This window comes from Geodermatophilus sp. SYSU D00814 (genome assembly GCF_054050055.1).
On the sequence record NZ_JBJGYP010000003.1, the window covers coordinates 57,672 to 115,342 of the forward strand.

52 protein-coding genes (3 of these 52 running past the window's edge) are annotated in these 57,671 nt (G+C 75.8%); 34 read left to right on the forward strand and 18 right to left on the reverse strand.

Annotated elements, in window-relative coordinates; all coding sequences use genetic code 11:
• On the reverse strand, positions 1 to 3 hold the 5' end (the start) of the coding sequence (locus ACI780_RS03100; protein ID WP_457000699.1) for a PIG-L deacetylase family protein. 876 nt of this gene lie to the left of the window's left edge; 3 of the gene's 879 nt are visible here — the first part of the coding sequence; it begins with the start codon at positions 1 to 3; the stop codon falls past the left edge of the window.
• Positions 1 to 3,146, reverse strand: the 5' portion of a protein-coding gene (locus tag ACI780_RS03105) for a BTAD domain-containing putative transcriptional regulator (RefSeq protein WP_457000700.1). 1 nt of this gene lie to the left of the window's left edge; 3,146 of the gene's 3,147 nt are visible here — the first part of the coding sequence; its start codon is at positions 3,144 to 3,146; its stop codon straddles the left edge of the window (only 2 of its three bases are visible, at positions 1 to 2). The genes ACI780_RS03100 and ACI780_RS03105 overlap by 4 nt, the downstream gene beginning before the upstream one ends.
• A 2-nt stretch (positions 3,147 to 3,148) precedes the next feature.
• A complete protein-coding gene (gene pgl, locus ACI780_RS03110; RefSeq protein ID WP_456870676.1) occupies positions 3,149 to 4,018 on the reverse strand; it encodes a 6-phosphogluconolactonase in 870 nt (289 codons plus the stop codon).
• Positions 4,015 to 5,178 carry a glucose-6-phosphate dehydrogenase assembly protein OpcA gene (locus tag ACI780_RS03115; protein WP_457000701.1) on the reverse strand — a complete coding sequence of 388 codons (1,164 nt, stop codon included), beginning with the start codon at positions 5,176 to 5,178 and terminating at the stop codon, positions 4,015 to 4,017. Before ACI780_RS03115 ends, pgl begins: the two co-directional genes overlap by 4 nt.
• Before the next feature lie 25 nt (positions 5,179 to 5,203).
• Positions 5,204 to 6,721 (reverse strand): glucose-6-phosphate dehydrogenase, encoded by a 1,518-nt coding sequence (zwf, locus tag ACI780_RS03120; RefSeq protein WP_456870674.1) that lies wholly within the window; start codon positions 6,719 to 6,721, stop codon positions 5,204 to 5,206.
• Between the two features lie 51 nt (positions 6,722 to 6,772).
• Positions 6,773 to 8,380 (reverse strand): glucose-6-phosphate isomerase, encoded by a 1,608-nt coding sequence (locus ACI780_RS03125; protein ID WP_457000702.1) that lies wholly within the window; start codon positions 8,378 to 8,380, stop codon positions 6,773 to 6,775.
• A complete protein-coding gene (tal, locus tag ACI780_RS03130) occupies positions 8,377 to 9,480 on the reverse strand; it encodes a transaldolase (protein WP_457000703.1) in 1,104 nt (367 codons plus the stop codon). The genes ACI780_RS03125 and tal overlap by 4 nt, the downstream gene beginning before the upstream one ends.
• A gap of 30 nt (positions 9,481 to 9,510) precedes the next feature.
• A complete protein-coding gene (gene tkt / locus ACI780_RS03135; protein WP_456870671.1) occupies positions 9,511 to 11,745 on the reverse strand; it encodes a transketolase in 2,235 nt (744 codons plus the stop codon).
• 319 nt (positions 11,746 to 12,064) lie between these two features.
• Here tkt and ACI780_RS03140 point away from each other — a divergent pair, with 319 nt between their 5' ends.
• Together ACI780_RS03140 and ACI780_RS03145 are read left to right on the forward strand one after the other, a co-directional pair.
• Positions 12,065 to 12,979, forward strand: coding sequence for a heme o synthase (locus ACI780_RS03140; protein WP_457000704.1), 915 nt, complete (start codon positions 12,065 to 12,067; stop codon positions 12,977 to 12,979).
• A 394-nt stretch (positions 12,980 to 13,373) separates the two neighbouring features.
• A complete protein-coding gene (locus ACI780_RS03145; RefSeq protein WP_457000705.1) occupies positions 13,374 to 14,357 on the forward strand; it encodes a ScyD/ScyE family protein in 984 nt (327 codons plus the stop codon).
• A 171-nt stretch (positions 14,358 to 14,528) separates the two neighbouring features.
• Here ACI780_RS03145 and ACI780_RS03150 read toward each other — a convergent pair whose 3' ends face one another.
• Complete coding sequence (locus tag ACI780_RS03150) at positions 14,529 to 15,458, reverse strand: COX15/CtaA family protein (protein WP_456870668.1); 930 nt, start codon at positions 15,456 to 15,458, stop codon at positions 14,529 to 14,531.
• A gap of 211 nt (positions 15,459 to 15,669) precedes the next feature.
• Between ACI780_RS03150 and ACI780_RS03155 the strand changes: the two genes are divergently transcribed.
• From ACI780_RS03155 to ACI780_RS03205, 11 genes are all read left to right on the forward strand, one after another.
• Positions 15,670 to 18,222, forward strand: a complete 2,553-nt coding sequence (locus tag ACI780_RS03155) for an ATP-dependent Clp protease ATP-binding subunit (RefSeq protein WP_457000706.1) — start codon at positions 15,670 to 15,672, stop codon at positions 18,220 to 18,222.
• 95 nt (positions 18,223 to 18,317) lie between these two features.
• Positions 18,318 to 19,139: a helix-turn-helix transcriptional regulator gene (locus ACI780_RS03160; RefSeq protein ID WP_457000707.1), complete on the forward strand. Its 822-nt coding sequence runs from the start codon at positions 18,318 to 18,320 to the stop codon at positions 19,137 to 19,139.
• The gene (gene sufB / locus ACI780_RS03165) at positions 19,136 to 20,578 is read left to right on the forward strand and encodes a Fe-S cluster assembly protein SufB (RefSeq protein ID WP_456870665.1); all 1,443 of its coding nucleotides are present in this window, start codon (positions 19,136 to 19,138) and stop codon (positions 20,576 to 20,578) included. Before ACI780_RS03160 ends, sufB begins: the two co-directional genes overlap by 4 nt.
• Positions 20,578 to 21,909, forward strand: coding sequence for a Fe-S cluster assembly protein SufD (sufD, locus tag ACI780_RS03170; RefSeq protein ID WP_456870664.1), 1,332 nt, complete (start codon positions 20,578 to 20,580; stop codon positions 21,907 to 21,909). Before sufB ends, sufD begins: the two co-directional genes overlap by 1 nt.
• Positions 21,910 to 21,912: 3 nt before the next feature.
• The gene (locus ACI780_RS03175) at positions 21,913 to 22,266 is read left to right on the forward strand and encodes a Rieske (2Fe-2S) protein (RefSeq protein ID WP_456870663.1); all 354 of its coding nucleotides are present in this window, start codon (positions 21,913 to 21,915) and stop codon (positions 22,264 to 22,266) included.
• Between the two features lie 15 nt (positions 22,267 to 22,281).
• Positions 22,282 to 23,055 (forward strand): Fe-S cluster assembly ATPase SufC, encoded by a 774-nt coding sequence (gene sufC, locus ACI780_RS03180; RefSeq protein WP_089405652.1) that lies wholly within the window; start codon positions 22,282 to 22,284, stop codon positions 23,053 to 23,055.
• Positions 23,052 to 24,383, forward strand: coding sequence for a cysteine desulfurase (locus ACI780_RS03185; RefSeq protein ID WP_457000708.1), 1,332 nt, complete (start codon positions 23,052 to 23,054; stop codon positions 24,381 to 24,383). The genes sufC and ACI780_RS03185 overlap by 4 nt, the downstream gene beginning before the upstream one ends.
• Entirely contained in the window at positions 24,383 to 24,856 is a 474-nt protein-coding gene (gene sufU, locus ACI780_RS03190; protein ID WP_456870661.1) for a Fe-S cluster assembly sulfur transfer protein SufU, read from the forward strand. The genes ACI780_RS03185 and sufU overlap by 1 nt, the downstream gene beginning before the upstream one ends.
• On the forward strand, positions 24,853 to 25,233 hold the full coding sequence (locus ACI780_RS03195; RefSeq protein WP_457000709.1) for a metal-sulfur cluster assembly factor: 381 nt from the start codon (positions 24,853 to 24,855) through the stop codon (positions 25,231 to 25,233). Before sufU ends, ACI780_RS03195 begins: the two co-directional genes overlap by 4 nt.
• A gap of 158 nt (positions 25,234 to 25,391) precedes the next feature.
• Positions 25,392 to 25,847 (forward strand): GNAT family N-acetyltransferase, encoded by a 456-nt coding sequence (locus ACI780_RS03200; protein WP_457000710.1) that lies wholly within the window; start codon positions 25,392 to 25,394, stop codon positions 25,845 to 25,847.
• 71 nt (positions 25,848 to 25,918) lie between these two features.
• Positions 25,919 to 27,109 (forward strand): site-2 protease family protein, encoded by a 1,191-nt coding sequence (locus ACI780_RS03205; protein ID WP_457000711.1) that lies wholly within the window; start codon positions 25,919 to 25,921, stop codon positions 27,107 to 27,109.
• A gap of 9 nt (positions 27,110 to 27,118) precedes the next feature.
• On the opposite strand, the gene ACI780_RS03210 is transcribed toward ACI780_RS03205, so the two are convergent.
• Together ACI780_RS03210 and ACI780_RS03215 are read right to left on the reverse strand one after the other, a co-directional pair.
• Positions 27,119 to 28,972, reverse strand: a complete 1,854-nt coding sequence (locus tag ACI780_RS03210; RefSeq protein ID WP_457000712.1) for a hypothetical protein — start codon at positions 28,970 to 28,972, stop codon at positions 27,119 to 27,121.
• A 42-nt stretch (positions 28,973 to 29,014) separates the two neighbouring features.
• Positions 29,015 to 31,117, reverse strand: a complete 2,103-nt coding sequence (locus ACI780_RS03215) for an SCO7613 C-terminal domain-containing membrane protein (RefSeq protein WP_457000713.1) — start codon at positions 31,115 to 31,117, stop codon at positions 29,015 to 29,017.
• A gap of 131 nt (positions 31,118 to 31,248) precedes the next feature.
• Between ACI780_RS03215 and ACI780_RS03220 the strand changes: the two genes are divergently transcribed.
• From ACI780_RS03220 to ACI780_RS03255, 8 genes are all read left to right on the forward strand, one after another.
• Positions 31,249 to 32,850: an ABC-F family ATP-binding cassette domain-containing protein gene (locus tag ACI780_RS03220; RefSeq protein WP_456870655.1), complete on the forward strand. Its 1,602-nt coding sequence runs from the start codon at positions 31,249 to 31,251 to the stop codon at positions 32,848 to 32,850.
• A gap of 17 nt (positions 32,851 to 32,867) precedes the next feature.
• Complete coding sequence (locus ACI780_RS03225; protein WP_456870654.1) at positions 32,868 to 33,248, forward strand: MmcQ/YjbR family DNA-binding protein; 381 nt, start codon at positions 32,868 to 32,870, stop codon at positions 33,246 to 33,248.
• Positions 33,249 to 33,408: 160 nt separating this feature from the next.
• Positions 33,409 to 33,639 carry a helix-turn-helix domain-containing protein gene (locus ACI780_RS03230; RefSeq protein WP_073420258.1) on the forward strand — a complete coding sequence of 77 codons (231 nt, stop codon included), beginning with the start codon at positions 33,409 to 33,411 and terminating at the stop codon, positions 33,637 to 33,639.
• Positions 33,636 to 34,409 carry an enoyl-CoA hydratase/isomerase family protein gene (locus ACI780_RS03235; RefSeq protein WP_456870653.1) on the forward strand — a complete coding sequence of 258 codons (774 nt, stop codon included), beginning with the start codon at positions 33,636 to 33,638 and terminating at the stop codon, positions 34,407 to 34,409. The genes ACI780_RS03230 and ACI780_RS03235 overlap by 4 nt, the downstream gene beginning before the upstream one ends.
• Before the next feature lie 76 nt (positions 34,410 to 34,485).
• Positions 34,486 to 36,378 (forward strand): ABC transporter ATP-binding protein, encoded by a 1,893-nt coding sequence (locus ACI780_RS03240; RefSeq protein ID WP_457000714.1) that lies wholly within the window; start codon positions 34,486 to 34,488, stop codon positions 36,376 to 36,378.
• A 43-nt stretch (positions 36,379 to 36,421) separates the two neighbouring features.
• On the forward strand, positions 36,422 to 36,889 hold the full coding sequence (locus tag ACI780_RS03245) for an SgcJ/EcaC family oxidoreductase (protein WP_456870651.1): 468 nt from the start codon (positions 36,422 to 36,424) through the stop codon (positions 36,887 to 36,889).
• Positions 36,886 to 37,710: a sulfurtransferase gene (locus ACI780_RS03250; protein WP_457000715.1), complete on the forward strand. Its 825-nt coding sequence runs from the start codon at positions 36,886 to 36,888 to the stop codon at positions 37,708 to 37,710. The genes ACI780_RS03245 and ACI780_RS03250 overlap by 4 nt, the downstream gene beginning before the upstream one ends.
• 29 nt (positions 37,711 to 37,739) lie before the next feature.
• The gene (locus tag ACI780_RS03255) at positions 37,740 to 38,021 is read left to right on the forward strand and encodes a hypothetical protein (RefSeq protein ID WP_457000716.1); all 282 of its coding nucleotides are present in this window, start codon (positions 37,740 to 37,742) and stop codon (positions 38,019 to 38,021) included.
• 15 nt (positions 38,022 to 38,036) lie between these two features.
• On the opposite strand, the gene ACI780_RS03260 is transcribed toward ACI780_RS03255, so the two are convergent.
• Genes ACI780_RS03260 through ACI780_RS03270 form a run of 3 tightly spaced genes read right to left on the reverse strand, consistent with a single transcriptional unit; the run spans position 38,037 to position 42,371 of the window.
• Entirely contained in the window at positions 38,037 to 38,786 is a 750-nt protein-coding gene (locus ACI780_RS03260) for a sirohydrochlorin chelatase (RefSeq protein WP_457000717.1), read from the reverse strand.
• Positions 38,783 to 39,538 (reverse strand): SDR family oxidoreductase, encoded by a 756-nt coding sequence (locus ACI780_RS03265; RefSeq protein WP_457000718.1) that lies wholly within the window; start codon positions 39,536 to 39,538, stop codon positions 38,783 to 38,785. The genes ACI780_RS03260 and ACI780_RS03265 overlap by 4 nt, the downstream gene beginning before the upstream one ends.
• A gap of 4 nt (positions 39,539 to 39,542) precedes the next feature.
• On the reverse strand, positions 39,543 to 42,371 hold the full coding sequence (locus ACI780_RS03270; RefSeq protein WP_457000720.1) for an aconitate hydratase: 2,829 nt from the start codon (positions 42,369 to 42,371) through the stop codon (positions 39,543 to 39,545).
• 263 nt (positions 42,372 to 42,634) lie between these two features.
• On the opposite strand from ACI780_RS03270, the gene ACI780_RS03275 reads away from it, so the two are divergent.
• From ACI780_RS03275 to ACI780_RS03320, 10 genes are all read left to right on the forward strand, one after another.
• A complete protein-coding gene (locus ACI780_RS03275; RefSeq protein WP_457000722.1) occupies positions 42,635 to 43,396 on the forward strand; it encodes an SIR2 family NAD-dependent protein deacylase in 762 nt (253 codons plus the stop codon).
• Complete coding sequence (locus ACI780_RS03280; RefSeq protein WP_457000724.1) at positions 43,393 to 43,704, forward strand: hypothetical protein; 312 nt, start codon at positions 43,393 to 43,395, stop codon at positions 43,702 to 43,704. Before ACI780_RS03275 ends, ACI780_RS03280 begins: the two co-directional genes overlap by 4 nt.
• Entirely contained in the window at positions 43,701 to 44,132 is a 432-nt protein-coding gene (locus ACI780_RS03285; RefSeq protein ID WP_456870643.1) for a DUF1772 domain-containing protein, read from the forward strand. The genes ACI780_RS03280 and ACI780_RS03285 overlap by 4 nt, the downstream gene beginning before the upstream one ends.
• Before the next feature lie 224 nt (positions 44,133 to 44,356).
• A complete protein-coding gene (locus ACI780_RS03290) occupies positions 44,357 to 45,892 on the forward strand; it encodes an AMP-binding protein (RefSeq protein WP_456870642.1) in 1,536 nt (511 codons plus the stop codon).
• 152 nt (positions 45,893 to 46,044) lie between these two features.
• Positions 46,045 to 47,487 (forward strand): C40 family peptidase, encoded by a 1,443-nt coding sequence (locus ACI780_RS03295; protein WP_457000726.1) that lies wholly within the window; start codon positions 46,045 to 46,047, stop codon positions 47,485 to 47,487.
• 303 nt (positions 47,488 to 47,790) lie between these two features.
• A complete protein-coding gene (locus tag ACI780_RS03300; protein ID WP_457000728.1) occupies positions 47,791 to 49,119 on the forward strand; it encodes an AAA family ATPase in 1,329 nt (442 codons plus the stop codon).
• Entirely contained in the window at positions 49,116 to 50,183 is a 1,068-nt protein-coding gene (locus ACI780_RS03305) for a DUF58 domain-containing protein (RefSeq protein ID WP_457000730.1), read from the forward strand. The genes ACI780_RS03300 and ACI780_RS03305 overlap by 4 nt, the downstream gene beginning before the upstream one ends.
• Before the next feature lie 28 nt (positions 50,184 to 50,211).
• Positions 50,212 to 51,171 carry a VWA domain-containing protein gene (locus ACI780_RS03310; protein WP_457000732.1) on the forward strand — a complete coding sequence of 320 codons (960 nt, stop codon included), beginning with the start codon at positions 50,212 to 50,214 and terminating at the stop codon, positions 51,169 to 51,171.
• A gap of 25 nt (positions 51,172 to 51,196) precedes the next feature.
• Complete coding sequence (locus ACI780_RS03315; RefSeq protein ID WP_457000734.1) at positions 51,197 to 51,916, forward strand: SDR family NAD(P)-dependent oxidoreductase; 720 nt, start codon at positions 51,197 to 51,199, stop codon at positions 51,914 to 51,916.
• Positions 51,917 to 52,013: 97 nt separating this feature from the next.
• Positions 52,014 to 52,862: a mycofactocin-coupled SDR family oxidoreductase gene (locus tag ACI780_RS03320; RefSeq protein WP_457000736.1), complete on the forward strand. Its 849-nt coding sequence runs from the start codon at positions 52,014 to 52,016 to the stop codon at positions 52,860 to 52,862.
• A 45-nt stretch (positions 52,863 to 52,907) separates the two neighbouring features.
• Here ACI780_RS03320 and ACI780_RS03325 read toward each other — a convergent pair whose 3' ends face one another.
• Positions 52,908 to 53,879: a quinone oxidoreductase family protein gene (locus ACI780_RS03325; protein WP_457000738.1), complete on the reverse strand. Its 972-nt coding sequence runs from the start codon at positions 53,877 to 53,879 to the stop codon at positions 52,908 to 52,910.
• Between the two features lie 71 nt (positions 53,880 to 53,950).
• On the opposite strand from ACI780_RS03325, the gene ACI780_RS03330 reads away from it, so the two are divergent.
• The 3 genes from ACI780_RS03330 (at position 53,951) to ACI780_RS03340 (ending at position 56,446) form a co-directional block, all read left to right on the forward strand.
• On the forward strand, positions 53,951 to 54,469 hold the full coding sequence (locus ACI780_RS03330; protein ID WP_457000740.1) for a hemerythrin domain-containing protein: 519 nt from the start codon (positions 53,951 to 53,953) through the stop codon (positions 54,467 to 54,469).
• Positions 54,470 to 54,917: 448 nt separating this feature from the next.
• Positions 54,918 to 55,340, forward strand: a complete 423-nt coding sequence (locus ACI780_RS03335; RefSeq protein WP_457000742.1) for a hypothetical protein — start codon at positions 54,918 to 54,920, stop codon at positions 55,338 to 55,340.
• A gap of 179 nt (positions 55,341 to 55,519) precedes the next feature.
• Positions 55,520 to 56,446 (forward strand): glycerophosphodiester phosphodiesterase, encoded by a 927-nt coding sequence (locus tag ACI780_RS03340; RefSeq protein ID WP_457000744.1) that lies wholly within the window; start codon positions 55,520 to 55,522, stop codon positions 56,444 to 56,446.
• Between the two features lie 16 nt (positions 56,447 to 56,462).
• On the opposite strand, the gene ACI780_RS03345 is transcribed toward ACI780_RS03340, so the two are convergent.
• The 3 genes in view from ACI780_RS03345 to ACI780_RS03355 are tightly spaced (at most 52 nt apart) and all read right to left on the reverse strand, a layout consistent with a single transcriptional unit that may run on beyond the window.
• Entirely contained in the window at positions 56,463 to 56,672 is a 210-nt protein-coding gene (locus tag ACI780_RS03345) for a hypothetical protein (RefSeq protein WP_457000746.1), read from the reverse strand.
• Positions 56,673 to 56,678: 6 nt separating this feature from the next.
• Positions 56,679 to 57,122, reverse strand: a complete 444-nt coding sequence (gene merB, locus ACI780_RS03350) for an organomercurial lyase (RefSeq protein WP_457000748.1) — start codon at positions 57,120 to 57,122, stop codon at positions 56,679 to 56,681.
• Between the two features lie 52 nt (positions 57,123 to 57,174).
• On the reverse strand, positions 57,175 to 57,671 hold the end of the coding sequence (locus ACI780_RS03355; protein WP_457000750.1) for an MFS transporter. 934 nt of this gene lie beyond the right edge of the window; only the last 497 of its 1,431 coding nucleotides appear in the window; the start codon falls outside the window, past its right edge; its stop codon occupies positions 57,175 to 57,177.

Below are 57,671 nucleotides of genomic sequence, written 5' to 3' on the forward strand. Positions count from 1 at the left end.
CATGGCGCCGAGCGTGGCCGGCCGGACTGGGCGGCCTCTTGGTGTCCACTGACGTCCGCACCGGCCCCGGCCGCCCGCGCCGCGGCGAGCAGCCGGGTCAGCTCCGGCACCCAGTAGCGCTCACCCCGCTCGGCGACGGCCAGCCCCGCCTCGCACGTCGCCGCGGCGACCGCGGGCTCCCCGGCGGCCAGGGCGGTGGCGGCCAGCAGGCCCAGGAACACCGACCGGCCGGCGGCCAGGCCCTGCTCGGCGAGCGCCGCGTGCGCCGCCCGCATCGCGGCCAGCCCGGCCCGCGGGTCGCGACCGGCCAGCAGCCACCCCTCGGCGAAGGCCACCACCGCCGACGGGTAGCGGTACCGCTCCCAGGCCGGCTCGCGCAGCGGGAGCGCGACCAGGGAGCGGACGCGGTCGCGGTCGCCGTCCACGAGTCCCAGGACCAGCGCCCAGCGGCGGGCGAAACCGGCCGCCCCGAGGCCCGCCTCCTCCGCGACGGCGAGGGCGGCGTCGGCCTGCGCGCGGGCGTCGTCGCGCCGGCCGAGCAGCCACAGGCACAGGGCGCGGACGACGGCGAGGCGGGTGGGCGGGGAGAACGCCAGCGAGCGGGACAGGTCGACCCGGCCGCTGTCGGCGTGCGCCGCGGCCCGGTCCAGGTGCTCGAGCGCCTCGGCGGGGCGGGCCTGCATCCACCGCACGACGGCGGTGATGTCCTCGGTGAGGTACCCGGCGGTGGCGTCGTCGAGCCGCCCGGCCAGCGCGGCCATGCGCGCCACGGTGCGGTCGGCGTCGTCGAGCCGGCCGACCTGGCACTGGAACAGGGTGGCCACCCACAGCAGCTCGACGTCGCCGGGGAGCGGCGGGTCGGGCACCTCCCAGGCGGCGGCGAGCCGGCCGTACTCGCGGATCGTGGGGCTGTCGTAGCCGGCCGCCCACGCGTCGGCGTACGCGGTCCGGCTCAGCGCGCGCAGCTCCCGGCGCCGCCGGTCCGGCCCGGCGGGCAGCGCCGCGGCCGCCGCGAGCAGTTGCCCGCCCAGCTCGCGGAGCTGGTCGAGCGCCGAGACCCGGACCGCGTGGTCGGTGGCGCGTTCCAGCCACGGCACGGCCGCGGCGCCGCCGTCGAGGGCGCGGGCGGCGAGCAGGTGCGCGGCGACGCGCGAGGCCTGCTCGTCGTCGTCTCCGGCCCGCGCGGCCAGCCGCTCGCCGACGGCGCGGTGCAGCCGGGCGGCGCGGGCGCTGGACAGCTGGGCGCGCAGCACCTCCCCGAGCAGCGCGTGCGCCGGCGCGAAGGTGCCCTCCCCGCCGTCGACGGCCAGCCGCGCGGCGACCGCCGCCTCCAGGGCGTCGAGCGCCGTTCCGACGGGCACCCCGGTCACCGCGGCGAGGTCCTCGACCGGCAGGGGGGACCCGGCGACGGCGGCGGCGGTGAGCAGCTCCGGGCCCGGGGACGGCAGGCGGAGGACCCGCTGGCGCAGGACGTCGTGGACCGCCGCCGGCACCTCGCCCACCGCCCGGCCCCGGCCCGGCGGCGCGGCGCCGCCCGGAGCGGGGGCCGCTCGCGCCAGCTCCAGGGCGAAGAACGGGTTGCCGCCGGCGCGGGTGACCGCCGCCCGGACGCCGTCGTCGTCCAGGCCGGCGGGGGCGGCGGCGCGGACCAGGTCGGCCACGGCGTCGGCGGGGAGGGGCTCGAGGTCCAGCCGCACCAGCCGCGGCAGCCGGCCGAGGGCGGCCAGCGCGTCGACCAGGGCCGGGCCGCCGTCCTCGCCGCTGCGCAGCGCGAGGGCGAGGACGGCCGGGGAGCCGGCGGCGACGTCCGCGGCCAGGCCGGCGACCAGCCGCAGCGTCGCGGGGTCGGCGGCCTGCAGGTCGTCCAGCGCCAGCACCGCGGGCCGGCCGGCGGCGCCGAGCACGCCGCCGAGCGCGTCGGTGAGGTGCACCAGGACCATGGCGGGGTCGATGCCGGCACCGGGCGGCGGGTCCCCGAGGCCGGGGACCACGGCCCGCAGCGGGCCGAGCGCGCGGGCCACCCCGTCCCGGCCGGCGGCGTCGAGGGCGGGGACGGCGGCGCGCAGCACCTGCAGCACCGGCCAGTAGGGCGGCCCGGCCACCCCGTCGCGGCAGGTGCCGGTGTGCGCCGCGCCGCCGGCCGCGGCGGCCGCCGCGGTGAGCCACCGCAGCAGCGCCGACTTGCCCATCCCGGCGTCCCCGGTGACCAGCACGACGGCGCCGGACCCGGCGGCGGCGCCGGCGAGGACGTCGGCCAGCAGGGCGCACTCGGCCTCCCGGCCGCGCAGGGGCGGGGGCGGCCGGAGCGGGGGCGGCTCCGGCGCGGGCCGGGATGCGGCCGGGGACGGCGGGGTGCGGGCCGGCCGCAGCCCCGGGTCGTGGCGGAGGATCTGCTCCTCCACCTCGCGCAGCGCCGGGCCGGGGTCGAGGCCGAGCTCGTCGCGGAGCAGCCGCCGCCCCTCGGTGAGCACCGCGAGGGCGTCCGCGGCGCGGCCGGCGAGGTACAGCGCGCGGGCGAGGGTGGCGCGGGCCTGCTCGCGCAGCGGGGAGCGGGTCAGGTGCTCCTGCAGGTCGGCGATGGCGCGGCCGGTGTCGCCGAGGCCGAGCAGCGCCGCGGCCCGCTGCTCGACGGCGCCCAGCCGCAGCCCCTCCCAGCGGTCGACGGCGGCGCGGGCGAACGGCTCGTCGGCGAACTCGGCCAGCGCCGGCCCGCGCCACAGCGCGGGGGCGTCGTCGAGCAGTGCCACGGCACGGGCGTCGTCGCGGCCGGCCAGCCGCCCGGTCGCGGCCAGCAGCCGCTCGAAGACGTCGGCGTCGATCTCGACGGCCTCGCGGGCGAGCCGGTACCCCGGTGGCGCGCTCAGCAGGACCGACCCGCTCGAGCGGGGGGCCCGGCCGGGTTCCAGGGTGCGGCGCAGCAGCGCGATGGTGGTGTGCACTGACGCGGCGACCTTGGGCGGCGGGGCGCCGTTCCACAGCAGGTCGGCGAGCCGGTCGGCGGGCACCAGCCGGCCGGCCTCCACCGTGAGCACGGTCAGCGCCGCGCGCTGCAGCCGGGCGCCGATCGGCACGGGCACCCCGTCGCGGCGCAGCTCGAGGTGCCCGAGCACCCCGATCCACAGCCCCCCGGCGGCCGGTGGCGCCACCGTCAGCCGTCGGTGCCGGGGCCTCCGGCGTCGGTTCCGTCGGGATCGGTCGCTCCCGGCAGCCGGCTCGCCGCCCCGGCGTCGAGCAGCCAGCGGGTGGCCCGCCGGCCGCACGCGCCGGCCGCCGGCACGTCGAGCGGGTCGGCCCCGCCGAGCGCGCGGGCCACCGCCTCGGCCTTGCCCTCCCCGGCCACCAACAGCCACACCTCCTCGGCGCTGCCGATCGCGGAGAACCCGAGGCTGACCCGGGTCGGGGGCGGCTTGGGGCAGTCGCGCACCGCCACCACCGCGCGGTCGTCGGAGGCGGCCGGCGAGTGCGGGAAGATCGACGCCACGTGGCCCTCGGCGCCCATGCCCAGCAGCAGCACGTCGAAGCGCGGCAGCGGCCCGTCCGCGCCGGCGTCACGGGCGGCGTCGGAGAGGACGCCGGCGTACCACTCGGCGGCCTCCTCGGGCTCGGCGAACCCGGCGTCGGAGGCCGGCACCGGGTGCACCCGCTCCGGCGGCACGCCCACCCGGTCCAGCAGCGCCTCCCGCGCGCCCTTCTCGTTGCGCTCGTCGTCGTCGGCCGGGACGAACCGCTCGTCGCCCCACCACACGTCGACCGCCGTCCAGTCGACGTCCTGGCCGGGCGCGGGCTCCGCGGCCAGCTCGGCGGCGTGCCGCAGCACCGCGGTGCCCACGCCGCCGCCGGTGAGCACCACCGACGCCGTCCCGTGCACCAGCTGTGCGGCGGCCAGCCGGGCCACCAGCGCCGCGGCGGCCGCCCGGGCGAGCGTCTCGGCGTCGGGCTCGACGATCACGTCGGGCACCGGACCCTCGCTGCGCCGGGACAGCTCCTCGACGATGCGGTCCCCCGGGGTGAGGGTCACCGGACCGCCTCGGGCGTCTCGGGCGCCGTCGGGTCGGGGGTGTCGTGCTCGCCGTGCAGGGCCACCTCGTCGGTGCCCTCGGACGTCGGGGGGACGGTGGGTGCCGCGCCGTGCGGGCTGCCCTCGCCGACCCGCTCGGCGTCGACCGCCCCGGAGCCGGCGCCGTCCTGCTCGGCGGGGTCGACCCACACGTGCGAGCGCACGCCGGTGCGGCCGGCCAGCCCGGAGACCCCGGTGGTGACCTCCAGCGCCTCGGCGTAGGGCTCGTCGGGGTCCAGCCGGCGCAGCTCCTCGCCGAGCAGGTCACCGAGCGAGCGGTCGGGCAGGGCCATGGTGGCGTCGGGCCGGTAGGGCTGGCTGATGACCGCGCCGCCGCGGCGGTCGGCGTGCACCCGCACCTCCTCGTCCTGGTCCAGCTGCAGGACCACCGAGTCGATGCCGCTGGGACCTGCGTGCCGGGTGGCCTGGACGACGTCGAGCCGGGCGCCGGAGCGCGACTGGATCCAGCCGGACAGCAGCTGGGCGGTGGCCGCGCCCGGGTCGCCCTCGATCCGCCCGCCCAGGACCTGCACGGCGTCGCCCCGGCGGCCCGAGACCGAGTCCAGCGCCGAGGTCAGCGTCGCCCGCCAGCCGGTGGCGCGGGTCCAGGCCAGGTCGGTGTCGCCGGGCGCGTAGTCCTGCGCGCGGGTGCGCAGCGCGCGCATCTGGTCGGCGGCCACGGTGCTGTCGGTGATCCGCCGGTCGGCGATGACGGCGAGCGCGTCGGTGGTCAGCCGGCTCGGCGGGTCGCTGTGCCACCAGGTGACCACGGGGGCGTCGGCGGCCAGCAGCGGCAGCACGACCGACTCGGCGTGCAGCGCCAGCCGCCCGTACATGCGCATGACGACCGCCTCGCCGGGACCCAGCCGCCCGCCGATGGACACCTCGGCGTCCAGGCGGGGGACCGGCGCGTCGATCTGCCGGCGCACCACCACGAGGATCCGGCAGGGGTGCTGCTCGGCGGCGGTGGTCGCGGCGTCCTCGGCCTCGGTGACCCGGCCCTCGTCGGCGACGACGACCAGCGTCAGCGCGACGCCGGAGAGCACGGCGCCGCCGGTCCGCCGCTGGGCGGCCAGCTCCTTGACCACCGCGGATCCGGTGGTGTCCCACAGCGTCGTCACGGGTTCTCCTCCCGTCGGCTGCCGCTCACGGCCGCCGCCACCGGCGGCCCTCGGCGGCGAGCATCTCGTCGGCGGCCCGCGGGCCCCACTCCCCGGCCCGGTAGGGCTCCGGCGTGCCGCCCGCCCAGAACTCCTCCAGCGGGTCGATCACCGCCCAGGAGGCCTCGACCTCGGCGTTGCGGGGGAAGAGCGTGGCGTCGCCCAGCAGCACGTCGAGCAGCAGCCGCTCGTAGGCCTCGGGGCTGGTCTCGGTGAACTGCTCGCCGTAGAGGAAGTCCATCGACACGTCCCGGACCTCCATGACGCTGCCGGGCACCTTGGAGCCGAACTTCAGCGTCACGCCCTCGTCGGGCTGCACCCGCACGACGAGCTGGTTGTTGCCCAGCTCCTCGGTGTCGGTGTCGGCGAAGGGCAGGTGCGGCGCCCGCTTGAACACCAGCGCGATCTCGGTGACCCGCCGCGGCAGCCGCTTGCCGGTGCGCAGGTAGAACGGCACGCCGGCCCAGCGGCGGGTCTCCACCCCGAGCCGGACGGCGGCGAAGGTCTCGGTGGTCGACTCCGGGTCGACGCCCTCCTCCTGCCGGTAGCCGCGGGCGCGCTGGCCGGCCAGCCAGCCCTGCTCGTACTGGCCGCGGACGGCGAAGGTGCGCATGTCCTCGGGCAGCGACACCGCGCGCAGCACCTTGAGCTTCTCGGTGCGGATCTCGTCGGCGGAGAACTCGACCGGCTCCTCCATCGCGGTCAGCGCCAGCAGCTGCAGCAGGTGGTTCTGCAGCACGTCGCGGGCGGCGCCGGTCTTCTCGTAGAACCCCGCCCGCCCGCCGATGCCGACGTCCTCGGCCATCGTGATCTGCACCGAGTCGACGTGGTGGCCGTTCCAGATCGGCTCGAACAGCGTGTTGGCGAACCGCAGCGCCATCAGGTTCTGGACGGTCTCCTTGCCCAGGTAGTGGTCGATGCGGAAGACGTCCTCGGCGCTGAAGACGGAGTCGACCAGCTCGTTGAGCTCGCGGCTGGAGGCCAGGTCGGTGCCGAAGGGCTTCTCGACGACGACCCGCCGCCACCGGTCGGCCGTGCTCTCGGCCATGCCGGTGCGCTGCATCTGCTTGAGCACGACCGGGAACATCGCCGGCGGGATCGACAGGTAGAACGCCGCGTTGCCGCCGATGCCGTGGCTGCTCTCCAGGTCGTTGAGCGCGTTGGCCAGCTCGTCGAAGGCGTTGTCGTCGTCGAAGGACCCCTGCACGAACCGCACGCTGGCGGCCAGCCGCTCCCACACCTCCTCCCGCCACGGGGTGCGGGCGGCGTTGCGGGCGGCGTCACGGGCCAGCTCGGCGAAGTCCTGGTCGCCCCAGTCCCGCCGCGCGAAGCCCAGCAGCGCGAAGTTGGTCGGCAGCAGCCCCCGGTTGGCCAGGTCGTACACGGCGGGGAGCAGCTTCTTGCGCGCGAGGTCCCCGGTGATGCCGAAGACGACGAGCGCGCAGGGCTCGGGGACGCGCGGCAGCCGCCGGTCCCGCGGGTCGCGCAGCGGGTTGGGGATCACGAGTCCTCCTCTGGGCTCCTCTTGCCGGCGGCTCCGGTGCTACCCCGGCGGTCAGCCGAGGGCACCGAGGACCTGGTCGATCCCGGCGGCGCGGTCGGTCAGGTGCAGGTGCAGCAGCGGCCGCTGCCGGTCGGCCAGCGCCTGCCGGTCGCCGGCGGCCTGGGCGGCCTGCAGCGTGGCGAAGGAGAACGGCCGGTCGGGCACCGGCAGGTCCGTCGTCGTGGCCCCGGTGAGCTGCAGGAACGCGCCGACCTGCGGACCGCCCTTGTGGTACTGGCCGGTCGAGTGCAGGAACCGCGGGCCCCAGCCGAAGGTGACCGCGTGCTCGGTGCGCCGCGCCAGCGCAGCGCGCAGCTCCCCGGCGCGGGCGTCGGCCTGGCGGTCGAGGTAGGCCATGACGGCGAGGTAGCCGCGCGGGGGCACCGCGGCCAGCAGCGCGTCGAGCACCAGCCGCAGCCCGTCGTGGGAGGAGAGGTCGACGCCGTCGAGCACCCCACCGGAGCCGTACACCTCGACCGCGCCGATGGTGGCGGCCGGCTGCTCGTCGGGCAGGCCCGCGTCGAGGATGCGGGCGGTGTTCTCCTTGGACTCGGTGACGTTGGGCTGGTCGAAGGGGTCGATGCCCAGGATCCGCCCGGCCACCGCCGTCGCGTACTCCCAGCCGAGGAACTGCGCGCCCAGCGGGCCGCTGACCCCCACGGAGGGACGGCCCTCGACGGGGTCCCCGTCGACGACGGCCAGCAGCGCGTCGGGCGCGGCCGAGCCCGGGGCGTCCACCGACTCCAGGACGACGGGCAGCAGCCCGCGGCCCTCCTTGCCGGTGGACTCGGCGATCAGCTGCTCGGCCCAGTCGCCGAAGCCCTCGATGCGGCCGCTGCCGGTGCCGCCGTCGGCCAGCGCCACCTTGTCCCGGCCGGTGCGGAAACCGGCGCCCAGCGCGATCCCGAGCTCCAGGGCCGGGTTGCCCTGCTCGGCGAGGCGCTCGGCGAGCTCGGCGGCCCGGTCCAGCAGCGGCTCGACGTCGACCCCGGCCAGCGCGGCGGGCACCAGCCCGAACGCCGACAGCGCGCTGTAGCGGCCGCCGACGTTCGGGTCGGCGAGGAAGACGGCCCGGGCGCCCATCGCCGCCGCGGTGTCGGCCAGCGGCGAGCCGGGGTCGGTGACGACGACGAACCGGCGGCCGGCCTGCTCCTCGTCCAGGCCGGCCTCGGCGAACGCGGCGAGGAAGGCCCGCCGGTGGCTGTCGGTCTCGATGGTGCCGCCGGACTTGGAGCTGACCACCACCACGGTGCGGTCGAGGTCGGTCACGGCCGCGGCGACCTGGCCGGGGTCGGTGGTGTCGAGCACGACCAGCGGGACACCGGCGGTGCGGCAGATGACCTCCGGCGCCAGCGAGGACCCGCCCATGCCGGCGAGGACGACCCGGTCGAGGCCCTCGCCGGCGAGCTCCGCGCGCAGCGCCGCCAGCCGCGGCACCAGCTCGCGGGAGGAGGCGGGCAGGTCCAGCCAGCCCAGCCGGATGGAGGCCTCGCTCTCGGCCTCCGGCCCCCACAGCGTCGCGTCCTTGGCGACCAGCCGCGCGGCGACGTCGTCGTCGGCGAGCTGGGTGCGGACGTTCTCGGGGACGTCGAGACCGCTGCAGCTGAACTGCAGGGTCATGCCTTGTCCTCGAGCTCGGTGCGGACCGACTCGGTGAGCTCGTCCCACGAGTCGACGAACTTCTGCACGCCCTCCTCCTCGAGCACGCGGAAGACGTCGTCGAGGTCGACGCCGGCGTCGGCGATCGCCTTCATGGTGGCCGCGGCGTCGTCGTAGGTCTGCTGCACCGGGGTGCCGGCCTCGCCGTGGTCGGCGTAGGCCTTCAGCGTCTTCTCCGGCATCGTGTTGACCGTGCCGGGGGCGACGAGCTCGCTGACGTAGAGGGTGTCGGAGTACTCGGGGTTCTTCACGCCGGTCGAGGCCCACAGCGGCCGCTGCGGGCGGGCGCCCTTGGCCTCCAGCGCCTTCCACCGGTCGGAGGAGAAGACCTCCTCGTAGGCCTGGTAGGCCAGCTGCGCGTTGGCCAGCGCCGCCTTGCCCTTGAGCTCGTCGGCGCCGACCTTCTCCAGCCGCTTGTCGATCTCGGTGTCCACGCGGGAGACGAAGAACGAGGCGACCGAGGCGACCTGGGTCAGGTCGGCGTCGGGGTCGTCGGCCAGCCGCTGCTCCAGCCCGGCGAGGTAGGCGTCCATGACGGCCCGGTAGCGCTCGAGGCTGAAGATGAGGGTGACGTTGACGCTGATGCCCTTGGCGATCGACGTGGTGATCGCCGGCAGCCCCTCCACGGTGGCGGGGATCTTGATGAACAGGTTGGGCCGGTCGACCAGCCACCACAGGTGGGCGGCCTCGGCCGCGGTCGCGTCGGTGTCGTGGGCCAGGCCCGGCGCGACCTCCAGCGACACCCGGCCGTCGCCGGGCTGGCGCTGGGCGACCGGCGCGAGCAGGTCGCAGGCGTCCCGGACGTCGGCGGCGGTGATGGTGCGCAGCGCCTCCTCGACGCTCACCTGCCGCACGGCGAGGGCGTGCAGCTGGTCGTCGTAGGAGTCCGACCCGCTGATCGCCGCGGCGAAGATGGTCGGGTTGGTGGTGACGCCGACGACGGAGTACTCGTCGACCAGCGACTGCAGGTCGCCGCTGCGGATGCGGTCGCGGGAGAGGTCGTCGAGCCAGACGGCGACCCCCGCCGACGACAGCTGCGCCAGCTTCTCGTTCTGTGCCATGTCAGTTTCCCTTCGCTGCGGAGGTGCAGTTCAGCGATCGCCGGTGGGGTGGGGGAGGCCGCCGGTTGCGGCCACCGGGCCGGCCGGGACGGCGGGACCGGCCGCGGCCGCCTCGATCGACTCGCGGGCGGCGGCGACGACGGCTTCGTCGGTCAGGCCGAACTCCTCGTAGAGGACCGAGTAGGCGGCGCTGGCGCCGTAGTGGGTGAGCCCGACGATGCGCCCGGCGTCGCCGACGAACTCCCGCCAGCCCATCGGCACGCCGGCCTCGACGCTGACCCGGGCGCGCACGCTCGGCGGGAGGACCTCGTCCTTGTAGGCCTGGTCCTGGTCGGCGAACCACTCGACGCACGGCACCGACACCACCCGCGTCGGGACGCCGTCGGCCTCCAGCCGCTCGCGGGCGGCGACGGCGATCTGCACCTCGGAGCCGGTGCCGAGCAGGATCACCTCGGGCCGCCCGTTCGACGCGTCGGCCAGCACGTAGGCGCCGCGGGCGACGCCCTCGGCCGAGCCCATCTGCGACCGGTCGAACACCGGCAGGTTCTGCCGGGACAGCAGCAGGCCGGCCGGGCGGTCGTTGTTCTCGAGGATCGTCCGCCAGGCGACGGTCACCTCGTTGGCGTCGGCCGGGCGGACGACGTCGAGGCCCGGGATGGCGCGCAGCGCGGCGAAGTGCTCGATCGGCTGGTGCGTCGGGCCGTCCTCGCCCAGGCCGATCGAGTCGTGCGTCCACACGTAGGTGACCGGCAGCTGCATGAGCGCGGCGAGGCGGACCGCGCCGCGCATGTAGTCGCTGAAGGTGAGGAAGGTGCCGCCGTAGACGCGGGTGCCGCCGTGCAGGGCGATGCCGTTCATCACCGCGCCCATGGCGTGCTCGCGGACGCCGAAGTGGAGGGTGCGGCCGTAGGGCCCGCCGCTCCACATCTTCGTCTGGCGGTCCGACGGCAGGAACGACGGCTCGCCCTCGACGGCGGTGTTGTTGCTCTCGGCGAGGTCGGCCGACCCGCCCCACAGCTCCGGCAGCGCCGGGTAGAGGGCGGCCAGGACCTTGCCGGAGGCCTTGCGGGTGGCCACGCCCTTGGGGTCGGCGTCGAAGGTGGGCAGGCCCTCCGCGAAGCCCTCGGGCAGCCGGCGCTCGCGCATCCGCTCCAGGAGCGCGGCGCGCTCGGCGTTCTGCTGCGCCCAGGCGTCGAAGCGCTGCTGCCACTCGGCGTGCGCCTTCTGGCCGGCGTCGACGACCGACCGGGCGTGGGCGAGCACCTCGTCGTCGACGTCGAAGGTCTTCTCCGGGTCGAAGCCGAGGACCTCCTTCGTGGCGCGCACCTCGTCCTCGCCCAGCGCCGAGCCGTGCGCGGCGCCGGTGTTCTGCTTGTTCGGCGCCGGCCAGGCGATGACCGTCCGCAGCACGATGATCGACGGGCGGCCGGTCTCGGCCTTGGCGGCGGCGAAGGCGGCGTCGACCGCGGCCAGGTCCTCGCCGTCGTCGACGTGCTGCACGTGCCAGCCGTAGGCCTCGTAGCGCTTGCCGACGTCCTCGGTGAAGGCGACGTTGGTGTCGTCCTCGATGGAGATCCGGTTGTCGTCGTAGACGAGCACCAGGTTGCCCAGCTGCTGGGTGCCGGCCAGCGAGGAGGCCTCGCCGCTGACGCCCTCCTCCAGGTCGCCGTCGGAGGCGAAGACCCAGATGGTGTGGTCGAAGAGGCTCTCGCCCTCCGGGGCCTCGGGGTCGAGCAGGCCGCGCTCGCGGCGGGCGGCCATCGCCATGCCCACGGCGTTGCCGACGCCCTGGCCGAGGGGACCGGTCGTCGTCTCCACGCCGGGGGTGTGGTTGACCTCGGGGTGGCCCGGGGTCTTCGAGCCCCAGGTGCGCAGCGCCTCGAGGTCGGCGAGCTCCAGGCCGTAGCCGGACAGGTAGAGCTGCACGTACAGCGTCAGGCTCGAGTGGCCCATCGACAGCACGAAGCGGTCGCGGGCGACCCAGTTCGGGTCGGTCGGGTCGTGGCGCAGCCACTTGTGGAACAGCAGGTAGGCGGTGGGCGCCATGCTCATCGCGGTGCCCGGGTGGCCGTTGCCGACCTTCTGGACGGCGTCCATGGCCAGGACGCGCGCGGTGTCGATCGCCCGGCGGTCGAGGTCGCCGAAGCCCTCCGGCAGCGTGGGGTGCGGCTGGCGCGGGTCGCCGGTGGGGGCGTCGCTGGCGGCCTCGGCCGGGGCCTCGGGCTCGGTGCTCCTGGCGTCCGAGCCCGTGGTGTCGGTGGTCATGTCGGACGGTGCTCCTCGAGGTCGGCCGGTGCTGGGCCGCCCGGGGACCGGTGTCCCGTGCTCCGGGCGGGCGACGCGGTCGCGGCGTGCAGCGCAGCCGGTGTGCACCCGGGCCATCCCTGGCCCGGACGCTCCGTCGTCGGCGACGGCCCTACCCGCTGTCCGCGTGGCGTCAACGTGATCAGACCCTAGTCATCCCGGCCCGTGGGCGCGGCTCCTGCGGGATACAGTGGGCACCGTTCATCCCCCGGTTCGAGAGGACCCCCGTGCTGTCTGCGTGCCCGGTGGCGCCCCGCGAGCACGCGGGGGAGGACCTGCGGTGACGGCGCTCACCGAGCGCCCGGTCGTCCCCGCCCGCCGGCTGCCCGCCGTGGTCGGCGCCTACGTGGCGCTGACCAAGCCCAAGCTCGTCGAGCTGCTGCTGGTCACCACGCTGCCGGCGATGATGATGGCCGCCGACGGCTGGCCGTCCTGGCGGCTGGTGGGCGCCACGATGGTGGGCGGGATGTTCGCCGCCGGCGCGGCCAACGTCTTCAACTGCTGGTACGACCGCGACATCGACCGGCTGATGTCGCGCACCCGCGACCGGCCGATCCCGGCCGGGGTGGTGTCGCCGCGGGCCGCGCTGACCTTCGGGCTGGTCCTCGCCGCGGCGTCGCTGACGCTGCTGTGGGTGGCCACCACGCCGCTGGCCACGGCGCTGGCCGCGGTCGCGATCCTGGCCTACTCCGTCGTCTACACGATGGTGCTCAAGCGCCGGACCCGGCACAACACGGTCTTCGGGGCCTTCCCCGGGGCGGCGCCGGTGCTCATCGGCTGGGCGGCGGTGACCGGCTCGCTCGACTGGCCGGCGCTCGCCTTCTTCGCCGTCGTCTTCTGCTGGCAGATGCCGCACTTCTGGGCGCTGGCCAGCCGCTTCCGCGAGGACTACGCCCGCGCCGGCGTGCCCATGCTCAGCGTGGTGGCCGGTCCCGAGAGCGTGGGCCGGCAGTCGGTCGTGTGGGCGTGGGCGACCCTCGGCGCCACGCTGCTCATGGGCTCGGTCAGCCCGGTCCTCAACTGGGCCTTCGCCGTCGGCGGCGGGCTGCTCGGCGCGTGGTACGTGGCCGAGACCCACCAGTGGCTCGCCCGCATCCGCAGCGCCGTCCCCGACCGGCCGATGAAGCTGTTCTCGGTGTCGATCACGCACATGACGCTGCTGTCGATCGCCATCGCCGTCGACGTCCTCGTCTGACCCCGCCCGCGTCTCACTGCTCCGTCGAGATCCCGTGATCTCGACGTTCGAAGGGCGGCGAGGGCGCGTCCGTCGTCGACCTGGTGCTGTCTCGACGGCTGCGAGACAGCACCAGGTCGACCTGCGGCGCAGCGCGGTCTCCGCGGGCGCGGTGACCGTCGTCAGGCGCACCTCGCTCCTCGGGAAGCCGGTACCCGGCCCGGTGCCGTTGCGCGCCGCGTCCGGCGGCCGTCACGGCAGGTGGTGCCGTGCCGCTGGCTCGATCCGCGGCGGCGGCACCGGGGCCCGACCCTCCTGGCGACGGAGTAGACCGGCTGTCCGGTCCGTGGCACCGGGGCGGCGCGGTGCCGTCCCGGCCGCGGGGAACGGGGCCGGGAGGAGAAGGGGGAGGACCATGAGGAGGACTGCAGGACGGATCCCGTCGGTCGCCGCTGCCGCGCTGCTGGTCGCCCTGGCCGCGCCCGCGACGGCCGCCGCGGCCCCGCCGGACGCCGCGGAGCCGCAGCTGCTCTTCGGTGAGCTGGACGGCGGTTCGGGCAGCACCGTCGGTCCCGGTGGGGACCTCTACGTCACCGAGCCGGTGTCCGGCGAACTGACCCGCCTCGACCGCCGCACGGGCGAGACCACGACGGTGGCGGACTGCCTGCCGGAGCGGGTGCTCCCGGACGGGCCGGGCGGTGCGATGGACGTCGCCTTCCGGGGCCGGACCGCGTACGTGCTCGTGTCGCTCGTCGGTCCCGACGTCGGCGGGGACGACGTCGTCGGGCTCTACCGCGTCGACGGCCCGGACACCTGCACGGTCGTCGCTGACATCGGTGCCTGGGCGGTGGAGAACCCGCCGGAGACCGACTTCTTCGTCCCCAGCGGCCTGCAGTACGCCATGGAGGCCGTGGCCGGCGGGTTCCTCGTCACCGACGGCCACCACAACCGGGTGCTGTACGTCACCACGGAGGGGGACGTCAGCGAGGTCCTGGCGCTGGACAACGTCGTCCCGACCGGCCTGGCGATCCACGGCCGGAGCGTGCTGCTCGCCCTGGCGGGACCGGTCCCGCACGAGCCGGAGACCGGCCGGGTGGTCGCGTTCCGGCTCGGTGACGACGACGTGCGCGAGGTCGCCTCGGGTGGGCGGCTGCTCGTAGACGTCGAGCGGGGGCGGGGCGGCGTCTACGCCCTGTCGCAGGGCGAGTTCACCGCCACGAACCCCCCAGGAGCACCGGCGGATCCGGACACCGGACAGCTGCTGCGGGTGACCCGGGACGGCGGCTTCGAGGTGGTGGCCGGACCGCTCGACCGGCCGACGTCCATGGAGGTGGTGGGCCGGACCGCCTACGTCGTCACGCTCGACGGCGAGATCTGGACGGTCGACCTGCGCGGCTGAGCCCGGCCTCGCAGGAGGCTCCACCTCGCTGTGCGGTGCCCGACCTCACGCCACAGCGCGAGGTCGGGCACCGCGCCGTGAGGCCGGTGCGGTGAGCAGTGCGGGGGAGGGCCGCCGAGGGCGCAGCAGGTCGACGACGGGCGGGTGGACGGCGGGTGACCCCGCGGTCCCTCAGCGGGCGGCGGCGGTGGGGACGGCGGGGGTGTCGAGGGGCCGCTCGGTTGCCGGCCCGCGGACCGACCAGGCCAGCCGCGCGGTGTAGGCGGTCACCAGCACCGCGCCGAGCATGTGCAGCAGCACCAGCACCACGGGCAGGTGGGTGAAGTACTGCACGAAGCCGACCACGCCCTGCAGCAGCTGCACGACCAGCAGGTCGCGCGCGGCCCGGCGCACCCGGCCGGGGGAGTCCATGGCGTACAGCGCCACCAGCAGCGCGACGGTCAGCCCGACGAGCAGGAAGACGACGTCGGCGTGCAGCTGGCTGACCGTCTCGGGGTCGAAGCCCATCCGCCCGCCGGAGGGGGCGCCGGTCTCGTCGAGGTCGCCGCTGTGCGGGCCCGACCCGGTGACCACGGTGCCCAGCACCAGCACCACCGCGGTCACCGCGGCGATCCCGCCGACCAGCAGCGCGATCGGCCGGCGCACCAGCGGCTGCCCGACCCCGGGCTCCCGCGAGCGCAGCCACAGCACCGTGGACACCGCGACCAGCACCGAGGACAGCAGGAAGTGCGCGGCCACCGTCCACGGGTTCAGGCCCGTCAGCACGGTCACCCCGCCGAGCAGCGCCTGCGCGGGGATGCCCAGGAACGCGGCGACGGCCAGCCCCCGCAGGTCGCGGCGGCCGGAGCGGAAGACGGCGACGACGGTGGCGATCGCGACCGCGGCCAGCACGAAGGTCAGCAGCCGGTTGCCGAACTCGATCACGCCGTGGCCGGCCAGCTCCGGCGTGGCCACGAAGCTCGCGTCGGTGCACCGCGGCCAGGTGGGGCAGCCCAGCCCCGAGCCGGTGAGCCGCACCGCGCCGCCGGTGACGACGATCGCGCCGTTGGCCAGGAGGTTGACCAGGGCGATCCGGGAGACGACGGCAGAGGAGACCCGCACGTCCCGATGCTAGCCGCGGGCGGGGCGCCTCCCGGTTCGCTCAGGGCAGATCACACCGGGGAAGCGCCGCGTCCCCGGACGCGCTGGAGACAGGCGAATGGCTGATGCGCCGCTCTCGGTGACGGTGTGCCATCCCGGGTACGGGCTCCCCCTGACGCGAGTCCTCCGGCGACCACCTCCCGACCCCACCCGACCGACCTGGACGTGAGGCATGACCAGCCCCTTCTTCCCCGGCCCCTACGGGAGCCCCTTCGACGACTTCTTCGCCCGCTACCTCGGCGGCGGGCAGGGCGCGCCCCGTCAGCGCGTCGACATCACCCAGTTCCTCAGCCAGCAGGCGCGCGAGCTGGTCAACGCCGCCGCCGGGCAGGCGGTGGCCACCGGTAGCGCCGACCTCGACACCGAGCACCTGCTGTGGGCGATGACCGGCGACGAGACCACCCGCGCCTTCCTGGCCCGCACCGGCACCGACCCCGACCGGCTGCGCAGCGAGCTCGACGGCCAGCTGCAGCGCGGCGAGCCGCGCGAGGAGGCGCCGTCCCTGACGCCGGCCGCCAAGCGCGCGCTGCTCGACGCCCACCGGGTGTCGCGTGCGCTGGGCAGCACCTACATCGGCCCCGAGCACCTGCTGTTCGCCCTCGCCGTCAACCCCGACTCCCCCGGCGGGCGGGTGCTGCGGGAGCACGGCGTGACCCCGGAGGCCCTCCAGCAGGCCGCGACCGGCGGCCCCCAGCCCGGCGGCGGGCGCCCCGGCGGCCCCGGCCAGGGCCAGCAGTCGAGCACCCCGACGCTCGACGAGTACGGCCGCGACCTCACCGAGATGGCCCGCAACGGCCAGATCGACCCGGTGATCGGCCGGGAGGCGGAGATCGAGCAGACCGTCGAGGTCCTCTCGCGGCGCCGGAAGAACAACCCGGTGCTCATCGGCGACGCCGGCGTCGGCAAGACCGCGATCGTGGAGGGCATCGCCGCCCAGATCGTCGAGGGCGACGTCCCCGAGACGCTGCGCGGCCGCCGGCTCGTCGAGCTCGACCTCACCGGCCTGGTGGCCGGCACCCGCTACCGCGGTGACTTCGAGGAGCGGCTCAAGAAGGTCATGGACGAGATCCGCGAGCACTCCGACGAGGTGATCGTCTTCATCGACGAGCTGCACACCGTCGTCGGCGCCGGCGCCTCGGAGGGCTCCGGCGGGGCGGGCAACATGCTCAAGCCGGCCCTGGCCCGCGGCGAGCTGCACATCATCGGCGCGACGACGCTGGACGAGTACCGCCGCAACATCGAGAAGGACGCCGCGCTGGAGCGCCGGTTCCAGCCGATCCTGGTGGCCGAGCCCAGCGTCGAGGACACCGTGGCGATCCTGTGCGGCCTGCGCGACCGCTACGAGGCCCACCACCAGGTGCGCTTCACCGACGACGCCATCCGCGCCGCCGTCGACCTCTCCGACCGCTACGTCCCCGACCGGCACCTGCCGGACAAGGCCATCGACCTCATCGACCAGGCCGGTGCCCGCGTCCGCCGCCGGGTGAAGACCCCGCCGACGGACCTGCGCGGCCTCGAGCAGGAGGTCGAGCGGCTGCAGCGGGAGAAGGACCAGGCGGTGGCCGCCGAGCAGTACGAGCGCGCCTCCGAGCTGCGCGACCAGCTCGCCGAGGCCCAGCGCCGGCTGGAGGAGGCCCGCACCGGCGGCGGCCAGGCCGGCGTGCCGGAGGTCGGCGTCGACGACGTCGCCGAGGTCATCTCGCGGCAGACCGGCATCCCGGTGGCCCAGCTGACCCAGGAGGAGATGGCGCGGCTGCTGTCGCTGGAGGAGCGCCTGCACGAGCGGGTGGTCGGCCAGGACGACGCGGTGCGCGTGGTGGCCGAGGCCGTGCGCCGCTCGCGCGTGGGGCTGGGCGACCCCGACCGGCCGATCGGCAGCTTCCTGTTCCTCGGCCCCACCGGCGTCGGCAAGACCGAGCTGGCCCGGGCGCTGGCCGAGGCGCTGTTCGGCGACTCCGACCGCATGATCCGGCTGGACATGAGCGAGTTCCAGGAGCGGCACACCGTCAGCCGGCTGGTCGGCTCCCCGCCCGGGTACGTCGGCTACGAGGACGCCGGGCAGCTCACCGAGGCGGTCCGCCGCCGGCCCTACTCGGTCGTGCTGCTCGACGAGATCGAGAAGGCCCACCCCGACGTCTTCAACACCCTGCTGCAGGTGCTCGACGACGGCCGGCTCACCGACTCCCAGGGCCGCACGGTCGACTTCAAGAACACCGTGCTGATCATGACCAGCAACCTCGGCTCCGAGCTGATCCAGGGCCGCAACGCCCCGCTCGGCTTCGGCACCGGGGACGCCGCGGCCGCCGACGCCGGGCTGCGCGACCGGCTCATGCGGCGGCTGCGCGAGTCGTTCCGGCCGGAGTTCCTCAACCGGATCGACGAGATCGTGGTCTTCTCGCAGCTGGAGACCGAGCAGCTGCAGCAGATCACCCGGCTGCTGCTCGACGAGACCCGCCGCCGGCTGTCGGCCCAGGACATCGAGGTGACCTTCACCGACGAGGCGGTCGCCTGGATCGCCGAGCGCGGGTTCGAGCCGCAGTTCGGCGCCCGGCCGCTGCGCCGGGCGATCCAGCGCGAGGTCGACAACCCGCTGGCCCGGCTGCTGCTCGACGGCCGCGTGGCGGCCGGCCGGCACGTCGTCGTCGACGTCTCCGACGGCGCCCTGGACCTGCGCGTCGAGGACACCCAGCACGACGCCGAGCCCGCCGCGGCCGCGCAGGCGTGACCTGCCCCACCCGGCCCCTGACCTGCGCGGTCGGGGGCCGGGTGGGTTAGGGCGACCTTGCTTGCAGGCCTCCCGAAATAGGTCACAATCGTGTTGTGGAAACCAGCACGGTGCAGGCGGGGGCGGCGCGCGCCGACGACGTCCGCACCCGTGACCGGGTGACCGCGCTGCTGCTCGAGCACGGCCCGCAGACCGCCAGCGAGCTGGCCGGCCGGCTGGGCGTCAGCCCGGCCGCCGTCCGGCGCCACCTCGACGCCCTCGCCGCCCAGGGCCGGGTCGAGGAGCGGGCGGCGCCGGGCGCGCAGCGGGGGAGGGGCCGGCCCGCCCGGCACTTCCACCTCACCGACGCCGGCCGCTCCGGCTTCGCGCACGCCTACGACGACCTCGCGCTCACCGCGCTGCGGTACGTCGCCGCCTCCGGCGGTCCCGACGCCGTCCGCGCGGTCGCGCAGGCCCAGCTCGCCGGCCTCGAGCAGCGGGCCTCCGACGCCGTAGCCCGCGCCGACGGTGCGCCGGTCGAGCGGGCCCGGGCGCTGGCCGAGGCGCTGACCGCCGAGGGCTACGCTGCCTCGGCGTCGGCGATCGCCAGCGGCGGGCAGCTGTGCCAGCACCACTGCCCGGTGGCGCACGTCGCGGCGGAGTTCCCGCAGCTGTGCGAGGTCGAGACGGCGGTGATCGGCCGGCTCGTGGGCACCCACGTGCAGCGGCTGGCGACCATCGCCCACGGCGACGGCGTCTGCACCACCCACATCCCCGGGCCCTCACGCGCCCGGGCTCACACCGGCGCGGGGAACACAGACGTCCCCGCGCGCCCTGTACCCGGTGAGCGAGCAGCGCGGGCCGTCCCACGCCAGGCAGGCCGCGCACCGTCCACCAGCACCACCCCCACGAGCGACCGGGAGAGGACGCCCGCATGACCAGCACCCAGCAGCCGGTGACCGGCACGCCGCTGACGCAGGACGAGCAGATCGAGCAGCTCGGCCGCTACCAGTACGGCTGGGCCGACGCCGACGTCGCCGGGGCCTCCGCCCGCCGCGGCCTGGACGAGGACGTCGTCCGGGACATCTCGGCGCGCAAGAACGAGCCCGAGTGGATGCTCGAGCGCCGCCTCAAGGCGCTCAAGCTCTTCGACCGCAAGCCGATGCCCGACTGGGGGTCGGACCTGTCCGGGATCGACTTCCAGAACATCAAGTACTTCGTGCGCTCCACCGAGGCGCAGGCCACCTCGTGGGACGAGCTGCCCGAGGACATCAAGAACACCTACGACAAGCTGGGCATCCCCGAGGCGGAGAAGCAGCGGCTGATCGCCGGTGTCGCGGCCCAGTACGAGTCCGAGGTCGTCTACCACAAGATCCGCGAGGACCTCGAGGAGCAGGGCGTCCTCTTCCTCGACACCGACACCGCGCTGAAGGAGCACGAGGACCTCTTCCGCGAGTACTTCGGCTCGGTCATCCCGTCCGGTGACAACAAGTTCGCCGCGCTGAACACCGCGGTGTGGTCGGGCGGCTCGTTCATCTACGTGCCGAAGGGCGTGCACGTCGAGATCCCGCTGCAGGCCTACTTCCGGATCAACACCGAGAACATGGGCCAGTTCGAGCGGACGCTGATCATCGTCGACGAGGACGCTTACGTGCACTACGTCGAGGGCTGCACGGCGCCGATCTACAAGTCGGACTCGCTGCACTCCGCGGTCGTCGAGATCATCGTGAAGAAGAACGCCCGCTGCCGGTACACGACCATCCAGAACTGGTCGAACAACGTCTACAACCTGGTCACCAAGCGGGCGATCGCCCACGAGGGCGCGACCATGGAGTGGATCGACGGCAACCTCGGCTCCAAGGTCACCATGAAGTACCCGGCGGTCTGGATGACCGGCGAGCACGCCAAGGGCGAGGTGCTCTCCATCGCCTTCGCCGGCGAGGGCCAGCACCAGGACGCCGGCGCCAAGATGGTGCACGCCGCCCCGAACACCTCCTCGACGATCGTGTCGAAGTCGGTGGCCCGCGGCGGTGGCCGCACGTCCTACCGCGGCCTGGTCCAGATCGACGAGGGCGCGCACGGCTCGAAGTCCACGGTCAAGTGCGACGCCCTGCTGGTCGACACGATCAGCCGGTCGGACACCTACCCCTACGTCGACGTCCGCGAGGACGACGTCGCCATGGGCCACGAGGCGACCGTCTCGCGGGTCAGCGAGGACCAGCTCTTCTACCTGATGAGCCGCGGTCTGTCCGAGGACGAGGCCATGGCGATGGTGGTGCGCGGGTTCGTCGAGCCGATCGCCCGCGAGCTGCCCATGGAGTACGCCCTCGAGCTCAACCGGCTCATCGAGCTGCAGATGGAAGGTGCCGTCGGCTGATGCCGGAGCAGAACACCCCCAGCACCACCGGTCTCACCACCGAGTCCGCCACCCTCGCCGGCGAGCTGTTCGGCGAGGGGGTGGGCACCCAGGCAGGACCCCCGGCCGTCCCCGCGGCCGGCACGGGCACCGCCGGGCAGGCGGCCCCGGGCGCGCACTCGCACGGCGGCACCGCCCCGACCGGCTCGCCGGCCGAGCGGTTCACCTCGACCGACCCCGAGGCCTTCGGCCGCGTCACCGGCCGCGAGGAGGAGTGGCGCTTCACCCCGATGCGCCGCGTCCGCCCGCTGCTCGAGGGGGCGCCGTCCGAGGCCCACCTGCAGTGGACGACCGACCTGCCCGAGGGCGTCGAGCTGACCAGCGTCGACGCCGACGACCCGCTGCTCAAGGGTCTGCCCGAGCCGGTCGACCGGCTCGCCGCGCTCGCCCGCCGGCGCAGCGGCGGCGCCGCCGTGGTCCGCGTGCCGGCCGAGGCGCGCCCCGACCGCCCGGTCACCCTCGGCCTGGCCGGCACCGGGTCCGACGACGTCGTCTGGGGGCAGCTCGTCGTCGAGGTCGGCGCGTTCGCCGAGACGACCGTCGTCCTCGACCACAGCGGCCTGGCCCGCTACGCCGGCGGCGTCGCCGTCCTCGTGGGCGACGGCGCGCGGGTGACCGTCGTGTCCGTGCAGGACTGGGCGCCGGGCGCGGTGCACGGCGGGCAGTTCGACGCCGTCGTCGGCCGCGACGCCAGCTTCCGGCAGGTCGTGGTCACCCTGGGCGGTGACCTCGTGCGGCTGGTCAGCAACGTGCAGTACGCCGGCCCCGGCGGCACCGCGGAGCTGTTCGGCGTCTACTTCTCCGACGAGACCCAGCACCAGGAGCACCGGCTCTGGGTCGACCACGCGGTGCCCAACTGCACCAGCAACGTGCTCTACAAGGGCGCGCTGCAGGGCGAGGGCGCGCGCACGGTGTGGGTCGGCGACGTCCGGATCCGCCCGGCCGCCACCGGCACCGACACCTACGAGCTCAACCGCAACCTGGTGCTCACCGACGGCGCCCGCGCCGACTCGGTGCCCAACCTGGAGATCGAGACCGGCGAGATCGTCGGCGCCGGCCACGCCAGCGCCACCGGCCGGTTCGACGACGAGCAGCTGTTCTACCTGTGCTCCCGCGGCATCGACGCCGAGACCGCCCGCCGCCTGGTGGTCCGCGGCTTCTTCGCCGACGTCGTCCAGCACATCGGCGTCGACGCGCTGCAGGACCGCATCATGCGCTCCATCGAGGCCCGCCTCGGCGCGCTGCCCGGCCTCGAGGACCAGCACGTCGAGCAGCCGGTCGGGGTGGCCTGACCCATGGCCTTCGAGCGGGTCTGCGCCCTCTCCGACGTCCCGGAGAACGGGGCCCTGCGGGTCGAGCTGTCCGACGTCGACGTCGCCGTGGTCCGGTTCGAGGGCGGAGTCTACGCCGTCCAGGACGTCTGCTCGCACGCCGAGGTCCCGCTGTCCGAGGGCGACGTCGAGGAGTTCGACGGCGCCCCCACCATCGAGTGCTGGCTGCACGGGTCGTGCTTCGACCTGCGCACCGGCGAGCCCACCAACCTGCCGGCCACCGAGCCGGTCGACGTCTACCCGGTCCGCGTGGAGGGGGAGGACGTGCTCGTCGACACCGAAGCCGACGGCAGCCTCCCGCTCGCGGCCGGCAACTGAGGAGCGAGAGAAGAAGTGTCGGTTCTGGAGATCCGCGACCTGCACGTCACGGTCGGCGAGGGCGACGACGCCAAGGAGATCCTCCGCGGCGTCGACCTCACCGTCCGGTCGGGTGAGACCCACGCGATCATGGGCCCCAACGGGTCGGGCAAGTCCACCCTCGCCTACTCGATCGCCGGCCACCCGAAGTACACGATCACCGGCGGCACCGTGACCCTCGACGGCGAGGACGTCCTCGCGATGAGCGTCGACGAGCGCGCCCGCGCCGGCCTGTTCCTCGCCATGCAGTACCCGGTCGAGGTCCCCGGCGTCTCGGTGTCGAACTTCCTGCGCACCGCCGCCACCGCGGTCAAGGGCGAGGCCCCGAAGCTGCGCACCTGGGTCAAGGACGTGCGCGAGGAGATGACCGCGCTGGAGATGGACCCCGCCTTCGCCGAGCGCAACGTCAACGAGGGCTTCTCCGGCGGTGAGAAGAAGCGCCACGAGATCCTGCAGATGCGGCTGCTCAAGCCGAAGATCGCCGTCCTCGACGAGACCGACTCCGGTCTCGACGTCGACGCGCTGCGGGTCGTCTCCGAGGGCGTCAACCGCACCCGCGAGGAGGGTGACGTCGGCGTCCTGCTGATCACCCACTACACGCGGATCCTGCGCTACATCCAGCCCGACTTCGTGCACGTGTTCGTCGGCGGCCGCGTCGTCGACGAGGGCGGCAAGGAGCTCGCCGACAAGCTCGAGGCGGAGGGCTACGCCGCCTACGTCCAGGGCTCGAAGGAGACCGCGAAGGCATGACCTCGACCGTCTCGCGTCCCGCTGCCGGGGCGCAGAAGCAGCCCCTGCCCCTGGACGTCGAGGCGATCCGGGCGGACTTCCCCATCCTGTCGCGCACCGTGCGCGACGGGAAGCGGCTGGTCTACCTCGACTCCGGCGCCACCTCGCAGAAGCCCCGCAGCGTCCTCGACGCCGAGCGGGACTTCTACGAGAACCACAACGCCGCCCCGCACCGCGGCGCGCACCAGCTCGCGGAGGAGGCCACCGGCCTCTACGAGGCGGCCCGGGCGACGATCGCCGGGTTCATCGGCGCCGCCGTCGAGGAGGTCGTGTTCACCCGCAACACGACCGACGCGGTCAACACCGTCGCCTACGCGCTGTCCAACGCCGCCACGGCGAAGGAGCCGTCCTTCCGCCGGTACGCCGTCGGGCAGGGCGACGAGATCGTCGTGACCGAGATGGAGCACCACGCCAACCTGGTGCCCTGGCAGCAGCTGTGCGAGCGCACCGGCGCCACGCTGCGCTGGCTCGGCCTCACCGACGACGGCCGGCTGGACCTCTCCGACCTGTCCACCGTCGTCAACGAGCGGACCAAGCTGGTCGCGGTCACCCAGCAGTCGAACATCCTGGGCACGATCAACCCGCTGCAGCCGATCGTGGCGCGGGCGCGGGAGGTCGGCGCGCTGGTGCTGGTCGACGGCGCGCAGTCGGTGCCGCACCAGCCGGTCGACGTCACCGCGCTGGGCGCGGACTTCCTCGTCTTCTCCGGCCACAAGATGCTCGGGCCCACCGGCGTCGGCGTGCTGTGGGGCCGCTACGAGGTCCTCGACGCGCTGCCGCCGTTCCTCACCGGCGGCTCGATGATCGAGGTCGTGCGCATGGAGGGCAGCACCTTCATGCCGCCGCCGCAGCGGTTCGAGGCCGGCGTGCCGATGACCGCGCAGGTGGTCGGACTCGGGGCCGCCGTCGACTACCTGCAGGCCCTCGGCATGGACCGGGTGCAGGCGCACGAGGAGGCGCTCACCGCCTACGCCCTCGAGCAGCTGCAGGCGATCCCGGGCGTCACCGTGATCGGCCCGCCCGACACCGTCGCCCGCGGGGGAGCGGTGTCCTTCACCGTCGAGGGCATCCACCCGCACGACGTCGGCCAGGTCCTCGACGACCTCGGCATCGCCGTCCGGGTGGGGCACCACTGCGCGTGGCCGGTGGTCCGCCGCTACGGCGTCCCGGCCACCACCCGCGCCACGTTCTACGTGCACACCGGTTACGACGACGTCGACGCGCTGGTGGAAGGTGTGCGGGCTGCGCAGCGTTTCTTCGGAGTGACGCCGGAGGAGGCAACCGCCTGATGCAGCTGCAGTCCATGTACCAGGAGATCATCCTGGACCACTACCGCAACCCGCACGGCCGCGGGCTGCGCGACCCGTACGAGGCCGAGGTCCACCACGTGAACCCGACCTGCGGGGACGAGGTGACCCTGCGGGTGCACCTCGACGGCGACACCATCGCCGACGTGTCCTACGAGGGCATGGGCTGCTCGATCAGCCAGGCGTCGGTCTCGGCGATGTACGACCTCGTCGTGGGCCGCCCCGTCACCGACGCGCTGGCCACCGGCGAGCACTTCATGACGCTGATGCAGTCCAAGGGCGACCCGGCCGTGGCCGAGGAGCTGGAGGACGAGCTCGAGGACGCCGTCGCCTTCGCCGGCGTGTCCAAGTACCCCGCGCGGATCAAGTGCGCGCTGATGAGCTGGATGGCCCTCAAGGACGCCTCCGCCCGCGCCCTGGCCGCCGCTCCCGCACCGACCGGAGGACAGGCATGAGCGAGACCACCGCCAACGACACCCCCGAGCTGCCGGCCTACAAGTCCGCGCTGCTGGAGGACGTCGAGGAGGCCATGCGCGACGTCGTCGACCCCGAGCTGGGCGTCAACGTCGTCGACCTCGGCCTCGTCTACGGCATCGACGTCGCCGACGACGGCGACTCGCAGGTCGCCGTCCTCGACATGACGCTCACCTCGGCGGCCTGCCCGCTGACCGACGTCATCGAGGACCAGGCGCGCCAGGCCCTGACCGGCGGCCCCGGCCCCGGCCTGGTCGACGACATCCGGATCAACTGGGTCTGGATGCCGCCGTGGGGCCCGGACAAGATCACCGACGACGGGCGCGAGCAGCTGCGCGCCCTCGGCTTCCGGGTCTGAACGGGCTCCTCGAGCGCCTGGCCGCCGGCGACGACCCCCCGGCCGACGCCAGCGTCACCGCACTGCCCGCGCCCCTCGGGGCGCGGGCAGTCGTCGTCGGCGGGTCCGCCTGGCACGTCGTCGCGGCCGACGTCGACCCCGGGTGGGTGGCGGAGGCGGTGGCGCACGACCCGATCGCCGCGCCGCTGGGTGCCCGTTTCCTCGCCGCCCTCGCCGACCGGGTCGGCGCCGAGCCGGGCTCGCTGGACGCCGTCCTGGTGGCGCCGCGCACCGCCCGGCCGGTCGAGCTCGTGCCGGTCGAGGACCTCGACCACCCGCGCGTGCAGCGGGCGCTGCACCACCGCCGCGACGTGCGGGTGTGGGCGACGCCCGACGGTGCCGGCGTGCTCGTCCTCGGGCGCGGCGTCGCCGGGCGGCACGAGGTCAGCGTCGAGGTCGACCCGGTCGCCCGCGGGCGCGGACTGGGCACCGCGCTGGTCGCCGCGGCGCCTGCGCTGGTCCCCGGCGGCGGGCCGCTGTGGGCGCAGGTGGCGCCGGCCAACACCGCGTCGCTGCGGGCGTTCCTCGCCGCCGGCTACCGGCCGGTCTGCGCCGAGGTGCTGTTCGGCCCCTGACCGGCCGCGACCGGTGTCCGTCGCGGACCACCGGGTAGGGCGCCAGGGAGCCGCTGCCGGAGGAGCCCCGCATGACCGAGACCTTCCGCCTGGGCCGCATCGCCGGCATCCGGGTCGGCGTCAACGCCAGCGTCCTGGTGATCGTGCTGATCATCGCGGGCGGCCTGGCGCTGGGCCGGTTCCCGCTCGTACTGCCCGGCCGCAGCGGCCTGGCCTACGCCACCGCCGCGCTGGCCGCCGCCGTGGCCTTCCTCGCCTCGCTGCTGGCGCACGAGCTGGCCCACGCGCTGGTCGCCCGCCGCAACGGCGTGGAGGTCGAGGGCATCACGCTGTGGCTGCTCGGCGGGGTCGCGCGGCTGCGCGGCGGCGCGCGCACGCCCGGGGCGGAGTTCCGCATCGCCGGCGTCGGCCCGCTCACCAGCCTCGCCCTCGGCGCCCTGTTCACGGCCGCCGGCCTGCTGGCCCGCGCGGCCGGCGCCGGCGGCCTGCCCGTGGCGGTGCTGGACTACCTCGCCGTCATCAACGTGTCGCTGGCGGTGTTCAACCTGGTCCCGGCCGCCCCGCTCGACGGCGGGCGGCTGCTGCGGGCGCTGCTGTGGTGGCGGCGCGGCGACCCGTGGTCCTCGGCGGTGACCGCGTCCCGGGCGGGCCGCTTCTTCGGGTTCGCGCTCATCGCCCTCGGCGCGCTGCAGCTGGTCACCGGTCGCGGGCTCGGCGGGCTGTGGCTGGGCCTGGTCGGGCTGTTCCTGGTCAACGCCGCGACCGCCGAGGAGCAGCAGGCGCGCGCGTCGGCGCGGCTCGGCGGGCTGCCGGTCGGCCGGGTGATGAGCGGCCCGGTGCTGACCGCCGACCCCGACCAGCCGGTCGAGCGGTTCCTGCACGAGGTGGTTCTGGCGCACCGGTTCAGCACCTACCCGCTGGTCGACGCCGGCGGTGCGCTGGCCGGGCTGGTGACCCTCAACCGGCTGCGGTCGGTGCCGCCGGGCGCCCGGGCGAGGACGCGGCTGCGCGACGTCGCCTGCCCGCCGTCGGAGATCCCGACCGCCCGCCCGGACGAGCCGCTGCTGGACCTGCTGGGCCGGATGCAGGGCTGCACCGACGGGCGGGCGGTGGTCGTCGACGGGGGCCGGGTCGTGGGCGTGGTGTCGCCGAGCGACGTCACGCGCACCCTCCAGCTCGCCGACCTCGCCGCCGCCGGCCGGTACCCGCCCGCCGGCGGCGGGGCCGACGTCGCCCCGCGGCAGGGGCCGGGCCCGGTCTGAGCCGCCGGGTCAGCGCATCTCCGACAGCCGCGCGCCGAACCCGGCCACCGGGCGCAGCTCGCGGCGGGCGCCGATACCGAGCAGCGCGGCGCCGACGACCAGCGCCCCGCCCAGCGGCAGGGGCAGCGCGACGACGGCCAGCCCGACGCCCAGCGCGACCGCGGTGGCCGCGCCGGTGAGCAGGGCCGCGCGGACCGCCGTGCGTGCGCCGAGGGCCATGACCGCCGCGGCCGCGACCAGCACCAGCACCGGGCGCAGCGCGCCGGGCAGCACCACCGCCGCCACCGTCGAGGGCACTGCCGCGACCACCAGCCCCGGACCCCACGCCGGCCACGACGGCCCGTGCAGCAGCCGCGGCCCCGCGGCCACCCACAGGCCCACGGCGGCCGGCAGGCTCCACGCCTCGACCGCGGCCGCGCCGGCCAGCGCGGCCGCCGTCCAGGCCGCCGCCACCAGCTCGGCGGCGCCGGTGCGCCAGGTCGCGACCTCCTCGGGCCCGCCGTCCCGGTCGCCGCCGCGCGCCTCGCGGGCCAGCAGCGCCGCCCAGCCGCAGGTGAGCACGCCCTGCACGGCCAGGTGCAGCGCGAGCTGGCTCCAGGCGGCGTCGACGGCGACCACCGCCAGCGCGGCGCCGGCGCACACTGCCCCGACGGTGCCGGTGGGGCCGCGCACGTCCGGGTCCATCGCCGGCCGGCCGGCGAGCGTGACCGCGTACAGCCCGGTGAGGGCCACCGCGGCGCCGCCGGGCGGGAGCAGGCCGGCCGGGACGGCGAGCAGCGCGGCCGCGGCCAGGCAGCCGGCCGCCGTGGGAAGGGCCGTGGGCCGCTCGTCGCGCCGCAGCGCGGCCACCCCGGCGACGGGCAGCGCGGTGAGCAGCAGCAGGACCACCAGCGCCGTCCACCGGGCGGCCAGCGCGAGCTGCCCGACCGCGAGCACGACGAGCGTGCTGCCGGCGGCGGTGGCCGCGGGGAGCAGCAGGCCCCGCCGCCAGCCGCCCAGCACGGTCGCGGCGACGCTGACCAGCAGCACGCCGAGCTCCCCGGCCAGCGGCAGCGACACCGGGTCGCCGGTGGACAGCGCCGCCCCGACCGCGCCGCCGGCGGCGAGCCCGGCGACCACGGGCACCAGCCGCGGCGGGCCGAGCAGCGGCTCGACCGCCCGGACCAGCCGCACCGGCAGCAGCGCTGCCGCCACCGCCACCGTGAGCCCCGCGGCGAGCCAGCGCGCCGGGCCGTCGGCGGTGGCGGCCGTGACCAGCCCGCCCGCGACGCCGGTGACCCACCACGGCCCGGTGGTGACGAGCGCGATGCGCGCGAGCGCGGGCCGCGCGGCCAGGGTCACGGCGAGCCCGGCGAGGGCGACGGTGAGCAGCAGCGCGGTGCGCGGGGCCCCGCCCTCGGCGAGGGACAGCGACCGCAGCGCGGCCACCTGCACCGCCACCCACGCCGCCAGCGGCCAGCTCAGCGGGCGGGGGAACAGCACCCGCAGGCTCACCAGCACGGCCGCCACCGCCAGCGCCGGCAGCGGGCCGCCCTCGAGCGGGCGGTCCCCGGTGCCGGCGCCGGTGAGCGCGAGCGCCGCCGCGGCCGCCGCGCAGGCCTCCTCGGTGCTGCGCAGCCGCGACCGCGCGGCCAGCGCCGAGGCGCAGGCGACCAGCAGCGCCAGCAGCAGCACGCCGACCCGGCCGGCCGGCCCGGCGAGCGCGGGCCCGGCCAGCCCGACGGCGACCAGGAGCACCACCCCGACGCCGAGCAGCACCTGCGGCGGGCGCAGCCGGGACGGCAGCGGCGGCGCCGGGGCGGCGGGCACGCGCCCCGGCGGGCCGGCGTAGGGGAGCCGGGGCAGCCGCGCGTCCGGCGTCACCGGTCCTCCCCTCGCTGGTGCACGGCCCCAGGTTGGGGCCGCTCAGCGCATCTGCGCCACCCAGGCGACCGCCTCCCGTGCCTGCTGGCGCCGCCGCTCGTAGGTGGCGCCCACGACCAGCAGCAGCAACCCCGCCGTGGCGAGCGTGACCCAGCGGGGGACCAGCGGCGCGTAGGGCGCCAGCCGCCCGAGGACGACGACCGCCAGCGCCGCGGCGCCCACCACGAAGGGCGCCTGCCGGTGGGTGAGCGTGCCCGCGACGGTCAGCCCGGCGGCGACGGCCACGACGCCGACCAGCCGCAGGGCCGTCGGCTCGTCGACCACGACCAGCGCCGAGGGCAGCAGTGCCACCGCCACCGCCGGACCCTCCGCGGCCCAGGACACCGCGCCCGTCCGCAGCGCCGGGACCGCCAGGAGGAGCAGGCCCGCGGCGGCGGGCAGCGTGTAGACCTCCGGCGTGCCGACGTCGGCGCCGGCCGCCGCGATCCAGCAGGCCAGGACGAGGTCGGCCACCGCCAGCACGGCGACCGGCTGCCGGCGGGCGACGACGGCGTAGCAGCCGGCGGCCGCGCCGACGACGGCGAGGTCGACCGCCAGCTGCCCCCACGCGCCGGCGTCGGCCGCGACCAGCCCCGCAGCGAGGCCGGCCAGGGTGCCGGCGAGCGCGGCGGCGGCCTCCTCCGGGAACCGGGCGCGCAGCGCGGCGACCGCGAAGGACGCCGCGCCGACCAGCGCGAGCAGCAGTGCGGCGGGGACCGGGGCGAGCAGATCGCCCTCCAGCGCCACCAGCACCGCCAGGCCCGGCGCGGCCAGCGCGGCGCCCGTGGCGGCCGGCCGCACGCCCGGGCGCAGCACCGCGGCGAGCCCCGCGGGGACGGCGGCGGCCAGCACCAGCAGGGCCAGCGGGCCGCTGCGGCCCTCCTCGGCGAGCACTGCCGCGCCGGCCCCTGCCAGGACGCCGCCCGCGCCGACCAGCGCGGCAAGCGCCGTGGCGGCCGTGGCCGGCGGGGCCGCCGCGGTCAGCAGCACCAGGCCCAGCCCGGCCGCGACGACCGCCCCGCCGACGCCGAGACCCGCCAGCGACCCGGCGAGGGCCGCGGCCGCGATCGCGGCGGCCGCGCCCGACACCACCCGCGGCGGGGGCAGGTGTGCGGCGGTGCGGGGCTCGCGCAGCAGCGCGACGGCGCCGGCGGCCGCGGCGGCGAGGACGGCGGTGGCGAGCCAGGAGTCCAGCGGTGCGCCGTCCCAGGCCAGCGGCACGCCCAGCAGCACCCCGGCGGCGGCTCCCAGCGCGGCGAGGCCCTGCGCCACCGGCCGCAGCGCGGGGCGCAGGAGCAGCAGCGCGAGGACGTCGAGCAGCGCGGTGCCGAGCAGCACCGCCGTCCCCGCCGCGCCGTCGGCGAGCCCGGCGGGCAGCAGCAGCCAGCCGGCGGGCTGGGCGGCGAGCAGCGCGACCAGCGGCCAGGTGACCGTGCTGCGGGTGGCCCGGCCGAGGGCGAGCGCGGCCCCGCCGACGACGACGCAGGACAGCCCGCTCCACAGCCGCAGCGGCACGGCGTCGGCGCCCGCCAGTCCCAGCGCGTGGGCGGCGCCGAGGTCGACGGCCAGCAGGGCGGCGCCGGCCGCGGCCAGGGCCTCCTCGGTGGCCCGCAGCCCGCGCCGGGCGGCGACCGCCGACGCGGCGCACGCCGCGGCGGTGACCGTGCCCATCACGACGGCCTGGAAGGTCACCCCCAGCCGCGTCCAGGCCACGGCGACGAACGCGATGGCCGCGGCGACCACCAGCAGCGCACCGAGCCCGAGGAGCACCTGCTGCGGGCTCAGGCGGGGGCGCGGCGGCCTCGGCGGCCGCGGCGGCGCGGCCGGCCGGGGAGCCGGCGGCGCGGGGACCGGCGGGTCCGACACGCGGGCGACGACCGGGACCCGTGCCGGTGCGGGAGGAGGCGCCGTGCGGGCGGCCTGGCGCAGCGTGGCCAGCAGGGCGTCGCGCTCGCGAGCGAACTCGTCGATCGTGGCGCCCAGCCGCGCCACCACCGTCGCCGCCTGCGCCACCGCGGGCAGCCCGCAGGTGGGGCAGGGCGCGGGGGCCGGCACGGCCGGCGTCCCGCAGACGGGGCAGGGTGGTGCCCAGGTCGGCGTGCTCATGGCCGGGATGGTGACGCGCGACGGGCGCCGGCGGAACCGATCTCACCCCGGCTGTGGACGGCGCCGGCTGCTGTGGACGTCACCCGGCAATCCGCTCGGGTTCCGGCGTTCGGGCGCCTACCCTGGGATCAGTGATCACCACGACCGGCCTGGAGCTGCGCGCCGGGGCCCGCATCCTCCTGAGCGAGATCAGCCTGCGCGTGCAGGCCGGTGACCGCATCGGCCTGGTCGGGCGCAACGGCGCGGGCAAGACGACCACCCTCACCACCCTCGCCGGCGAGCGCCTGCCGCACGCCGGGAAGGTCGAGGTGGGCGGGGAGATCGGCTACCTGCCGCAGGACCCGCGCAGCGGCGACCTCGACACCAGCGCCACCGACCGCGTCCTGTCCGGCCGCGGTCTCGACGTCCTCAGGGCCCAGCTGGTCAAGGCGCAGGTGGCCATGGCCGAGCCCGCCGACGACGCCGAGCGCGACCGCGCGGTGCGCCGCTACGGCCGCCTCGAGGACCAGTTCGCCGCCCTCGGCGGGTACGCCGCCGAGAGCGACGCCGCCCGCATCTGCACCGCCCTCGGCCTGCCCGACCGGGTGATGGGCCAGCCGCTGCGCACCCTCTCCGGGGGTCAGCGGCGGCGCGTCGAGCTCGCCCGCATCCTGTTCTCCGACGCCGAGACGCTGCTGCTCGACGAGCCCACCAACCACCTCGACGCCGACTCGATCACCTGGCTCAAGGGCTTCCTCGCCGCGCACAAGGGCGGCCTGGTCGTCATCAGCCACGACGTCGAGCTGCTCGACGCCGTCGTCAACAAGGTGTGGCACCTCGACGCCAACCGGGCGACCGTCGACGTCTACAACCTCGGCTGGAAGGCCTACCTGCAGCAGCGGGAGACCGACGAGCGCCGCCGCCGGCAGGAGCGGGCCAACACCGAGCGCAAGATCGACGCGCTCACCGCGCAGGCGGACAAGATGCGCGCCAAGGCCACCAAGGCCCGGGCGGCGCAGAGCATGGACAAGCGGGCCCAGCGGCTCGCGGCGGGCCTGGAGGCGGTGCGCCAGCAGGACCGGGTGGCCAAGCTGCGCTTCCCGACGCCGGCGGCGTGCGGGCGCACGCCGCTGACCGCGGAGGGGCTGAGCAAGAGCTACGGCTCCCTCGAGGTCTTCACCGACGTCGACCTCGCCGTCGACAGGGGCACGCGGGTCGTCGTCCTCGGGCTCAACGGCGCGGGCAAGACCACGCTGCTGCGCATGCTGGCCGGCACCGAGGTGCCCGACACCGGCGAGGTGCGGCCCGGGCACGGGCTGCGGGTGGGCTACTACGCCCAGGAGCACGAGACGCTGGACATGGACCGGTCGCTGCTGGAGAACATGCGCGCGGCCGCGCCGCAGAGCACCGACACCGAGCTGCGGCGCATCCTCGGCGCGTTCCTGTTCTCCGGCGACACCGTCGACCAGCGGGCCGGGACGCTCTCCGGCGGCGAGCGCACCCGGCTGGCGATGGCCACGCTCGTCGTCTCCGGCGCCAACGTGCTGCTGCTCGACGAGCCGACCAACAACCTCGACCCGGCCAGCCGCGAGCAGGTCCTCGACGCGCTGCGCACCTACACCGGCGCGATCGTGCTGGTGACGCACGACGAGGGCGCCGTCCGCGCGCTGGACCCCGACAAGGTCATCCTGCTGCCCGACGGCACCGAGGACGCCTGGAGCGAGGACCTCGCCGACCTCGTCGAGCTGGCGTAGCGCAGCGGCGGGGACCCGTGGCGAGCTGGGAGGACGTGCGGCGCATCGCGCTGGGCCTGCCCGGCGCCGTCGAGGACGAGGGGCGCACCCGGTCGTGGCGGGTGGGCGCCCGGGCCTTCGCCTGGGAACGCGTGCTGCGCCGCGGCGAGCGCGAGCTGCTCGGCGACCGGGCGCCGTCCGGCCCGGCCCTGGGCCTGCGCACCGCCGACCCCGGCGTGGTCGACGCGCTGGTGTCCGCCCGTCCCGGGGTCTTCTTCACCGTCGCCGGCTACGGGCTGCACCCGATGGTGCTCGCGCACGTCGAGCGGGCCACCGTCGAGGACCTCGAGGAGGTGCTCACCGAGGCCTGGTGGTGCCGCGCCCCGCGCCGGCTGCGGGAAGAGCTGGAGGGCCGGTGACGGCGACCCGACCCGCAGATCCCGCCTCGCCTGGCCGAGGTCGCCCGACTGGGTGATCATCGGACGGGGAGGCCGGCGTCACGGGGACGGCGGCACCACGCGGACCAGCACCCGGCGCGCCGGCACCGGCCGGCGCGGACGGCGGCGACGGAGGGGAGTCATGGCCGACTCGAGCACGGCGGACCTCGGCAAGGGCAAGCGGATCACCGGCGGGGACCGCACGTCCCTCGCGGACGAGCTCAAGAAGCGCTACGACGGCGGGGAGAGCATCCGCTCCCTGGCCACCTCGACCAACCGGTCCTACGGGTTCGTGCACCGGCTCCTGTCGGAGTCCGGTGCCACCCTGCGCAGCCGTGGCGGTGCCAACCGGAACAGCAAGAAGACCGCGTGACGGCGGTCGACACCGAGGGCTGGGTCCGCACCAGCCGGGACGGCGCGGTCCTCACCGTCACCCTCGACCGTCCCGAGCAGCTCAACGCCCAGACGCCGGCCACCTGGACGGCGCTGGCGGCGGTCGGGGCCTCGCTCGACGACGGCGTGCGCGTCGTCGTCGTGCGGGGCTCGGGGCGGTCGTTCTCGGCGGGCCTGGACCGCAGCCTGTTCAGCGCCGACCCGTCGACCGCCGGCGGGCTGGGCCAGCTCGGCGCCCTGCCGCCCGACCAGGCCCAGGAGCGCATCCGCTCCTACCAGGCCGGGTTCCGGTGGCTGCGCTCGCCGGGGATCGTCTCGGTGGCCGCGGTGCAGGGCCACGCCATCGGGGCCGGCGCGCAGCTGGCGCTGGCCTGCGACCTGCGGGTGCTCACCGAGGACGCGTCGCTGCGGCTGCCCGAGGCGACGCTCGGCCTGGTGCCCGACCTGACCGGGACGAGCACGCTGGCCGAGCTGGTGGGCTACGCGCGGGCACTGGAGGTGTGCGTGACCGGGCGGCCGGTCGGCGCGGCCGAGGCGCTGTCGTGGGGGCTGGCCAACGCCGTCGTCCCGGCGGGGGAGCTCGACGGGGCGGTCGCGACGCTGGTGGCGGCCCTGACCGCCCCGCCGGCCGGCGCCGTCCGGGAGACCGCCGCGCTGGTCCGCTCCGCCGTCCGCAACCCCCCGGAGGCGCAGGACGCCGCCGAGCGCGCCGCCCAGGCACGCCGGCTGGCCGAGCTGGCGGGCGGCTGAGGGATCCGGAACAGACGGGGACCGGCCGCTGTTCCATCAGCGGCCGGTTCCCGTCCGGCCGGGAGGAGGTCGTGCCATGAGCAGTCCCATGACCTCCATGGCGGCCATGCGCTCGTTCCGCCGGGACCCCTCGGTGACCTCGCGGCAGCTGCCCAAGGGCACCGTGCGCCGCATCCTCGGCATCGCCCGCCCCTACCGGCGGGAGCTGACGGCGTTCCTGGTGCTCGTCGTCGGCTCGTCGGTGATCGGCGTGCTGACCCCGCTGCTGGCCGGCGACATCGTCAACCGCATCGCCCGCCTCGACGGCACCGCGGGCGGCATCGTCCGGATCGCGCTGTTCATCGCCGGCCTCGCCGTCGTCGACGCGGCCATCTCGGTGGCCACCCGCTGGTACTCCGCGCGCATCGGCGAGGGCGTGATCTACGACCTGCGGGCCCGCGTCTTCGAGCACGTGCAGCGGATGCCGGTCGCGTTCTTCACCCGCACCCAGACCGGCGCGCTGGTCAGCCGGCTCAACAACGACGTCGTCGGCGCGCAGCAGGCCTTCACCTCGACCCTGTCCGGTGTCGTCTCCAACGTCATCGGCCTGGTGCTCACTGCCGGCGTCATGTTCACGCTGTCGTGGCAGATCACCCTGCTGTCGCTGGTCATGGTGCCGCTGTTCGTGCTGCCGGCCCGCCGCATCGGCCGCCGGCTGCAGGAGATCACCCGGGAGTCCTACGGGCTCAACGCGTCGATGAACGCGACGATGACCGAGCGGTTCAACGTCGCCGGCGCCCTGCTGGTCAAGCTGTTCGGCCGCCCCGCGGCCGAGGCGGAGAGCTTCCGCGGCCGAGCGGCGCGGGTCCGCGACATCGGCGTCCTGTCGGCGATGTACGGCCGCACCTTCTTCACCGCGCTGACCCTGGTGGCCGCGCTGGCCACCGCGCTGGTCTACGGCCTCGGCGGCTGGCTGGCCTTCTCCGGCTCGCTCTCCCCGGGCGACGTCGTCGCGCTCGCGCTGCTGCTGTCGCGGCTCTACGGCCCGCTGACCGCGCTGTCCAACGTCCGGGTCGACGTGATGAGCGCGATGGTCAGCTTCGACCGGGTCTTCGAGGTGCTCAACCTGCCGCCGATGATCGCCGAGGCCCCCGACGCGGTGCCGGTGCCCGCCGACGACCGGTCGGTGGAGTTCGACGCCGTCTCCTTCAGCTACCCGGCGGCCGCGGACGTGTCGCTGGCCTCGCTGGAGGACGTGTCGCTGCCCGAGCACGGCGGGCCGACGGCGGTGCTGCACGACGTGTCCTTCCGCGTCGAGCCCGGCCAGCTGGTCGCCCTCGTGGGGCACTCCGGCGCCGGCAAGTCCACGATCGTCAACCTGGTGCCGCGGCTCTACGACGTCACCGCCGGCGCGGTGCGCATCGGCGGGGTCGACGTGCGGCAGGCCACGCTGGCCTCGCTGCGCGACGCGATCGGCGTCGTCAGCCAGGACGCGCACCTGTTCCACGACACCATCCGCGCCAACCTGCTCTACGCCCGGCCCGAGGCCACCGACGAGCAGCTGTGGTCGGCGCTGAGCGGCGCGCGGATCGCCGCGCTTGTCGCCGCGCTGCCCGACGGGCTCGACACCGTCGTCGGCGACCGCGGCTACCGCCTCTCCGGCGGGGAGAAGCAGCGGCTGGCCATCGCGCGGGTGCTGCTCAAGGCGCCCGGGATCGTCATCCTCGACGAGGCGACCGCGCACCTCGACAGCGAGTCGGAGGTGGCGGTGCAGCACGCGCTCGACACCGCGCTGGCCGGCCGGACGTCGCTGGTGATCGCGCACCGGCTGTCCACGATCCGCAGCGCCGACCGGATCCTCGTCGTCGACGACGGTCGCATCGCGGAGTCGGGCACTCACGAGGAGTTGCTGGCGCTCGGCGGGCGGTACGCCGACCTCTACCGGACGCAGTTCGCCGACGGCGAGCGTCGGACGGTCGACGCGGCGTAGCAACTAGCGTTCCTCCTGCACCGGCTGCACCAGGAGGAACTCCGTGACGTCCGCCCACCCGCACGACGCCCAGATCCGCGCGCTGTACGCCGACTTCGTCGACGGCTGGAACCGGCGCAGCGGGGCGGCGGTCGCCGCGGTCTTCGCCGACGACGGCGACATGGTCGGCTACGACGGCACGACCGTCAGCGGCCGGCTGTCGATCGCCTCGGACCTGCGGCGGGTGTTCGGCAGCCACCCCACGGCCACCTACGTCGGCCTGGTCCGCTCGGTGCGCTCGATCGCCGACGGCGTCGCGGTGCTGCACGCGCACGCCGGGATGATCCCGCCCGGGGAGGACGACGTGGACCCGGGCCTGCACAGCATCCACACGCTGGTCGCCGTCGACGAGGGCGGCGGCCGGTGGAAGACGACGCTGTTCCAGGCGACCCCGGCGGCGTGGCTGGGCCGCCGCGACGCCCGGGACGCGCTGACCGCCGAGCTGCGCGGGCTGCTGGCCACCGCGCGGTGAGCGTGCTGGTGCGGGCCGGCGAGCTGCTGGCCGGCCCGCGGCCGGTGCTGCTCGACGTCCGGTGGGCGCTCGGGGACGACCGCGGCCGCGAGCGGTACCGGGCCGGCCACCTGCCGGGGGCGGTGTTCGCCGACCTCGACACCGAGCTCGCCGGGCCGCCGTCGCCGGCGGAGGGCCGCCACCCGCTGCCGTCGCTCGCCGACCTGCAGGCCGCGGCCCGCCGGTGGGGCATCCGCAGCGGCGACGCCGTCGTCGCCTACGACGCCACCGGCGGCCTGGCCGCGGCGCGGGCCTGGTGGCTGCTGCGCTGGGGCGGGCTCACCGACGTCCGGCTGCTCGACGGCGGCCTCGACGCCTGGGTGGCCGCGGGGGGTGTGCTGGAGACCGGCGACGTCGTCCCCGAGCCGGGGGACGTGGTGCTCCCCGGCGGGGGCATGCCCACGCTCACCGCGGACGAGGCGGCGGCGCTGCCGGGCGCGGGCGGGGTGCTGCTCGACGCCCGGGCGGGGGAGCGCTACCGCGGGGAGGTCGAGCCGGTCGACCCGCGGGCCGGGCACGTGCCCGGTGCGGTGAGCGCCCCGACGGCGGACAACCTGCGCCCCGACGGGACGTTCCGCCCCGACCTGGCGCAGCGGTTCGCCGCGCTGGGCGTGCGGCCGGGGACGACGGTCGGCGTCTACTGCGGGTCGGGTGTCACCGCCGCGCACGAGGTGGCCGCGCTGGCCGAGGCCGGCATCGCGGCGGCGCTGTGGCCCGGGTCGTGGTCGCAGTGGTCGAACGACCCGTCCCGCCCGGTGGCCACGGGACCCGATCCGGCCTGAGCCGGCGGCGGCCCTGCCATGCTGCCGCCGTGCCCACCCGGACCGCCCGCCCCGCCGCCGGACCGCTGCTGCTCGCCGCGCTGTCCGGGCTCGCCCACCTGGCCGTCGGCTGGTTCTACCTCGCCGGCGGCCTGGTCGTCCCCGGTCCGGTGCTCGTCCCGCTGTGGCTGCTCTGGCTGGGGCTGGCGGCGTGGCTGGCCCGCCTCGCGCTGCGCGGCTCCTGGTGGACGCTGGCCGTGCCGGTGCTCGCCGCGGCGGTGTTCGTGCTGGTCCTGGTCGTGGGGGAGCAGGCGCTCGGCTGGCAGGCCTGAGCAGGGCCCGGCCGGTCAGCCGACGGCGGCGTCGTAGCGGTCGAGCAGGACCGCGGCGATGCGCTCGTCGGGCAGCAGCGGAGCGGTGACGACGTCGGCGCCGGCCTCCGCCAGCTTCCCGTGGAAGTGGCCGGGCGCCAGCAGGTAGGAGGCGACGACGACCCGTTCGGCGCCGCCCTTCCGCGCCGCGGCCACGGCGTCGGCGACCGGCGGCTGCGCGGCCGAGCCGTAGCCGGTGGTGACCGGGCCGGCCCACGAGCGCTGCAGCAGGTCGGCGGTGTCCTCGACGTCGGCCACCGACCGCGGGTCGCTCGACCCGGCGGCGGCCAGCACGACGGCGGTGAGCGGGTCGCGCGGGTCGGCGCCGGCCTCGACCAGCCGGTCGGAGAGCACCGCGGCCAGCCGGGGGTCGGGGCCCAGCGGCCGCGCGGCGACAACGGCGTCGTGCGCGGCGACGGCCCCGGCGATGTCGACGTGCACGTGGTAGCCGCCCGACAGCAGCAGCGGCACGACGACCGCCGGCCGCCCGTCGCCGGCCAGCCCCGCCACGACGTCGGCGACGGTGGGCGGCTGCACGTCGACGAAGGCAGCCGTCGTCACCAGGCCCGGCCGCAGCCGGCGGGCGGCCAGCGCCAGCTCGGCGACCAGTCGGCGCCCGGCCGGGTTGCGGGTGCCGTGGGCACACGCGATCAGGACCGGAGAACGGCCCCCTTGCAGGGGCCCGCCGCGAGCCTGCGAGCGGTGGGGGGCAAGGGGGTTCTTCATGGAGCGCGGAGCACGCCGCCGTCGACGGCGACCATCGTGCCGGTGACGTAGGACGCGGCGGGGGAGAGCAGGAAGGCGGCGACCCGGCCGAACTCGTCGGGCTCGCCGACCCGGCGCAGCGGGATGCCGGCCTCGGTGCGCGCCCGCATCCGCGCGGGGTCGCCCGAGGCGGCCTCGAGCTCGGTGATCCGGTCGGTGGCGATCGTGCCGGGAAGCAGCCCGAGGACCCGGATCCCGCGCGGGCCCAGCTCGTCGGCCAGCGCCTTCGCGGTCATGGCCAGGCCGGGCCGCAGCCCGTTGGAGATGGCCAGGTGCCCGATCGGCTGGCGCGCCGACGTCGAGAGCACGAAGCCGATCGCGGCGCCCTCGGACAGGTGCGGCACCAGCGCGCGCACCAGCCGCAGCGGGCCGAGCAGCACGCTGTCGACGGCGTCGCGCCAGGCGTCCTCCGGCGTCTCCAGCACGGTGCCCGGTGCCGGGCCGCCGACGCTGACCAGGACGCCGTCGACCCGCCCGAGCACCTCCCGCGACCGGGAGACCAGCAGCTCGGCCGCGTCCGGGTCGGCGAGGTCGGCGGCGACACCCGAGGCGCGCTCGCCCAGCGACGCCACGGCCGCCTCCACCGAGGACGCGGAGCGGGAGCTGACCAGGACGCGCGCCCCGTCGGCGACGAGGGCCCGGGCGGTCGCGAGGCCCAGCCCCCGGCTCGCACCGGTGAGCAGGTACCCGCGACCGCCCAGGCCCAGGTCCACGGGGTCAGCCCTGCCGGAGCGAGCGGAGGACGTACTGCATGATCCCGCCGTTGCGGTAGTAGTTCGCCTCGCCGGGGGTGTCGATGCGGACGCGGGCGTCGAACTCCACGTCGCCCGCCTTCACCTTGACCGTGCGCGGGGTCTCGCCGTCGTTGAGGGCGGTGATCCCGGTGATGGTGAACTCCTCGTCGCCGGTCAGGCCCAGCGACTCGCGGTTCTGGCCCTCGGGGAACTGCAGCGGCAGCACGCCCATGCCGATGAGGTTGGAGCGGTGGATCCGCTCGTAGCTCTCGGCGATGACCGCCTTGACGCCCAGCAGCGCCGTCCCCTTGGCCGCCCAGTCGCGCGACGAGCCCGAGCCGTACTCCTTACCGGCCAGCACGACCAGGGGGATGCCCTGCTCCTGGTAGGCCCGCGAGGCGTCGTAGATCGTCGTCGTCTCACCGGTCAGGTGGTTCTTGGTGACGCCGCCTTCGGTGCCCGGCACCAGCTGGTTGCGCAGCCGGATGTTGGCGAAGGTGCCGCGGATCATGACCTCGTGGTTCCCGCGGCGGGAGCCGTAGGAGTTGAAGTCGCGCCGCTCCACGCCGTGCTCGCGCAGGTACTGCCCGGCGGGGCTGTCGGCCTTGATGGAGCCGGCCGGCGAGATGTGGTCGGTGGTCACCGAGTCACCGAGCACCGCCAGCGTACGGGCGCCGGTGATGTCGCCGACCGGCGCCGGCTGCGCCGGCATGCCCTCGAAGTACGGGGGCTTGCGGACGTAGGTGCTCTCCGGGTCCCAGGCGAAGGTGTCGCCGGTGGGCGTGGGCAGGTCCTGCCACTGCTGCGTGCCGGCGAAGACGTCCTCGTAGCTGCGGCCGAACTGCTCGGCGGAGACCGCCTCGTCGATGACCCGCTGCACCTCCTGCGGGGAGGGCCAGATGTCGCGCAGGAAGACGTCGTTGCCGTCGGCGTCCTGCCCCAGCGGGTCGGTGTTCAGGTCGACGTCCATCGACCCGGCCAGCGCGTAGGCGATGACCAGCGGCGGGCTGGCCAGGTAGTTCATCTTGACGTCGGGGTTGATCCGGCCCTCGAAGTTGCGGTTGCCCGACAGCACCGAGACGACGGCGAGGTCGGCGTCGTTCACCGCCTGGCTGACCGGCTCGGGCAGCGGGCCGGAGTTGCCGATGCAGGTGGTGCAGCCGTAGCCGACCAGGTAGAAGCCGAGCTTCTCCAGGTACGGGGTGAGCTGCGCCTTCTCGTAGTAGTCCATGACGACCTTCGACCCGGGGGCCAGCGTCGTCTTCACCCACGGCTTGGTGGCCAGGCCGCGCTCGACGGCGTTCTTCGCCAGCAGCGCCGCGCCGATCATGACCTGCGGGTTGGACGTGTTGGTGCACGAGGTGATCGCCGCGATGACCACGTGGCCGTGGTCGACGGTGGTCTCGGTGCCGTCCTCCAGCACCACGCGGGTGGGCTTGGAGGGGCGGTCCGGGACGCGGTTCGGGACGACGTGGTGCGGCTTGCCGGCATCACCGTTGCCGTGCGCGAACGGGCTGACCGGATCCGACGCCGGGAACGACTCCTCGGACGCCTCGTCGACGGCGGACTCGGTGTCGCGCGGGGCGTCGTCGTCGTCCTTCTGCATCTCGTCGATCGGCGCGTACGTGGGCAGCGCCTGCCGGAAGGAGGCCTTCGCGTCGGTGATGGCCACCCGGTCCTGCGGGCGCTTGGGCCCGGCGATCGAGGGGACGACCGTGGCGAGGTCGAGCTCGAGGTACTCGGAGAAGGCCGGCTCCCGGGAGGGGTCGTGCCAGAGGCCCTGCTCCTTGGCGTAGGCCTCGACCAGGGCGACCTGCTCCTCGGAGCGGCCGGTCAGCCGCAGGTAGCCGATGGTCTCCTCGTCGATGGGGAACATCGCCGCGGTGGAGCCGAACTCCGGGCTCATGTTGCCGATCGTGGCGCGGTTGGCCAGCGGGACGGCGGAGACGCCGGCGCCGTAGAACTCGACGAACTTCCCGACCACGCCGTGCTGGCGCAGCATCTCGGTGATGGTGAGGACCAGGTCGGTGGCCGTGGCGCCGTCGGGCAGCTGGCCGGTGAGCTTGAAGCCGACCACCCGCGGGATGAGCATCGACACCGGCTGGCCGAGCATCGCGGCCTCGGCCTCGATGCCGCCGACGCCCCAGCCGAGCACGCCCAGGCCGTTGACCATCGTGGTGTGGCTGTCGGTGCCGACACAGGTGTCGGGGTAGGCGACGACGCGGTCGCCGTCCTGCCGCGGGAACACCACGCGGGCCAGGTGCTCGATGTTGACCTGGTGCACGATGCCGGTGCCCGGGGGGACGACCTTGAAGTCGTCGAAGGCGCCCTGGCCCCAGCGCAGGAACTGGTAGCGCTCGCCGTTGCGCTCGTACTCGATCTCGACGTTGCGCTCGAAGCTCTCCGGGGTGCCGAAGACGTCGGCGATGACGGAGTGGTCGATGACCAGCTCGGCCGGGGCGAGCGGGTTGATCCGGTTCGGGTCGCCGCCGAGGTCGGCCATGGCCTCGCGCATGGTGGCCAGGTCGACGATGCAGGGGACGCCGGTGAAGTCCTGCATGACCACGCGGGCCGGGGTGAACTGGATCTCACGGTCGGGCTCGGCCGTGGGGTCCCAGTTCGCCAGCGCACGGACGTGGTCGGCGGTGACGTCGGCGCCGTCCTCGGTGCGCAGCAGGTTCTCGAGCAGGACCTTCAGGCTGTAGGGGAGCCGGTCTGCGCCCTCGACCGCGTCGAGCCGGTAGATGTCGTAGTCGGTGCCGGCGACGCTGAGCGTCGACCGGGCGCCGAAGCTGTCCTTGCTGGCTGCCACTGCTTGCGCCTCACCCTCGAGAAGTCCATCGGGCTTGAATGCCACCCGCCATCATCCCAGCCCGGGCCGGCGAACCGCTGGTGAGGCGACCCTTCCCTCACCGGGTGACCTGCGTCTCAGGGCCGCCGTCGGCGGACGATCAGGTGACCTGATCGTGCTGCGTCCTGGCTCGCGGTGGGCGGTGAGCCAGGACGCGCGGGGGTGAGCCAGGACGGCGGCCCGGTCCTGCGCGGGCCGCCCCGCCGCTGCCTACGGTGGACGACGTGACCGGCGCCGTGCCCGACCCGCTCCCGGACTGGCTCACCGGTGCCCGCCGGATCACCGTGCTGACCGGCGCCGGCATCTCCACCGACAGCGGCATCCCCGACTACCGCGGCCCGAACGGCGTGTGGACCCGCGACCCCGACGCCGAGAAGCTCGTGACGCTGTCCTACTACGTGACCGACCCGGAGATCCGGCGGAAGGCGTGGCGCATGCGGGCGGGGATGCGCGCCGGCGACGTCGCCCCGAACGCCGGGCACCGCGCGCTGGCCGACCTGGAGCGCCAGGGTCGGCTGCGGGCGCTGCTGACCCAGAACGTCGACGGGCTGCACCAGGCCGCCGGGTCCTCGCCGCGAGCGGTGCTCGAGCTGCACGGCACGGTCCACGCCGTCGAGTGCCTCTCCTGTGGGGACCGCACCTCGATGGACAGCGCCCTGGCCCGCCTCGACGCCGGCGAGGAGGACCCCGCCTGCCTGGTCTGCGGGGGCATCCTCAAGTCGGCGACGGTCAGCTTCGGGCAGGCCCTCGACGGGCGGGTCCTCGACGCCGCGGCGGAGGCGGCCGGCGACTGCGACGTCCTGCTCGCCGTCGGCACCTCGCTGGTGGTGTACCCGGTCGCGGGGCTCGTCGAGGTCGCCGCGGCGCACGGCGCGCGCGTGGTCATCGTCAACGCCGAGCCCACGCCCTACGACGGGCTGGCCGACCTCGTCGTCCGCGAGCCCATCTCGACGGCGCTGCCGCGGCTGCTGGGGACGGCGGCGTGAGCCGCGCCGAGCTGGAGGCCCGCTACCGCGAGCTGGTGCTGCGCGAGCTGCCGCGGCGGGCCCGCGCGGGCCGCTGGGTGGTGACGAACGACCACTGCTTCGGGCGGATCGTGCTCGACCACGCCGTCGGGGGCCGCTGGTACGACGTGCTCGACCGCCGGCGGTCCCCGGCGTTCGCGCAGCTGTCCGACGAGCAGCTCGCCGGCGCGGTCGCCCTGGCCGAGCGGGTGCTCGCCGAGGGGGACCCGCTGCTGCGCGCGCTCGACGCGCAGAGCCTCACCTGGCGCGGCAAGCCGCTGAAGCAGTGACGCTGCTCGTCGTCCACCTGGCGCTGACCGCGGCCTACGCCGGGTTCCAGTGGACCGTGCGCGCGCTGGTCTACCCGCAGTTCGCGCTGGTGCCGCCCGATGCGTTCCCCGCCTACGAGCGGGCGCACCAGCGGCGGGTGAGCCGGGTGGTGGGTCCGCTGTTCGCCGGTCAGGGCGTCACCACGCTGTGGCTGCTGGCCGCGCGGCCGGCCGGGACGCCGCTGCTGCCGGTGCTCGTCGGTGGCGCCTGCCTCGCGCTCGTCCTCGCCGTCACCGCGCTGCTCGCCGTCCCGCTGCACCGGCACCTGGGCCACGGGTGGGACCCCGTCACCCACCGCCGGCTCTGCCACGCCGACACCGTCCGCGCGCTCGCCGCGACGGCGGGGACCGCCGCGGTGGCCTGGGCCGTCCTCGCCACGGCCGGCTGACGCCGTCCTCCCGCACCGCCGCACGTCCTCCCGCACCGCCGCACGTCCTCCCGCACCGCAGCGCGTCCTCCCGCACCGCAGCGCGTCCTCCCGCACCGCCCACCGTGCGGGAGGACGCTGCACGATCAGGTCACCTGATCGTCGCGGAGGCGGCTAGCGTGACGGGGACCACGTCGAGCGGCCGACCGGCCTCCCCGGTCGGCCCTGGCCACCGGGAGCCCGGCATGCGCGTGCCCCTGACCACCCGCGACTTCCTCGACCGCGCCGAGCTCGTCTACGGCGACCGGATCGGCGTCGTCGACGAGCCGGACCAGCCCGCGCCGCCGGTGGGCGAGACGACCTGGCGGGAGTTCGCCCGCCGCGGCCGCGCGCTGCAGGCCGGCCTCGACGCGCTCGGGGTGGGGGAGGGCGAGCGGGTCGCGATCGTCAGCCACAACGCCGCCCGGCTGCTGGAGGTGCTGCTCGCGGTCCCGTCGTCGGGGCGGGTGGCGGTGCCGGTCAACTTCCGGCTCAACCCCGAGGAGGTCTCCTACATCGTCGGGCACTCGGGCGCGAAGGTCCTGCTGGTCGACCCGGAGCTGGAGACCTCGCTCAAGGCCGTGCAGGCCGAGCACCGGTTCGGCACCGGCGAGGAGTACGAGCAGCTGCTCGCCTTCGACGCCGAGCCGCGGCCGTGGGGCGAGCCCGACGAGGACGCCACCGCCACGATCAACTACACCAGCGGCACGACGGCGCGGCCCAAGGGCGTGCAGATGACCCACCGCAACATCTGGGTCAACGCGGTCACCTTCGGCATGCACATGCAGGTGAGCGACCGCGACGTCTACCTGCACACGCTGCCGATGTTCCACTGCAACGGCTGGGGGCTGCCGTACACGATGGCCGGCGTCGGCGCCCGCCAGGTGGTGCTGCGCAAGGTCGACGGCGCGGAGATCCTGCGCCGCGTCGAGCGGCACGGCGTCACGATGATGGCCGGCGCCCCCGCCGTCTGGAACGCCGTCCTCGAGGCCGCCGCGACCTGGGACGGGGAGATCCCGGGCCGGGACCGGGTGAGGATCGTCGTGGCCGGCGCCCCGCCGCCGTCGAAGACGATCGCCCGCGTGGAGGCCGAGCTCGGCTGGGAGTTCAACCAGATCTACGGCCTCACCGAGACCGCGCCGCTGCTCACCATCAACCGGCCCCGCGCGGAGTACGACGAGCTCCCGCCCGAGGAGCGCGCGCAGCGGCTCTCGCGCGCCGGCGTCCCCGCGCTGGGCACCCGGCTGGCGGTCAGCGACTCCGGCGAGGTGCTGGCCCAGGGCAACACCGTCCTGGCCGGCTACTGGGACAACCCCGACGCCTCGGCCGAGGCGCTGGAGGGCGGCTGGTTCCACACCGGCGACGGCGGCAGCATCGACGACGGCGGCTACCTGACGATCTCCGACCGCAAGAAGGACGTGATCATCACCGGCGGCGAGAACGTGTCCTCCATCGAGGTCGAGGACGCCGTCTTCAGCCACCCGGCCGTGGCCGAGGTCGCCGTCATCGGCATCCCCGACGAGAAGTGGGGGGAGCTGGTGACCGCGATCGTCGTGCTCGGCGAGGGGCAGAGCGCCACGGCCGAGGAGATCATCGCCCACTGCCGGTCGCGGCTGGCCGGGTACAAGACGCCCAAGCGGGTCGAGTTCCGCGACGAGCTGGCCCGCACCGCCACCGGCAAGATCCAGAAGTTCAAGCTGCGCGAGCCCTTCTGGCAGGCCGGCGGGCGCCAGGTGAACTAGGCAGGCGACCTCCCCCCTGCGGGGGAGATCGGCTCGCCGACCCCTCCGGAGGTCACCCGGACCGGTCGATCCCCGGTCCGGGTGGCGCCCGGACGGGCGCCCGGAGACGAGCGCCCGGTGTGCGACGCCGGCGCACCGGGAGGGGTCGGCACGTGGGAACGGGAACGCGCACGCGACATCACCGCTGGGCCGCGCGGGTGGTGGGGACGGCGCTGGCCGCGCTCACCGTCGCCGGCCTCACCCCCGGCACGGCCGCTGCCGCGCCCACCGACGAGGAGATCGCCGCCGCCGAGGCCGCCCGCGACGCCGCCGCCGCGCAGGTCGGCGTGCTCAGCGCACAGCTGGCCGAGGCCGAGGCCGCCGCGGCGGCCGCGCACCAGGGCGCGCAGATCGCGCTGCAGGACTACGAGGAGACGCAGGCCGCCTACGAGGCCGCCCGCGACGCCGCCGAGGCCGCGACGGCCGCCGCCGCGCAGGCCGACGCCGAGGTCGCCACCGGCCGGGCCCAGGTCGCCGACTACGCCCGCGACACCTACATCCAGGGCAGCACCGCGCCCGGCACCGCCGCGCTGCTGTCGGCCGGCGGCCCCGCCCAGCTGATCGAGCGCGCCGCGCTGCTCGAGGCAGCCGGCACCCACCGCGTCGACGTCGTCGGCGAGCTCGTCGTCCTGCAGGAGCAGGCCGTCGTCGCCCAGCAGGACGCGCAGTCGGCCTCGGCGCGGGCCGAGGGGCTGCAGGCCGAGGCCGCCGCGGCCCTCGAGGGCGCGCAGGCCCAGGAGCTGGCCGCCCGCGAGCAGACCGCCGCCCTCGCCGGGCAGCGCGACGAGCTCGCCGCCCAGGCCGCGGCCGCCGGCCAGGAGGTCACCGAGCTCCAGCAGGAGCAGGACGCGGCCGAGGCCGCCGCGGCTGCGGCCGCCGCCGCGGCCGCCGAGGCCGCCCGCGCGGCGGCGTCGCGCCCGGCCCCGGCGCCCGCGCCGGCCCCGCAGGCCGCCCCGTCGAGCAGCGCGCCCGCGCCCGCTCCGTCCACGCCGTCCGCTCCGGCGCCGTCCGCGCCGAGCACGCCCTCGGGGTCCTCGTCGGGGTCCTCGTCGGGGTCCTCGTCGGGCTCGTCGGGCTCCTCCGGCTCGTCGGCGGGCACCCCGGCGCCGCCGGCGTCGACGTCGGCCGGCGCGCCGTCGGCCTCCGCGGCGCAGCGGGCCATCGACGCGGCGCTGTCCCAGCGCGGCCTGCCCTACAGCTGGGGCGGCGGCGGCAGCAACGGCCCGAGCTACGGCATCCCGCCGGACACCCGCATCTGGGGCTTCGACTGCTCGGGGCTGACCCAGTACGCCTACGCCCGCGCCGGCATCCAGGTCGGCGGCACCAGCCGCGACCAGTGGTGGAACAACCGCGGCAAGACCGTCGCGCGGGGCGACCTGCGCCCCGGGGACCTGGTCTTCTGGGGCTCGGGCAGCTCGTACCTGGGGATCTACCACGTGGCGCTCTACATCGGCGACGGCAAGGTGGTGCACGCCCCGCAGAGCGGCGACGTCGTCAGGGTGGCGCCGATGTGGTTCGGCAGCAGCTACTTCGGCGCGGTCCGGCCGTCGGCCTGAGCCGCACCGACCGGGACAGTAGGGCGTCGGGCAGCCACGGGGGGAGCTGCCCGACGCAGCGCACACGCTAGCAGCCAGCGGGCGCGAGGTGGAGGGGGAAGGACGTGCCCGGGCGGCGCGTCCGTGTCCTTCCCCGGCGTGTCCCGCCTGACACCCCGGGCGGCGCGGCGCCGCGCACGCCGGACGGATCCCCGGGCCGGGGTGGGACACTGGCCGCGGGACGGGCGGCAGGCCCCGTCACCGGCCTCCCCGGGGAGCCCCGCTCCGGACCCGGAGGCCGTGAACCGGCACCCGAGGAGCCTCGTGACCACCGCCAGCACCCCGCTCGACAAGCCCGCCGGCGCCACCGCCGCCGGTGCCCCGGTCCCGCCGTCGGCGGACGCCGCGCGGCTGGAACGGGCGCTGTTCGAGATCAAGCGGGTCATCGTCGGCCAGGACCGCCTGGTCGAGCGGATGCTGGTCGCCCTCCTCGCCCGCGGGCACGTGCTCCTCGAGGGCGTCCCGGGCGTGGCCAAGACCCTCGCCGTCGAAACGCTGGCCACCGTCGTCGGCGGGAAGTTCGCCCGGCTGCAGTTCACGCCCGACCTGGTGCCGGCCGACATCCTCGGCACCCGCATCTACAAGGCCGGGCAGGACGCCTTCGACACCGAGCTGGGCCCGGTGTTCGCCAACTTCGTCCTCACCGACGAGATCAACCGCGCGCCGGCCAAGGTGCAGTCGGCGCTGCTGGAGGTCATGGCCGAGCGGCAGGTCTCCATCGGCGGCGTCACCCACCCGCTGCCCGACCCGTTCCTCGTGCTGGCCACGCAGAACCCGATCGAGTCCGAGGGCGTCTACCCGCTGCCCGAGGCCCAGCGCGACCGCTTCCTCATGAAGGTGCTCGTCGACTACCCGAGCCCGGAGGAGGAGCGCGAGATCATCTACCGGATGGGCTCGACGCCGCCGCAGGCCGAGACCGTCCTGGGCCCGGACGACCTGCGCCGCATGCAGCGCACCGCCTCGCAGGTCTTCGTGCACCACGCGCTGGTCGACTACGTCGTGCGGCTCGTCGTCGCCACCCGGCAGCCGCGCGAGCACGGCATGGACGACGTCGCCTCGTGGGTGTCCTACGGCGCCAGCCCCCGCGCCTCGCTGGGCCTGATCGCCGCCGGCCGGGCGCTGGCACTGGTCCGCGGCCGCGACTACGTGCTGCCGCAGGACGTCCTCGACGTCACCGCCGACGTGCTGCGCCACCGGCTGGTGCTCTCCTACGACGCGCTCGCCGACGGCGTCCCGGCCGACCACGTGGTCAAGCGGATCCTGCAGACGGTGCCGCTGCCGCAGGTGACCCCGCGCCAGCGGGCCGCCGGCTACGGCCCGGCCGCTCCCGGTGGCCCGGCCGTCCCGCCGCCCGGCGCGCCGCAGTACGGCCCGCCGCAGGGCGTGGCGCCCTACGGCCCGCCCGGCTACCCGGCCGGCCCCGTGCCCGGCGGTCCCGTGCCCGGCGGCCCGGGAGGTCCCGGCGGCCCGGTGCAGAACGGCCCGGCCGGCCCCGGCGGGGCGGTGTCCCCGAACGGCCCGGCCCAGAACGGCCGGCCCGGCGCCGGTGCGCCGGGCGGCAACGGCCACGTGCCGGGCGCTCCGCAGGCGTGATCCGGTGGCGCGGCCGCCAGCGGGCCGAGGAGCCCGCCGCGGCGGGGACGGCGGCGGCCGTCACACCCGGGGCCGTCGCACCGGCGGGCGCCGTGCCGTCGGGCGCGGGGACCCCCGGCTCGGGGATCGACCCCGGCGACGGCGACGCCGCCCCACCCCACTTCGGGGAGGGCCCGGCCGACGTGCTGCTGCAGCGGCTGGAGCTCACCGTGCGGCGGCGGCTCGACGGGCTGCTGCAGGGCGACCACCTCGGCCTCGTGCCGGGCTCGGGCAGCGAGGCCGGCGACTCGCGCACCTACCACCCCGGCGACGACGTCCGGCGGATGGACTGGCCGGTCACCGCCCGCACCCAGGTGCCGCACGTCCGCGAGACGATCGCCGACCGCGAGCTCGAGACGTGGGCCGTGGTCGACCTCTCGGCCAGCCTCGACTTCGGCACGGGGTTGTGCGACAAGCGTGACCTCGCCATCGCCGGGCTCGCCGCCGTCAGCCACCTGACCGTGCGTGGCGGCAACCGGCTCGGCGCCGTCGTCACCACCGGCGAGCGGGTGGACCGCTACCCGGCGCAGGCCGGCCGGCTGGCCGCCGACCGGCTGCTGCGCGGGGTGGTCGCCACGCCGCGGGCCGCCACCGGCCGCCGCGGCGACCTCGCCGCGGCCCTGGAGGCGCTGCGCCGCCCGCCGCGCCGCCGCGGGCTGGTGGTCGTGGTCTCGGACTTCCTCGGCGACCTGGACTGGGAGCGCCCGCTGCGGGGGCTGGGCGCCCGCCACGAGCTGCTGGGCATCGAGGTGGTCGACCCGCGCGAGCTGGAGCTGCCCGACGTCGGCCTGCTCACGGTGCGCGACCCCGAGTCCGGGCAGACCCTGGAGGTGCCCACCGGCGACCCCCGGTTCCGGGCCCGGTTCGCCGAGGGCGCGGCCGAGCAGCGGCGGGCGATCGCCGCCGCGCTGCGCCGGGCCGGCGCCGGCCACCTGCAGCTGCGCACCGACCGCGACTGGCTGATGGACGTCGTCCGGTTCGTCGCCGACCGCCGGCGCGCCGGCTCCGGAGGGGCGTCGCGGTGACCGCCCCGAACCCCAGAGAGGTCCGCTCGTGAGTTTCCAGTCACCGCTGTGGCTGCTCGCACTCGTCCCCGCCGTCGCCCTGGCCGTGCTGTACGTGGTCAAGCAGCTGCGCCGGCGGGTGTACGCCGCCCGGTTCTCCCAGACCGGGCTGGCCGCGGGGCTGCTCCCCAAGCGGGCGGGGTGGGTGCGGCACGTCGCCTTCGGCCTGACGCTGACCGCGCTGCTGGGGCTGGTGCTGTCGCTGGCGCAGCCGAGCACCGAGGTGCGGGTGCCGCGGGAGACCGCCACCGTCGTCCTGGCGCTGGACGTGTCGCTGTCGATGCAGGCCGAGGACATCGAGCCCAGCCGGTTCGAGGCGATGAAGGACGCCGCCTCGGACTTCGTCGACATCCTCCCGGAGCGGATCAACCTCGGGCTCGTGTCGTTCTCCGGCACCGCCTCGACCCTGGTGACGCCCACGACCGACCGCGACCAGGTGCGCGGGGCGATCGCCAACCTGGAGCTGTCGGAGGCGACGGCGATCGGCGAGGCGATCTTCACCTCGCTCACCGCGATCAGCACCTTCCAGTCCACCCTCGACGTGGGGGAGGGCGAGGAGCTGCCGCCGGCGCGGATCCTGCTGCTGTCCGACGGCTACAACACCGTGGGCCGCGAGAACACCCAGGCGATCGCCGCGGCGCAGGGCGCCGGGGTGCCGGTCTCGACGATCGCGTTCGGCACCGACTACGGCTCGATCGAGATCGGCGGCGAGGTGACGCCGGTGCCGATCGACCGCGACGCGCTGCGGCAGATCGCCGAGGACACCGGCGGCCAGTACAACGAGGCCCGCACCCGCGCCGAGCTCGAGGCCGTCTACGACGACCTCGGCAGCCAGATCGGCTACACCACCGAGCCGCAGGACGTGTCCTACTGGTTCGTGCGGATCGCCACGCTGCTGCTCTTCGGCGGGCTGGGGCTGGCGGCCTGGCGCCTGCAGCGCCTGTTCTGAGGTGGGAACCCGGCCGTCGTCGGTCGTGACCGGCGGAGCGCAGGGCGTCGGGCGGGCCGTCGCCGAGCGGCTGGCCGCCGACGGCGAGGTGGTCGTGGTGGACACCGCTGCCGACCTGGGCTGGGCGCACGAGCGGGTGCGCCTGGTCAGCGGCGACGCGCGCGACCCGGAGGTCCTCGTCCGCGCGGCCGCCCTGGCGGAGTCGGCCGGCCCGCTGACCGGGTGGGTGGCCAACGCCGCGGTCTTCCGCGACGCCTCGCTCGCCTCCGCGCCCGCCGCCGAGGTGCTCGACCTGGTCACCGCGAACCTGGCGCTGGCGCTGACGAGCTGCTCGGTCGCCGTCCGCCACTTCCTGGCGCACGGCCGGGCCGGGGCGATCGTCACCGTGTCCTCGCACCAGGCGCAGCGGCCGGTCCGCGGCGCGCTGCCCTACGCGACGGCGAAGGCGGCGATCGAGGGCCTGACCCGCACCGTCGCCGTCGACCACGGGCCCGACGGGATCCGGGCCAACGCCGTCGCGCTGGGCACCGTCGCCACCGACCGGCTCGAGGAGTTCCGGGCCACGCACCCCGCCGTCGACGCGGAACTCGCCGCCCTCCACCCGCTGGGGCGGGTCGGCACGCCGGTCGAGGTCGCCGACGTCGTGGCGTTCCTGCTGTCCCCGGCCGCGGCCTTCGTCAGCGGCGCCGTCCTCCCCGTCGACGGCGGCCGGGCGGTCCTCGGCGCCGACCCCGAAGCGCGCTGACCCCGCAGCGGGGCTTGACCCCTCCTGTGGGCTGGATCACAGTGTCTCGGCACCGGGGTCGCCACCGGGGTGCACCCCGCGACGGAGGGGGGTTCCCGTGGGACGGGTCGAGGGGAAGGTCGCGTTCATCACCGGTGCCGCGCGTGGGCAGGGCCGCGCGCACGCCGTCCGCCTGGCGGAGGAGGGCGCCGACATCGTGGCGGTTGACCTCTGCGAGGACGTGGCGACCACGCCGTACCCCGGTGCGACCGAGGCCGACCTGCAGGAGACGGTCAAGGCGGTCGAGGCGCTCGACCGGCGGGTCGTCGCCCAGCAGGCGGACGTCCGGGACCTCGGTGCGCTGCAGCGCGCCGTCGACGAGGGGCTGTCGCAGCTCGGCCGCATCGACGTCGTCTGCGCCAACGCGGGGATCGGCAGCTTCGCCCCCGCCCTCGAGCTCACCGAGGAGCAGTGGCAGGACGTCGTCGACATCAACCTCACCGGGGTGTGGAAGACGGTGAAGGCCACGGCGCCGGCGATGGTGGAAGCCGGGAGAGGCGGCTCGATCGTGCTGACCAGCTCCACGGCCGGGCTCATCGCCTTCGCCAACCTGGCGCACTACACCGCCGCCAAGCACGGGGTCGTGGGGCTCATGCGGGCGCTCGCCGTGGAGCTGGCGCCGCACCGGATCCGGGTCAACTCGGTGCACCCGACGACCGTGGACACCCCGATGATCCAGAACCCGGCCATCTACGAGCTGTTCACCGGCCAGCAGGGCATCGGCCGGGAGGAGGCCCAGGAGGCGTTCAAGCCGCTCAACGCCCTCCCGATCCCCTGGATCGAGGCGGTCGACATCAGCAACGCCGTGCTGTACCTGGCCTCCGACGAGTCCCGCTACGTCACCGGGACCACGATGGTGATCGACGCCGGCGCGACGGCGCCGTACAAGATCCCGCACCAGGCCTGACGGGACCCGCGGAGGGAGGGCCCGCCCTCCCTCCGCGGGAGCGCCTCAGCGGGTGGGGTCGAGGACGAGCTTGCCGGTGGTGCGGCGGGCGAGCAGGTCCTGGTGCGCCTCGCGGACGGCGGTCAGCGGGTAGCGCCCGCCGCCGACCGGCTCCAGGGCGCCGTCGGCGACCAGCGGCAGCATGTCGCCCATCGCGGCGTCGAGCATGGCCGGGCGGCTGAAGCAGTGCGCCAGCCAGAAGCCGACCACGGCGCGGCTGGTGCCCATGAGCGACGGCGGCTGCACCGGCTTGGGCGGGCGCCGGCCGGCCATGCCGTAGAACACGATCCGGCCGAAGGGCGCCAGCGCGGAGAACGCGCCGTCGAAGACGTTGCCGCCCGTCATCTCCAGGACGACGTCGACCCGCCGGCCCCCGTTGGCCTCGCGCAGCGCGGCGGTGAACGCCTTCGGGTCGTCGTCGGCCAGGGCGGGGTCGACGGTGGCGTCGGCGCCGAGCTCCTCGGTCAGCGCCCGCTTCTCCGGGCTGGACGCGGTGGCGATCACCCGGCCGGCGCCCCACCGCTTGGCGAGCTGGACGGCGAGCGAGCCGACCCCGCCGGCCCCGGCGATCACCACGACCGACTCCCCGGCGGCCAGGTGGGCGCTGGTGCGCAGCAGGTGCCAGGCGGTGGTCCCCTGCAGCACGAGGGCGAGCGCCTGCTCGTCGGTGACGGTGTCGGGCACCGGCCAGGTCAGCCGCGGGGTGCCGACGACCTTCTCGGCGTACCCGCCGCCCTCGACCAGGCCGACCACCCGCTCCCCGCCGCCGGCCGGGCGGCCGACGAACTCCGCGCCCGGGACCAGCGGCAGCTGCTGCGGCGCCAGGTAGCTGTCCTCGGTCTGGTGGGTGTCGGCGTAGTTCACGCCCGACGAGCTCACCTCGTACAGCTGCTGGCCGTCGCCGGGGACGGGGTCGGGGAGGTCGACGACGTTGAGGACCTCGGGTCCACCGAATTCGGTGATCTGCACGGCACGCATGACGCCGAGGCTATGGCGTGGGTCCGGCCGACGGCCGCCTACCTCCCGCTCGGCACGGGTACGCGCCCGGCATGTCCGACTTCGAGATCACCGCCCTCGTCCTGGCCGAGCACGAGGTCTTCCGGCGGGAGTTCTCGGCACTCGAGGACCTCTCCGGCGAGGAGCTCGCCGCCGCCTGGGCGGCCCTGCACGCCAGGCTGGAGGTGCACGCCGTCGCCGAGGAGCAGCTGTTCTACCCGCTGCTCGCCCAGGAGGCGGACGGCGAGGAGGAGACGGCGGAGGGCGTGCACGACCACAACGAGATCCGGCACGCCGTGGCCGCCGTCGGGGAGCACGAGGCCGGCAGCGAGGCCTGGTGGGAGGCGGTGCGCACCGCCCGGCAGGTCAACGCCGACCACATGGCCGAGGAGGAGACGGACTTCTTCCCCCCGTTCAAGGAGTCGGTCGACGACGAGCAGCGCGAGGCCCTCGGGATGCGCTGGCTGGCCTTCCACGACGAGCACGAGCGGGCCGAGGGGCTCTCCGGCGAGGACGCGGAGGTGGCCGAGGTGGTCGCGACCGAGGTGCCGGAGGGCGACCCGTCGGTCTGAGCACGCCGCCGTCTCCCGGGTGGCCGGCTGTCCGCCCGGGCCCCGGTCACGGATCCGGTGCCTGCTGGTCGGCGCGGATCTCCTCGTCCCGGTGTCCGACGACCCGGACAGCCGCGCTCCGCGTCTCGGGGAACCGGTCCTGTGCGAGACCGCGACTCGTGTGGTCGGTGACCGACGTGACCAACGGTCAGTCGGTGCAGACCTCGAAGCAGCTCAGGAGAGGGCCCGGGACGCGGTACCGGGTCACCTCGTCCCCAGGCCGTGACCGGACACGTCCCCGAGGGCAGCCTGTCGGCCAGGCGGTTGGACTGGAGTCCGGGCGGTCCCGGCCGAATGCTCTGTCATGGACCTTGCTGCACTGCTGTCGGGGATCGGCAGCCTCGGGGCGGGCACCCTCCTGGGGCACTGGCTGTCGGGACGGCGTACTCGGCAGGGCGCACGCGAGAACGTGATCTCGGCGGTGGCGGAGGTCGAGCGGACCCGCTGGTACTCGGCCTCGGCGGACACCATCGATCCCGTCCGCGCGGCCGTCTCCCAGCTGGAGGCGGCCGCCCTCCGAGGGGACCTGCCGCGCAAGCCGGTGATGCTGTACGGCGCTCTCGCCATCGCGTCCTGGAGGGTCAGCGAGAAGGACTCGGGTCACCAGCTCTGGCCCGAGTGGGCGGATGTCGTCACGGACGCCCGAGACCTCGTCAAGGACGTGGCGTGGCAGGGCGGCGCGCGGGCGCGTGACGCCGAGCAGGACTCGGACGTCCTGTACGACCGCGCACGAGCGGTCACGCGCCGCTCCGTCCTCTCGGTCTGGGCCGACAGCTCGGATCTGCGGGCCTTCGAGCAGAAGTACAGGACCGGGGAGATCTCGGTCTCCTGACGACGACGAGCGCGAGCCGGGTCCGCCCGGCTGGGGCCTCCGCGGTCCCGGGCGGCCGGTGCACGTGTCGCCCGGGAGGCGCCGGGTAGGAGGCGGGCCCAGCGGCGGCGGGGCGGGTCCTGCCGCACGACGACGACCCGGCGTCCGCGCCCGGTCCTGGGACCGTTCGAGGAGATCGCGTGTCCCGTACGGGGACCGGCAGGGGCCGCAGCGGGGGCGTCGGGGGCCTGCCGCCGCGCGCACCGTCGGAGATCGAGGTCGTGGCGCACCGCGGCGTCTCCGCGGAGGCCCCCGAGCACACCCTCACCGCCTACCAGCAGGCGCTGGCCCTCGGCGCGGACGCCGTCGAGTGCGACGTCCGGATGACCCGCGACGGCGTGCTGGTGTGCGTCCACGACCGCCGCATCAACCGGACGTCCACGGGCCGCGGCGTGGTGTCGGCCCTCGACCTCGCCGAGCTGGAGCAGCACCGCGTGGTCCACCGGCGACCGCGGGCTGCCGCGATCCGGGGTCGCCGGTCGCGTCCCGCGGTCGAGGAGGACGACGTCGAGGCCGACGAGGACGCCGGCCGGGTGCTCACCCTGGACCGGTTGCTCGACTACGTGACGGCCACGCCCGGGCGCGTGCGGCTGGCGATCGAGACCAAGCACCCGACCCGCCACGCCGGTCAGGTCGAGGCGGCCCTGCTGCGGAGCCTGCGCAGGTTCGGGCTGCTCTCCGGCGGGCGTCCGCTCGAGTGGTCGGGGCGCCCGGCGGTGCGGGTGATGAGCTTCTCGCCGACGGCGCTGCGGCGGGTCCGGGTCCTGGCGCCGGACCTCCCCACCGTGCACCTCGTCCGCCAGGTCCTGCCCCGGTCGCGGTCGCGGGCGGTCCTCCCGGCCGGCACCGCCGTCGGCCCGTCCCTGGCGCTGCTGCGCCAGCACCCCGGGCTCGTCGCCCGGGTGCACCGGGCCGGGCTGCAGGTGCACGTGTGGGTGGTCAACCGCCCGCGGGACATGCAGTTCGCCGCGTCCCTGGGGGTCGACGCGATCATCACCGACGAGGCCGCCTCGCTGATGCACCTCCTGGGACGGGGCGGGCCGCCGTCACTGAGGAGCACGGGCTGACGTCGCCCCCGGGCGTTCAGCCGAGCCGCCAGAAGTCGCCGGTCAGCCCGACGCCGTCGAGGACCGCCTGGTTGTGCTCCCGGGAGTGCGGCGTCCAGCGGGGGGAGAGCCGGTCCCCCCACCAGGCGTGGGCCAGCGCGCTCAGGGTGGTCACCGGGACGGTGACGCCGCGGGGACGGGTGCCGAGCCAGGCGGTGACGTGCTCCTCCGACCGGAAGAGGTTCATCGTGCGCTAGGTGAAGACGATGTCGTCCCACCAGCGCCTCGCGGGGACCAGGCAGTGGAAGAGCAGGGACGGGTCGTCGGGCCGTTCGTCCTCGACGGCGATCGTCAGCGGGTCCCCGCAGTCTGGACAGGACGTCTCGATGCGCCCGTCGGTGTGCAGGGCCGCGCAGATCCCGAAGGCGTCCCAGGCGCAGTTGGCGTACCACCAGCGGCCGCCGGCCCGCACGCGGTAGGCGGTGGGGACGGCGGAGAAGGGGTTGGCCATCCGGATCCGCGTCCCGCCGGCGTCGAGGACGATGGCGTGCTCCTCGTGCAGCCGCCGCCACCCCTCCAGGACCTCGGTGGCCGTCGTCGCCCTCGCGGCGGCGACCTCGTCGGCCGACGGCGCGCGGCCGAGGGCCACGAACGCGCGGTAGGTGTCGTTGCGCAGGTCCAGGTCGGCGGGGTCCACGGTCGGGGAGTGTGGCCCCGCGGGGCCGCCCACGACACCCCGTCGCGCTCCGTCAGCGGCCCCGGTTCCCCGGGACGGCCGCCGTCCGGGCCGGCGGGGTCGCGGCCCCGGCCGCCGCGCGCGGGGGGAGCAGCCACGCGACGACGGCGGTGAGCACGCAGACGGCGGACCCGAGGACGGCGACGGTGCCGTACCCCCCGCTGCCCGGCGCGGCGGCACCCTCAGGTGTGGCGGCGGCGAGGACCGTGGCGGTCAGGGCGCTGCCGAGGGCGAACCCGACGTAGCGCAGGACCTGGTTCAGGCTCATCGCGCTGCCGGTCTCCGACGACGGCACGGCGGAGATGACCAGCGCCGGGAAGACGGCGAAGGCGGCGCCGACCCCGAGCCCGGCCACCGCCATGACGAGGAACACCTGCCACAGCTGGGTGTGGGCGAGGCCGAACAGCACGAAGGCGGCGCTCTGGACGAGCGCCGCGACCGGCAGCACGACGTGCGGGCCGGCGCGGTCGGCGAGCAGCCGGGCCAGCCGCCCGGCGAGGACGCTGGCCG

Excerpts from the sequence above, each read along its gene's own strand:
- ACI780_RS03125 (WP_457000702.1), bottom strand. The coding sequence starts at position 8,380 with ATGACCCTGCAGTTCAGCTGCAGCGGTCTCGACGTCCCCGAGAACGTC.
- tal (WP_457000703.1), bottom strand. The coding sequence starts at position 9,480 with ATGGCACAGAACGAGAAGCTGGCGCAGCTGTCGTCGGCGGGGGTCGCC.
- tkt (WP_456870671.1), bottom strand. The coding sequence starts at position 11,745 with ATGACCACCGACACCACGGGCTCGGACGCCAGGAGCACCGAGCCCGAG.
- ACI780_RS03145 (WP_457000705.1), top strand. The coding sequence starts at position 13,374 with ATGAGGAGGACTGCAGGACGGATCCCGTCGGTCGCCGCTGCCGCGCTG.
- ACI780_RS03155 (WP_457000706.1), top strand. The coding sequence starts at position 15,670 with ATGACCAGCCCCTTCTTCCCCGGCCCCTACGGGAGCCCCTTCGACGAC.
- sufB (WP_456870665.1), top strand. The coding sequence starts at position 19,136 with ATGACCAGCACCCAGCAGCCGGTGACCGGCACGCCGCTGACGCAGGAC.
- sufD (WP_456870664.1), top strand. The coding sequence starts at position 20,578 with ATGCCGGAGCAGAACACCCCCAGCACCACCGGTCTCACCACCGAGTCC.
- ACI780_RS03175 (WP_456870663.1), top strand. The coding sequence starts at position 21,913 with ATGGCCTTCGAGCGGGTCTGCGCCCTCTCCGACGTCCCGGAGAACGGG.
- ACI780_RS03185 (WP_457000708.1), top strand. The coding sequence starts at position 23,052 with ATGACCTCGACCGTCTCGCGTCCCGCTGCCGGGGCGCAGAAGCAGCCC.
- sufU (WP_456870661.1), top strand. The coding sequence starts at position 24,383 with ATGCAGCTGCAGTCCATGTACCAGGAGATCATCCTGGACCACTACCGC.
- ACI780_RS03195 (WP_457000709.1), top strand. The coding sequence starts at position 24,853 with ATGAGCGAGACCACCGCCAACGACACCCCCGAGCTGCCGGCCTACAAG.
- ACI780_RS03205 (WP_457000711.1), top strand. The coding sequence starts at position 25,919 with ATGACCGAGACCTTCCGCCTGGGCCGCATCGCCGGCATCCGGGTCGGC.
- ACI780_RS03215 (WP_457000713.1), bottom strand. The coding sequence starts at position 31,117 with ATGAGCACGCCGACCTGGGCACCACCCTGCCCCGTCTGCGGGACGCCG.
- ACI780_RS03230 (WP_073420258.1), top strand. The coding sequence starts at position 33,409 with ATGGCCGACTCGAGCACGGCGGACCTCGGCAAGGGCAAGCGGATCACC.
- ACI780_RS03240 (WP_457000714.1), top strand. The coding sequence starts at position 34,486 with ATGAGCAGTCCCATGACCTCCATGGCGGCCATGCGCTCGTTCCGCCGG.
- ACI780_RS03260 (WP_457000717.1), bottom strand. The coding sequence starts at position 38,786 with ATGAAGAACCCCCTTGCCCCCCACCGCTCGCAGGCTCGCGGCGGGCCC.
- ACI780_RS03290 (WP_456870642.1), top strand. The coding sequence starts at position 44,357 with ATGCGCGTGCCCCTGACCACCCGCGACTTCCTCGACCGCGCCGAGCTC.
- ACI780_RS03325 (WP_457000738.1), bottom strand. The coding sequence starts at position 53,879 with ATGCGTGCCGTGCAGATCACCGAATTCGGTGGACCCGAGGTCCTCAAC.
- ACI780_RS03330 (WP_457000740.1), top strand. The coding sequence starts at position 53,951 with ATGTCCGACTTCGAGATCACCGCCCTCGTCCTGGCCGAGCACGAGGTC.
- ACI780_RS03345 (WP_457000746.1), bottom strand. The coding sequence starts at position 56,672 with ATGAACCTCTTCCGGTCGGAGGAGCACGTCACCGCCTGGCTCGGCACC.